This window comes from Leifsonia sp. Soil_N53 (assembly GCF_057655165.1).
Map to the genome: position 1 here is coordinate 55,307 of NZ_JBDGMM010000046.1, position 44,919 is coordinate 100,225.

The window sequence follows — 44,919 nt, forward strand, 5'->3', positions numbered from 1 at the left end:
AGCAGGATGTTCTTCAGCCGCTCGGGGTCGTGCAGCATCAGCGTGAGGCGCTTGTACGTCGGCACGCGCCGGGCGAAGCCGATCGTGAGCACGTTCGGGTCGAGGAGGTCGTTGATCCAGACCGGCGCGATCCCGCCGGGGTTCTGCGACTCCCAGGCTGCGGCGACACGGTGCCTGGCGTCCTTGACGAGCTGCTCGCGCATCCGGGTGCGCACGCTCCAGAGGTCGAGGTCGGTCACGGCACCCGCGTTGGCCCAGTCGGCGTGCGTGGTGTCGTCGGTGCCCAGCCGCTCGACGGCGAGGCTGCGCAGCATCGGATCGGTCCAGGTCTGGGCGTGGACGCCGTTGGTGACCGAGTCGATCGGCACCTCCGCGCTGTCGAACCCGGGGAACAGGCCGCCGAACATCTGCCGGCTGACCTCCCCGTGCAGTCGCGACACGCCGTTGGCGTGCTGACCGAGCCGCAGGCCCATGACCGCCATGTTGTACACGGAGTCGGAGCCGCCCGGGTAGTCCTCGGCGCCGAGCGCGAGCACCTGCTCCGGCTCGACACCGGGCAGCAGCGAGGTGGAGAAGTAGCGCTCGACGAGCGACCGGTCGAAGCGGTCGATCCCGGCCGGCACCGGTGTATGGGTGGTGAACACCGTGCCGGCGCGCACCACCTGGAGCGCCTCGTCGAAGGTGAGGCCCTCGCCGATCAGGTCGGAGATGCGCTCCAGCCCGAGGAAGCCGGCGTGGCCCTCGTTGGTGTGGAACACCTCCGCCTCCGCCGCACCGGTGAGCCCGGCCCACGCCTTCACGGCGCGCACGCCCCCGATGCCGAGCAGCAGCTCCTGGAGCAGGCGATGCTCGCCGCCGCCGCCGTAGAGCCGATCGGTGACCGAGCGCAGGCTCTCGTCGTTCTCGGGGATGTCGGTGTCCAGCAGCAGCAAAGTCACCCGGCCGACGGCCGCCTGCCAGACCCGGGCGCGCAGCTCTCCGGCCGGGAGCGCGAGGGTGATCTGCACGGCGGCGCCGTCGGGATCGCGGAGGACGCTGAGCGGGAGCCCGTCCGGGTCGAGCGCGGGGTAGCTCTCGAGTTGCCAGCCGTCGGGCGTGATCGCCTGCGCGAAGTAGCCGGAGCGGTAGAACAGCCCGACCGCGACCAGCGGCGCGCCGAGGTCGCTGGCGGCCTTGAGGTGATCACCGGCGAGGATGCCGAGACCGCCGGAGTACTGCGGCAGCGAGGACGCGATGCCGAACTCCGGCGAGAAGTAGGCGATGGCCGCCGGGGCCGAGTCGCCGAGCGACTGGTACCAGCGCGGGTCGTGGATGTAGGCGCGCAGCTCGTCGCGGACGTGGTTCGCCCAGTCGACGTAGCCCTGGTCGCCCGCGAGCTCGGCGAGTCTCGCCGGTTCGACCGAGCCGAGGAGCGCGATCGGATCGTGCTCCACCTCCTGCCAGAGCTCCGGCGAGATGCGGGCGAACAGCTCCTTGGTCGGCTCGTGCCACGACCAGCGGAGGTTGCCCGCGATCTCCTCCAATGCGGAGAGGGTGTCGGGGAGGACTGCGCGGACGGTGAATCTACGGATGGCCTTCACTCGCACGAGCATAGACGCGCCGCGTAACGGGAGTGTTAATGAGGCTCATGACGAAAGTACGAATGAGTGTACGGTCGGCATGTGGGAAAGAGCGCAGCGACCAAATCCTCAGCCGCCGCAGCACCGGAGGCGCCGGCTCCCGTCGAGTACGATCCTCTGCTCCCCCGGATCCCGATCCTGGGCCTCTCCCCCCAGGTCGATGAGGGCCACTGGGCCGCGTCGGCGTTCAGCGGGGAGGTCGTGCCGTTCGGGGCCACCGCCTTCCGGGAGGGGCACGACCGGATCGGGGTGGACCTGATCCTGCTCGACCCGTCCGGCGTCCAGACCGAGCACCGGATGCGGCCGCTCGCCCCTGGCACTGACCGCTGGGGCGTCGAGGTCCAGCTCGAGGAGGAGGGCCTGTGGCGCTACCGCGTCCAGGCCTACGCCGACGAATATGCGACCTGGCGGCACAACGCCGAGGTCAAGGTCCCGGCCGGCATCGACGTCGAACTGATGCTGACGATCGGCCGCGAGCTGCTGGAGAAGGCCGCGACCGACAAGCGCCGCAGCACCGCGGAGCGCCGCCACCTCTCCGAGGCCGCGCGCGTCGTCGGCGACGCCGACCGCAGCGTGGACGAGCGCTTCCAGGCGGCGGTGGACGACCGCATCCGGCGCATCCTCGGCGAGCGTCCGGTCGTCGCCCTGCCCTCGCTCTCGGCGACCCGCGCCGTCCTGGTCGAGCGCACGCGCGCCGGGGTCGGCAGCTGGTACGAGTTCTTCCCGCGATCGGAGGGCGCCAAGCGCCGGCCGGACGGCTCCTGGCAGTCCGGCACCTTCCGCACGGCGGCCAAGCGTCTCCCCGAGGTGGCGGCGATGGGCTTCGACGTCGTGTACCTCCCGCCCATCCACCCGATCGGCCGCACCTTCCGCAAGGGCCCGAACAACACGCTGGACGCCGGCCCGGACGATCCCGGCTCGCCGTGGGCGATCGGCGGCCCCGACGGCGGCCACGACGCCATCCACCCCGAGCTCGGCACCGAGAAGGACTTCGTGTTCTTCCTCGGCAAGGCCAAGCAGGCCGGGCTGGAGATCGCCCTGGACCTCGCCCTGCAGGCGTCCCCCGACCATCCCTGGGTCACCACGCATCCCGAGTGGTTCACCACGCTCCCGGACGGGACGATCGCGTACGCCGAGAACCCGCCGAAGAAGTACCAGGACATCTACCCCATCAACTTCGACAACGACTACGACGGCCTGCGCCACGAGGTGCTGCGCATCGTCCGGCACTGGATGTCGCTCGGTGTGCGGATCTTCCGGGTGGACAACCCGCACACCAAGCCGCTGCACTTCTGGGAGTGGCTCATCCACACCGTCAACGCCACCGACCCCGACGTGGTGTTCCTCGCCGAGGCGTTCACCCGTCCAGCGCTGCTGCACACGCTCGCGAAGGCCGGCTTCCAGCAGTCGTACACCTACTTCACCTGGCGCAACACGAAGGAGGAGCTGGAGGAGTTCCTGACCGGGCTCGCGACGGAGACCGCCGACTTCCTCCGCCCGAACCTGTTCGTGAACACTCCGGACATCCTCACCGAGTACCTGCAGTTCGGCGGCCCGGCCGCCTTCAAGATCCGGGCGGCGATCGCGGCCACGGGCGCGCCGACCTGGGGCGTCTACTCCGGCTTCGAGCTGTTCGAGAACGTCGCCCGCCCGGGCGCCGAGGAGTACATCGACAACGAGAAGTACGAGTTCCGGCCGCGCGACTACGCCAGGGCCGCCGCCCTCGGCCGCTCGCTGGCGCCGTACCTGACCATGCTCAACCGCGCGCGCAGCGAGCACCCGGCCCTCCGCCAGCTCCGCAACCTCCACGTGCACCGCAGCGAGGACGACGCGGTCCTGGTCTACTCGAAGTTCCTCGCGGGCGAGTTCACCCGCAGCGGCAAGCCCGACGCGATCCTCGTCGTCGCCAACGTCGACCCGCACTCGGTGCGCGAGACGATGGTCCACCTGGACCTCGCGGCGCTCGGCATCGAGCCCGGCGCGCAGTTCGAGGTGCGCGACCTCGTCACCGGCCAGCGCTGGACCTGGGGGGCGGACGCCTACGTCCGTCTCGACGCGTTCACCGAGCCCGTGCACATCCTGACCGTCAAGCCGTTGGAGGCCGCACGATGACGCCGATCCCCGAGGGCGCTGCCGCCGTCGAACTGCCCACCCTGGACGACGGGCTCCTGCGCGCCGTCGCCGCCGGGAGCCACCACGACCCGCATTCGGTGCTCGGCCAGCACCAGGTCGCCGCGCCGGGGGTCGCGGACCCGATCACGGTCATCCGGGCGCTCCGCCCGCTCGCCGAGGCGGTCTTCGCCATCCTCCCGACCGGTGCGCACATCGAGCTCGCCCACCTCGGCCACGGCATCTGGCAGGGCATCGACATCGTCGGCCCCGGCGCCTACGAACTCGAGGCGCGGTACGCCGGCGGCAGCACCTGGACCACCGACGACCCGTACCGCTTCCTCCCCACGATCGGCGAGCTCGACCTCCACCTGATCCGGGAGGGCAGGCACGAGCAGCTCTGGACGGCGCTCGGCGCGCACGTCCGCGACCTCGGTGGCGTCACCGGGACGGCGTTCGCCGTGTGGGCGCCGCACGCGCAGGCCGTCCGGGTCGTCGGCGACTTCGACGGCTGGGACGGCACCCTGTACGCGATGCGCAACATGGGCGCTTCCGGCGTGTGGGAGCTCTTCGTGCCCGGCCTCGGCGAGGGCGCGATCTACAAGTACGACCTGCTCGGCGCGAACGGCGAATGGGTGCGCAAGATCGACCCGATGGCGCAGGCAGCCGAGACCCCGCCCAACACCGCGTCCGTGATCACGGTCAGCCGGCACAGCTGGGAGGACGGCGAGTGGATGACGCGCCGCGCCGCCAGCGATCCGCACGCCGGCCCGATGAGCGTCTACGAGCTCCACCTCGGCAGCTGGCGGCCGGGGCTCGGCTACCGGGAGGCCGCGGACCAGCTGATCGACTACGTCGGCGCCCTCGGCTACACGCACGTCGAGTTCCTGCCGCTCGCCGAGCACCCGTTCGGCGGCTCGTGGGGCTACCAGGTGACCGGCTACTACGCGCCGACGAGCAGGTTCGGCTCGCCCGACGACCTCAAGTACCTGATCGACCGCCTCCACCAGGCCGGCATCGGCGTCATCCTCGACTGGGTGCCCGGCCACTTCCCCAAGGACGACTGGGCGCTCGCCCGCTTCGACGGCCAGGCGCTCTACGAGCACGCCGACCCGCGCCGCGGCGAGCACAAGGACTGGGGCACCTACATCTTCGACTACGGCAACTCGCAGGTGCGCAACTTTCTGGTCGCGAACGCCCTCTACTGGCTGGAGGAGTTCCACGTCGACGGACTCCGGGTCGACGCGGTGGCCTCCATGCTGTACCTGGACTACTCGCGCGAGCCGGGCGAGTGGGAGCCGAACATCCACGGCGGCCGCGAGAACCTGGAGGCGATCGGCTTCCTCCAAGAGGTCACCGCGACCTCCTACAAGCGCAATCCCGGCACGGTCATGATCGCCGAGGAGTCCACGAGCTACGCCGGCGTCACCGCGCCGACCTCGTCCGGCGGCCTCGGCTTCGGCTTCAAGTGGAACATGGGCTGGATGCACGACGCGCTCCAGTACATCCAGGAGAACCCGATGTGGCGCAGCTACCACCACAGCGAGATCACGTTCTCCCTGGTCTACGCCTGGAGCGAGAACTTCCTGCTGCCGATCAGCCACGACGAGGTCGTGCACGGCAAGGGCTCGCTGATCGGCAAGATGCCGGGCGACCACTGGCAGCAGCTGGCGAACGTGCGCGCGTTCCTCTCGTTCATGTGGGCGCACCCGGGCAAGCAGCTGCTGTTCATGGGTCAGGAGTTCGGGCAGTACTCCGAGTGGAGCGAGGAGCGCGGCCTCGACTGGTGGATGCTCGACCAGCCGAGCCACCGCGGGCTCTGGAACCTCGTCGCACAGCTCAACGCCGTCTACCGCGGGAATCCCGAGCTCTGGGCGCTCGACAACGACCCGGCGGGCTTCGAGTGGCTCGACGGCTCCGACGCCGCCGGCAACGTCCTCGCGTTCCTGCGCAAGGACCGCGACGGCTCACCGATCGCGGTGCTGCTCAACTTCTCGGGCAACCCGCACGGCGACTACCGCGTCGGCCTGCCGTTCGCCGGCGAGTGGGAGGAGCTCCTCAACACCGACGCGGAGGACTTCGGCGGCTCGGGCGTGGGCAACTTCGGCGGTGTCACGGCCTACGACGAGCCGTGGATGGGCCGTCCGGCCTCCGCCGTGCTGACGCTGCCGCCGCTGGGGGCGCTGTACCTTCGACCGCGTCGCTGAGCCAGGCGGCGTAGTCCGGGCCGGCCACGGCGTGCTCGGGCGCGAGGTGACGTCCGGCGCGCCACTCCGAGCCCAGCGGTCCGGCCAGGCGCACCGCCAGGATCGGCCGGCGGGTGCCGGTGGCGTCCTTCCACTTCTGCGCGAGCGCACGCGCGCTCTCGATGCGCGGGCCGCCGATCGTGCGGATGGAGCCGGGCTCGCCCGCGCCCTCCGCGGCGTCGACGACGGCACGCGCGACGTCGGTCACGTCGATCGGCTGGATCCGGGTGCCGGAGGGCGTCGTCACCGTCCCGAAGCGGCGGCCGCGCTCGAAGATCGCGGTGACGAAGTCGTGGAACTGCGTCGCGCGCACGATCCGGACCTCCAGCGGGGAGTCGAGATAGGTGCGCTCCTGCGCGAGCTTCGCCCGGTAGTACGGGTAGCGCGAGCCGTCGATGCCCGCGATGGACAGCAATACCGCCTGGCCGACGCCGTAGCGGGCGGCGGTGTGCAGGAGGTTGCGGGACCCGTGCGCGAAGACGTGCGATGCCGCCCGGCCGGCGGCGTTGCTCGCGTCGATCAGCACGTCGACCCCGTCGACCGCCTCCTCGAGCCCGGCGCCGGTCACGATGTCGGCAGTCACGTACGCGGCGCCGTCGACGTACGCGGGCGCGTCGTCGTCGGGGACGCGCCGGGCGGCGACCACGACCTCGTGGCCGCGCGCGACGGCTTCAGCGGTGATGGCACGACCGGCGAGACCGGTCCCACCGACGACGAGCAGACGGGACATGCGCGAGCCTTCCAGGCGAGGGGATGTCAGCCGCCCTGCGCGGCGATCCCGGAACGAGGGGCGCGCGTCAGTAGAGCAGCGAGGCCAGCCTAGCCCGGGCCTTGGCCACGCGGGGGTCGTCCACGCCGACGATCTCGAAGTACTCGAGGATGCGGCCGCGCACGGCCTCCTTGCCCTCGGCGTCGAGCTTCGGGAACAGGGTGAGCAGCCGGTCGAAGGCGTCGTCGACGTGGCCGCCGGACAGGTCGAGGTCGGCCACGGCGAGCTGCGCCTCGCTGTCGTCGGGGGCGGAGGCCGCGGCGTTCCGGATCTCGTCCAGCGTGCGACCGGCCAGCCGCGCGAGCAGGCTGACCTGGGCGAGACCCGCGATCGCCATGGTGTCGCGGGGATCCTGCGCGATCGCGGTCTTGTAGGCGGTGATCGCCGCGGGGTAGTCGCCGCGGTCGATCGCGTCGTACGCCTCGGCGTGCAGCGGGGGCAGCGGCGGCTCCGGAACCGGCTCGTCGCCCTCACCGGCCGGGGTCTCCCCCGCCTCGGCGTCGACCGCAGCGGTGCCGGTGACCCCGTTCTGCGCGGCCAGCTCGAGGAGCTGCGCGAACACGGCGCGCACCTGGTCCTCCGGCAGCGCTCCGCTGAACAGCTGCACGGGCCGGCCGGAGACGATGCCCGCCACGGCGGGCACGGACTGCGCCTGGAACGCCTGCACCAGCTGCGGGTTCGCGTCGACGTCGACCTGCACGAGCACGACGCGGCCGTCGAGGTCGGTCGTGACGCGGTCGAGGACCGTCGCGAGCGCCCGGTCCGGGTCCGCCCAGGAGGCGGTGAGCGCCACGACGACGGGGATCCGCATGGACAGGTCGAGGAAGTCGTTGAAGTTCGCGTCGGTGCCCTGGAAGAACAGGCTGGGCAGCTCGATCGGCTCGCCCTGCGCCGCGCCGCCCGCGTCGCCCTGGCCGGGCTGGGGCCGGTTGACGAGGCTGCTCAGATCGACGGCGCCGCGGAGATTGGTCGGGTTCGGCGGAAGCTGGCTCATGCGTTCAAGCCTACTGCGCGCTCCCCGAGGGGACGCGGGTCACTGGACCTCGCGCGCGGAGACCAGCCCCTGGGCGAACCCGAGCAGCCGGACCTTCTCGCTGGAGCCCGCCGGCGGCACGTAGAACGCGAGCTGGTACCCGTACACCGACTCGATGCCGGTGTTGGACTGGGCGACGCCGCTGAGCGCCGCGGTCGTCGCACCCGCGATCACCTGGGCGCCGGCCTCGGTCACCTTGTGCAGCTGGACCTCTTCGGGGTTCACCCAGACGATCGCGCCGGAGTCGTTGGTGGCCATCGAGAGGACCGGTCCGGTGCCGACGCGGCTCGAGAAGGTCAGCGAGGAGGTCTGGCCGAACTGCTGAGCCAGCCTGGCCTGCTCCTGCTGTTTCCAGGTGGCGCCGACCTGCGCCACGAGCTTGTCGTCCGCGAGGTCGAAGCTGGAGTACCACTTGCTCTTGTCGCCGTTGAGCAGGATGTCGCCGTAGGCGGCCGCGACCTGGTCGGGCTGCACCTTGAGCAGCTTGGAGTCCGGCGGCACGACGGCGGCGCCGATGCTGGCCGGCGCCAGGTTCGGCACCTTGACGTTGGGCTCGAGCGCGATCGCGTACTCCACCATGTAGTTGTCGCGCGGCGTCTCCTGCACGAGGGCGAGCGCGAGCGGGGCCTGCGGCTTGCCGGTGGCGTCGTTCGGCATCTTCAGCACGGCCGTGACGGTGCGCGGCCAGGTGTCGGTCGCCTGCGGGAGGGAGAGCTCGAGCGGTCCGGCAGGGATGGCCGGGAGCGCCGGCTGGTCCGCCTTCTTGACGCGGATCGCGTAGTTCGCGTCCCGGAGCTGCAGGGCGGGGCCGGTGAAGCGCAGCTTGGCCAGGTCGCCGTCGTTCTTGCCGTCTGCGTTGGCCGCCGCGACCGAGATCCGCTTCACGATGCGCTCGAGCTGCGGCACGGTCACCGCGGGCGGCGGCGTGTTGGCGTTCTTCGGCCCGCCGGTCGAGGTGGGCGTGGGCGTCGGGGTCGACGTGTCGGCGAAGGCCGCGCCGGCGCCGACGCCGGTCAGCGCGAGGACGCCCGCGAGGAGCGCAGGGACCATGACCCGCGTGCGGCGGCTCGATCGCCGGCCGCGAGGGGTCGCCTCGATGGACGCGGTGGGCTTGTACTTGGGGGCTTTGGGGAGCTTGGGCATCTTGGGTCCGCTCGTGCGCCTTGGTCCACGCGACTTGCGGTGGGTGTAGAGCCCCCACAGGTAGAGCGCGATGCCGATCACCAGGAGCACGAGACCGCCGATGATGAGCGGGAAGGCCCACGGCGTGCTGGTGTCGACCGGCCAGGTCAGGAGGATCTTGTTGGGGGCGGGGGTGGTCCCGTCTCCGGCGACGATCACGCTCACGCCGGACGGGATGTTCATGGTGGTGACCTGCGCGTCCTGGCCGTCGTACTCCGCCAGCCAGAGGTCGGAGCCGGCCGGGTTGGGGCCGGGCGCGATCGTGGACGGCGTCGAGGAGCCGGTCGGGGCCGGGGCCGGCGTCGCGGTCGGCGCGGGAGTCGCGGTGACCGCCGCATCCGCTGAGTCGCCGGGCTTCGGAGTCACCGTCTTGACCGTGAGCGCGGTAGCGCCCGGGCGGGCGGAGACCGTCGCGTACTTCTCGCCCTGCAGCCACGCCTTCACGTCGGGCGTGCGGCCGTACGCGACCACCTGCGTCTTGGCGTTCTTCGAGCCGGAGACGGAGAGCGTCTGCTGCCCGGGGTGGGCGTTCAGCACCGCGCTGTCGATCACGATGTAGCGTGTGTCGGCAGGAACGGTCGCCGAGGCGGTCAACTGCGACGGGGGTGCGAAGACCGTGCGCTGGGCGATGCCGGCGACGATCATGACGGCAGCGACCACGAACGCGACGATGGCCAGTACGAAACGCAAACAGACTCCTCATGTGCCGGACGGGGGTGCGGGCACAGTCACACCACCTTAATGGAGCACCCTGAGAGGCATCTAACCGTTGTCTGCATGGTCACGCAGTCCCCCATGCGGGTACAGGCCCTCGAAATGTAAGATCGATGCGGCGCGCGCGCGGCTCGCTCACTCGATCCAAACAGGAGTAACACGGTGGCCACCGACGAATCCAACTTCACCCAGGTCTTTCGCGGCTACGACAAGGACGAAGTCGACCAGGCCATCCAGGACCTCCGCCGCGAGCTGATCAAATCCAACACCCAGTCCGCGGACCAGGCCAAGGAGCTCAAGCGGCTCCAGCTGCGCATCGACGAGCTCAACGCCGAGATCGAAGAGGTCGGCAGCCCCACCTATTCCGGACTCGGCACCAAGCTGGAGAACACCCTCCGGGTCGCCGAGGAGCAGTCCACCCGGCTCATCGCGCAGGCCGACATCGACGCCGAGAAGCTGCGCGCGGGCGTCGCCGGCGACGTCGACAAGATCAAGAAGACGGCCGCGCAGCAGGCGGAGCGCATCCTCGCGGACGCGCAGGCCCGCGCCACGACGGCGCTCGAGGACGCCCAGATCGAGTCGACGGAGCTGCTCGCGCGCACCAGGGCCGACAAGGAGACCCTGCTCAACGACGCCATCCGCGAGGCCGCCGCCATCCGCGGCGCGGTCGCCACCGAGGCGGCCGAGCTGCGCGCGACGAGCAAGCGCGAGGCGTCGGCCGTGCGCGCCGAGGCCGACCGCGAGGCCGCGGAGCTCAAGGCTGTCGCCCTGCGCGAGGCGGAGGCCGCGCGCACCGAGGCGGCGGAGCTGGACCGCACCATCGCCGCGCGCCGCAGCGAGCTGGAGAACGCGCTCGCGGCCGACCGTGCTGCATTCGAGCGCGAGGCGGCACAGACCCGCCTCGAACTCGACAAGCGGGTCGCCGAGACCGCCGACCGCCTCGCCGCCGAGCAGACCGCCGCGCGCGACGCCGTCGCCGCCGAGGTCGCCCAGGCGCGCGCCGAGCTCGCGGACGACGTCGAACAGCAGCGCGCCACCCTCGCCGCCCTGGCCGCGCAGACCCGCGCCGACCTCGACCACGAGGTCAGCACCGCCCGGCAGGCGCTCGCGGCCGATGTCGAGCGGACCACGACCTCCGTCGCGGCAGAGGCCGAGCAGACCAGGAGCGCCCTCGCCGCCGAGGTGGAGCAGACCAAGGCCCGCCTGGCCGACGAGGTCACGACGACGACCTCCCGCCTGGCCGACGAGGTCGCCCGCACCACGACGGAGCTCGCCGACGAGGTCGCGAGGACCAAGGCGGCCCTCGCCGACGAGGTGACCAGCACCAGGGCGGCGCTGGAGACCGAGGTGACCACCACGCGTTCGGCTCTCGAGACCGACGTGACCACCGCCCGTTCCGCGCTCGCGGAGGAGGTCGAGCGGACCACGAAGGAGTTGGCCGACCAGGTCCTCCAGACGCGCAGCACCCTCGAGCGCGAGACCACCGAGACCCGCAGCGCCCTGGAGGCCGACCGCACCTCCACGGCCGCGCAGCTCGCCGCCGACCGCGAGCGCACCGCAGCGGAGCTCGCCGCCGAGGAGGAGACCACGCGCGCCCGCGTGACGGCCCTGCGCGAGCGGACCGCCGCGGAGCTCGCCGCCGAGGTGAAGGACACCCGCGCCGACCTGGCCGCCGAGGTCGAGACGACCCGCGCCGAGCTCGCCACCGAGGTGGACACGGCACGCTCCGCGCTCGCCAAGGACGTCGACACCACGAAGGCGTCGCTCGCCAAGGAGGTCGAGAGCACCCGTTCTGCCCTCGCGAAGGAGGTCGCGAGCACGAAGTCCGCCCTCGCCAAGGAGGTCGAGACCACCCAGGCCGCTCTGGCCAGGGAGGTCGAGACCACCCGAGCCGCGCTGGCCGACGAGGTCGACACCACCAAGTCGGCGCTGGCCAAGGAGGTCGAGACCGCCCGCGCCGAGCTGGCCGACCACGTCGACACGACGAAGGCCGCCCTCGCCGAGGAGGTCGAGACCACGAAGGCCGCCCTCGCCGAGGAGGTCTCGACGACCAAGGCCGCCCTCGCCGACGAGGTCGACAGCACGAAGGCCGCTCTCGCCGACGAGGTCCGGAGCACCCGTGCCGAGCTGGCCGCGGACGCCGAGCGTCAGCGCCGGGAGTTGGAGGCGGAGGCCACTGAGCTCCGCGCCGAGCTGACCGCCGAGGTCGGCGAGGCCCGCACCGCGCTCGCCGAAGAGCTCGCGACCGAGCGGACCACCCTCGCAGCCGAGGTCGCCTCCACCCGCGCCCAGCTCGCCGCCGACGTCGACCAGACCGCCGCCCGGCTGGCCGCGGAGAAGGAGCAGACCATCTCCGCCCTGGAGACGCAGGTCGTCACCACCAAGGCGAAGCTCGCTGCCGAGGTCGAGCAGACGACATCCGCGCTCGCTGCCGAGGTCGAGCAGACCAAGTCCGCGCTGGAGACCGAGGTCACCACCACGAAGTCCGCCCTCGCCGCCGAGGTCGAGCAGACCAAGTCCGCCCTCGCCGCGGAGGCCGAGGAGACCCGGTCCCGCCTCGCCGACGAGACCGAGCAGACCCGCAGCACGCTCGCCGCCGACGTGAAGCGCACCGCCGCGGAGCTCGCCGACCAGCGCGCCCGCACCGCGCAGGAGCTGAAGAACGACCGCGAGCAGCAGCGCCTCAAGCTCGAACGCGAGTCCGAGCAGACCCGGGTGACCCTCGCCGAGGAGACCGAGCGCGCCAGGCTGACGCTCGACGCGGAGACCGCGAAGGCCCGCGCGGAGGTCGCCCGGGAGGCGGCCGAGGCGAGCACCGCGCTCGACGCCGAACTGGCCGAACGGCAGGCCGCGTTCGACCAGGAGGCCGCGACCGCCCGCGCCGACCTCGACGCCGAGCTCAGCGGTCTCCGCACCGCCACCCTCGCCGAGCTCGACAAGCGCACCCGCGAGATCGAGCAGGCGCGGATCGACCTCGATGTCGAACTCCGCGCCCGCCGGGACGAGGCCGAGAAGGAGTACCTGAGCAGGCATCAGGAGGCCGTCGCCCAGACCCAGAAGTACCTGGACGAGGCCAACGTCCAGCTCGCCGACGCGGTCAAGCGCACCGCTCAGGCGCGCACCGAGGCGGAGGCGTTCGACACCGAGGCCCGGGAGACGGTCAAGAAGGCGCGCAAGGACGCCGAGAAGGTCGCCGCCGACATCCTGCGCGAGGCGCAGGAGCGGGCGGACGCCCTGGTCGACGAGGCCGAAGAGCGCACGCAACGCCTGGTCGCCGACGCGGAAGACCGCCTCTCCCAGATTAGGATTGAGCGCGAAGCCGTGGCCGGGTACTTCGAGAACCTCAGGGGTATGCTCCAGCAGGCGGACAGAGTTTCGGCCGACGACTGAGTGCCGCCTCCCGGGCGGACGGCCCGGAGGGGGACTGAGTGAAGATCCAGAACGCGTTCCGAGTCGGCCTGATCGGCACGCTCGGCGTGGGACTGGGCGTGCTGATCCTGACGTCCATCGTGAGCCTGGCCACGATCATCACGTACATCGGCGCCGCACTGTTCCTGGCGCTCGGGATCGAGCCGCTCATCTCCTTCCTGGAACGGCGGAAGTTCCCGCGCTGGCTGGCCCTGGTCGTCACGCTCGTGGTCATCGTCGGCGCGTTCGTCGGGCTCATCTGGGCGATCGTGCCGATCGCGGTCGACCAGGCCTCCCAGCTCGTCCAGAACGCGATCACCTGGGTCAACAACGGCAGCGCCGAGAAGTGGTTCCTCAGCCTCCAGCACCAGTTCCCCACCATCGTCAACCAGCAGAACATCGACGCCGTCACCGAGTGGCTGCAGAAGAACCTGCCGGACATCACCTCGAAGGTGCTCCAGACCGGCATCGGGATCGTGCAGGGCGCATTCGGCGTCATCATCGTCGTGATCCTGACGATCTACTTCACCGCGTCGCTGCCGAGCATCAAGCGTGCGGCCTACCAGCTCGTCCCGGCCTCCCGCCGCTCGCGGTTCGCCGACCTGGGCGACCAGATCACGGACTCGGTCGGCAAGTACGTCGGCGGCCAGGTCTCACTGGCGCTCGTCAACGGCGTGCTCAGCGCGATCTTCCTGACGATCATCGGCGCGAAGTTCCCCATCCTGCTCGCGTCGATAGCGTTCTTCTTCTCCCTGATCCCGCTCGTGGGAACCATCACCGGCTCGGTCATCATCGTCGCGGTCTGCTTCTTCTCCGGGCCGCCCACGGCGATCGCCGCCGCCATCTACTACCTCGCGTACATGCAGGTGGAGGCGTACATCCTGAGCCCGCGCATCATGAACCGCGCGGTGTCGGTGCCCGGCGCCCTGGTCGTGGTCGCGGCGCTCGCCGGCGGCACGCTGCTGGGCATCCTCGGCGCGCTGGTCGCCATCCCGTTCGCCGCCGCGATCCTGCTCATCATCAAGCAGGTCGTCATCCCGCGCCAGAACGAGCTCTAGCGGCCGGACAGGCGCGGCGCCCTGCGCCGGGTCAGGCCGGCGGCCACTGCGTCGGCAGCGGCACGGCGGCGGGGTTCAGCCGCCGCACGATCTCGTCCAGCACCCGGCGGGTCTGGTTCTCCCCCACCCAGAGGTGCTTGCCGCCCTCCACGTCGACCAGCTCGATCTGCGGCAGCGGCCGGAACCGCTCCGCCGCCTCCGCAGGCCGCAGATAGTCGTCGTGCTCGGGGATCAGCGCGACGATCGGACGGTGGTCGCCCGCCCAGGCGGCCAGGTGCTCCGGCTTGGCCCGGTGCAGCGGCGGCGAGAGCAGGATGACGCCGTCGACCGGGAACTCCCTGCCGTACATCAGCGCGAGCTCGGTGCCGAACGACCAGCCCAGCAGCCAGGGGTGCGGGAGGCCCCGCTCGGCGACAAACGCCATCGCCGCCTCCACGTCGTAGCGCTCGTCCACGCCGTGCCCGAACTCGCCCTGGCTGCGGCCGCGCGGCGACGCCGTCCCGCGCGTGTTGAAGCGCAGCACGGCGATGTCGGCCAGCGCCGGGAGCCGTCCCGCCGCCTTGCGCAGGATGTGGGAGTCCATGAAGCCGCCTCCGGTGGGCAGCGGGTGCAGCGTGACGAGCGTCGCGACCGGCTCGCGGTCCAGCGGGGAGGCGAGCTCGCCGACGAGCGTCAGCCCGTCCCTCGTCTGCAGCTCGATGTCCTCGCGCCGGGCGGGCAGCTCGATGCCGCCGCGGACCTCCACGGGCCCCCGAGTCGCTGCACTGTCGGTCACCGGACCGCCTCCTTCACTCATGCGATCCGCCAGCACGACGTGTGCCAGTGCCTGCGGGCGGCCAGGTCGGCCGTGTCGCCCATCACGCCGTCGGCACGCCAGGCGACCAGGTGCGCGACCCCTGGGCCGATCTCACGGCCGCAGCCGGGGCACAGGTAGCTCTTCTGCGCCTGGACGGCGGAAACCGGCTGCACGTTCCATTCCACGCCGCGCCGCACCTCGGTGCGCCGCCACCCGGCAAGGAGGCGGTCGAAGCCGTCCTGCTCCTCTTCGCGCTGCTCGCCGTGACGGCGGCGGGGATGATTGCTGCGGGGCACCGTTCCAGTCTAAGCAGCCGACGGCTGTCCCCCGTCGACCCACGCGCAGTACCATCGGCGGCATGGGCGACGACGCTCGAGAGGGCGAACCACGCAACACGGATGCTCTGACGGCGCAGCTGCTCGCCACAGAGCACTGGAGCCTCCTGGCGTCGCGCAGCACCACCCAGAGCGAGGTGCTGACCCGGATCAGCATGCTGCTGACGCTCATGTCGGCCGCGCTGGTCAGCATCGCGCTTGTGGGACAGGCCACGAAGTTCGCCGGCATCTTCCCCGCCTTCGCCGACGCCCTGCTCGGTCTCGTCGTGGTCGTCGGCGTGCTCACCCAGGTCCGCGTCACGAACGTGTCGATGGAGGACCTCATGTACGTCCTCGCGATGAACCGGCTCAGGGCCGAGTACGTCCGGCTCGCTCCCGAGGTGGCCCGCGCGCTCTCCGCGTCCTGGCACGACGACAGGGCGGGCGTGACGCACACGTACTATTTCCTGGGCCGCCGCGGGCAGAGCCAGGTCGTGGGCAGCAGCATGATGTTCACCTTCGTTGTGAACGGGGCGCTGGTCGGCCTCTTCCTGGGGGTCGTACTCGCCACGAGCGGCGTCGCGATCCCCGTGGCGTGGACGGTCGGTATCGTCTGCGCGCTCACGTACCTGGTGGCGTCGATGTGGCTCGGCGCGCGGATCTACTTCCGGTTCTGGCGCGACTACGAACCGCAGTCCCCCGGTGAGCCGGTGCCGGGCGAGCCGGCGCCCACCCCGCCGGCGCCCAGCGCCGACTAACGGTGCCAGGACCCCGGGGACGAGCTCAGTACCAGCCCTGCGCCTGCGACTGCGCCCAGGCTCCGCACGGGTTGGTGTAGCGGCCGGCGATGTAGCCGAGACCCCAGGAGATCTGCACGGAGGCGTCCGTCTGCCAACCCGGGCCCATCTTGCTGCCGGGCAGGGCCTGCGGGATGCCGTAGGCGCCGCTCGGGTTGGACGCGTTCACGCGCCAGCCGGACTCCTTGTTCCACAGCGACACCAGGCAGCTGTACTGGTCGTCGCCCCAGCCGCGGTCGTGCACCATCTGGTACGCGATCGCCTTGGCGGTGCCGGGATCGGGCACGGGAGCGGACGGGGCGCTCGATCCGCCGCCCGAGGAGGCCTTCTTGGTCGGCGTGGGCGTCGGAGTCGGCTTGGGCTTGAGCTTGACGCCCACGGCGTCGCGCGTGACGGCGGTCTCCGCCGCATTCGGAGCCGTGAGGCTCTGCACGGGAACGGCGCCGAAGCGGGAGTTCTGCTGGATGGTCTGAAGCGAATCCGCGTAGGCGGGCGTGGACGCTGAGCCCGAATACGGGTCGACGACGTTGACCAGCGCGAAGCCGACGGCCGCCGTGAAGGCGAACCCCCAGATGGCGGCGCGCGAGCGGATATGAGGCCGTCGCGAACGACGGAATGCGACTCCGACCGGGTTGGCAGGGGTCAGCGGAACGAGCTCTGCTGCTTCTTGTCTACCCACGATCACAGAACCATAACGAAGATTTCACCGGTTTCCAAGGCGAGACACCCGCTTTCAGAGAACAATCAGTGCGGCCAGGGGTCAGCGGACAGCCAGCATCACGTCCGTGACGCTGTCGAGGAGGAGGTCCACCTGGGCCTCACGGTACCCCCCTCGCTGCTCACGGAAAGTGACCGTGCGGACTTCCTCCACGCTCATCGGGCGGCCGTCCTGGAAGTACTTCACCAGGCGGCCGGCGAAGCGGTCGACGTCCTGCCGGTTGTACCCGAGGGTCAGGAAGCTCACCCGCTGGAAGCGATGGCCGACCGGCCGCTCCAGCCGGTCGAGGATGGCCTGCGCCGATGTGCGGGCCTCCTCGAACCAGGCGGAGTCGTGTCCGCTGCCGCGCGCGGCGTCGCGCTCGCGGGCCGCGAAGGCGTCCTCCAGGCGCTCCAGCGCCGCGTCGACGTGCGAGGTCGAGTAGCCGCCCTTGGCCATGGAGAACGCCGTGTGCCGGATGTCGGCGGCCGACAGCGCGCCGGGGGCCGACGGGTCGGAGTCGTAGGCGCGACGGGCGGCGACGAGGAACTCATCGACCTGGGCGACGTCGTAACCGGGCTTCGATTTGGGGCTCCGGGGGAAGGTGCTCACCTGCCCATTGTGTCAGGAGAAGATGAGGAACAGCACGTAGGTGGCCGCCGCCGACGGCAGGATGGAGTCCAGCCGGTCGAGGAAGCCTCCGTGCCCCGGCAGCCACGAGCTCATGTCCTTGATGCCCAGATCGCGCTTGATGAGCGACTCGGCGAGGTCGCCGACGGTCGCCGTCAGCAGCGTGACGAGGCCGAAGAGGATCCCGAACCACCACGGCTGATGGATCATGAACAGCGAGATCAGGACGCCCGCCACGATCGCGGCGACAGCCGCCCCGGCGAAGCCCTCCCAGGTCTTCTTTGGGCTGATGGTCGGCGCCATCGGGTGCCGTCCCCAGGACAGCCCGGTCGCATACGCCCCGGTGTCCACCGCGACGACCACGATCAGGAACCCGAGCACCCACCACTCGCCTCCGGCCTCCGCGAGCAGCAGGATGGCGAACGAGCCGAGCAGCGTGACGTACATCTGGACCAGGACGCTCCACGCCAGATCGCGGGCGAGCGCCACTCCCCCGGCGCGTTTCGCCGGCAGCACGGCCTCCTCGACCAGCCGCCAGGCGACGACCAGCACGATGCCGGCGGCCAGAGCGACGAGCTGACCGCCCGCGTGGAAGAAGAACGCGGCGGGGACGATCGCCAGCGACGCGATCAGCGTCGGGATGCGCGGGATCCGGCGCCCCGCGCCGCGGAACGCCTGGGTGAGCTCGAATGCCGAGAACCCGATCATCGCCGCGCCGAAGACGAGGAAGAGCTCCTTGATGAAGATCAGGCTCAGGACGAGGAGGGCTCCCCCACCGAGCCCGATCAGGATCGCCAGGATGAGGTTGCGGCCGGTCCGCGCCTCGATGCGCTCGTTGGTCGCATCCAGCTGCGCCTTGCGCGCGAGTACCTGCCGCTCGAAGTCGGCGCGGGTCGCCTGCACCTGCGCGCGGATCTCCGCCCGCGTCGCCGCTTTCCCCCGTCTGCCCGGCCCCGGCGTGCGAGGCGCGCCGGGGCTGCTCCCCTCGCTCATCTAGACCTCGAGGAGCTCGGCTTCCTTGCGCTTGAGGGCCTCGTCGACGGCGTCGACGTTCGTGCGCGTGATCGCCTCGAGCTCCTTCTCGCCACGGGCCACCTCGTCGTCGCCGACCTCACCCTTGAGGGCGTCGAGGTCGTCCTTCGCCTTGCGGCGGATGTTGCGGATGGCGACCTTGGCGTCCTCGCCCTTGCCGCGGACGAGCTTGACGAACTCCTTGCGGCGGTCCTCCGTCAGCTCGGGGAGCGAGACGCGCACGATCTCGCCGTCGTTGCCGACGTTCGCCGACAGGTTCGGCATGTTGACGATCGCCTTCTCGATCTCCTTGAGGGCGGACTTGTCGTAGGGCGTCACGAGCAGGACGCGTGCCTCCGGGTTCTGGAGGCCGGCGAGCTGGGCCAGCGGCGTCGGCGAGCCGTAGTAGTCGACGAGCACCTTCTGGAAGAGGGCGGGGTTCGCGCGTCCCGCGCTCACCGTGCCGAAGTCGTCCCTCGCCGCGTCCACAGTCTTGGCCATCCGCTGGCGGGCGTCGGAAATCACATCGGCGATCACGGTTTCTCCTTCAGATCGGTGAGTCGTTGTCTAGTCTAGGGCCAGGGCGCGCGACCGCCCGTGCACGCCGTGGCCCGCGTGCGCCGGGCGCCGGACGGGTCAGCCGAGCAGGGTGCCGATCTCCGCGCCGAGCAGCGCCGCGGTGACATTCCCCGCCGGCTCGATGCCGAAGATCCGCATCGGCATCCCGTTGTCCATGCAAAGGCTCAGCGCGGTCGAGTCGACGGCCTTGAGGCCCTGGGTCAGCGCGTCCTGGTGGCTGATGTGATCGATCTTGCGGGCGTCCGGGTTGGTGCGCGGGTCGTCGTCGTACATGCCGTCGACGCCGTTCTTGGCGACGAGCACGACATCGGCGCTGATCTCCAGGGCGCGCTGGGCAGCCACGGTGTCGGTCGAGAAGTAGGGCAGGCCGGCGCCGGCGCCGAAGATGACGACGCGGCCCTTCTCGAGGTGGCGCTCGGCACGGCGGGGGATGTAGGGCTCGGCCACCTGGGTCATCGAGATCGCGGACTGCACCCGCGTTTCCGCTCCGGCCTGCTCCAGGAAGTCCTGCAGCGCCAGTGCGTTCATGACGGTGCCGAGCATGCCCATGTAGTCGGCGCGCCCGCGGTCCATGCCGCGCTGCGAGAGCTCGGCGCCGCGGAAGAAGTTGCCTCCACCCACGACGATCGCGATCTCGACGTCCTCCGCGGCCTGGGCGATCTCGCGGGAGATGCTGCTGACGATGTCGGGGTTGACCCCGAGCTGCCCGCCGCCGAACGCCTCGCCGGAGAGCTTCAGAAGGACCCTGCGTCTGTGAGTGGCTGCCGTCATCTGTGTATGAGTCCTTCCGTGACTTTCGTTAACGCTAATGCGTGCCCGCACCGTCTGAACAGGGACGGCGGGCACAGAAAAGGAGCCCGGATCGTGCGCCACGATCCGGACTCCTTCATGCCTGGGTCAGGCGCCGACCTTGAATCGGGCGAAGCCCGAGACGGTCAGACCCGAGTCCTTGAGGACCTGGGCGATGGTCAGCTTGTTGTCGCGGGCGTACTCCTGCTCGAGCAGGGCGACCTGCTTGAAGTAGGCGCCGAGGCGACCCTCGATGATCTTCGGGAGCGCGGCCTCCGGCTTGCCCTCGTTGCGCGAGATCTCCTCGACGATGCGACGCTCGTTCTCGACCTCTTCGGCCGGGACGTCCTCGCGGGTGAGGTAGGTCGGGTTCGCGAACGAGATGTGCTGCGCGATGCTGCGGGCGGTCTCCGCGTCGGCGCCGGCGTAGCCGACGACCACGCCGACCTGCGGGGGCAGGTCCTTGGAGGTCTTGTGCAGGTAGATCGCGAAGTTCTCGCCCGAGACGACGGCGATGCGGCGGAGCTCCACCTTCTCGCCGAGGATCGCGGCCTCGTCACCGATGAGCTCGGCGACGGTCTGCGATCCGGCGGGGGCGGCAAGCGCCTCCTCGACGGTGGTGGCGCCCGCGGCTGAGGCCACGTCGAGCACCTTGTCGGCGAGGGCGATGAACTTCTCGCCCTTCGCGACGAAGTCGGTCTCGCAGGCGAGCTCGATCATCGTCGCGGAGCCGTTGCCGTTCTCCTTCGCGGCCACGAGGCCCTCGGAGGTGGAGCGGTCGGCGCGCTTCGCGTTGCCCTTGGCGCCCTTGAGACGCAGGATCTCGGTCGCCTTCTCGATGTCGCCACCGGCCTCCTCGAGGGCCTTCTTGGTGTCGACCATTCCGGTGCCGAGCTGCTCGCGCAGGGCCTTGATGTCAGCGATGCTGATGTTTGCCATGTTCTGACTGGAACCTTCTGACTCGAAGTTTGGTGAGTGTGGTTACTTGGCCTCGGCGTCGGCTTCGCCCTCGGCGACGACCTCGGCGGAGTCCGCCTTGGCCTCGGCGAGGTCGGCGTCGGCGGCCTTCTCGTTCTCGGCGGAGGACTGGACCTCGTCGGTCGGCTGGGCCAGGAGCTCCTGCTCCCACTCGGCGAGCGGCTCGGCCGGCTCAGCGCCCTCTTCCGGCTTCTGGTGACGCTGGATGAGGCCCTCGGCCGCGGCGTCGGCGACGATGCGGGTGAGGAGCGTGACGGAGCGGATGGCGTCGTCGTTGCCCGGGATCGGGTACTGGACCTCGTCCGGGTCGCAGTTCGTGTCGAGGATGCCGATGACCGGGATGCCCAGCTTCTTCGCCTCGTCGATCGCGAGGTGCTCCTTCTTGGTGTCCACGACCCAGATGGCGCTCGGGGTCTTGGCCAGGTTGCGGATGCCGCCGAGCGACTTGTGGAGCTTGTCCAGCTCGCGCTTCTTGATCAGCAGCTCCTTCTTGGTGAAGCCGCTGGTGGTGCCCTCGAAGTCGAGCTCCTCGAGCTCCTTCATGCGGGCGAGGCGCTTGGACACGGTCTGGAAGTTGGTCAGCAGACCACCCAGCCAGCGCTGGTTGACGTAGGGCTGGCCCACGCGGGTCGCCTGCTCGGCGATCGCCTGCTGCGCCTGCTTCTTGGTGCCGACGAAGAGGATGGTGCCGCCGTGGGCGACGGTCTCGCGCACGAACTCGTAGGTCTTGTCGATGTAGGCGAGCGACTGCTGCAGATCGATGATGTAGCTGCCCGAGCGCTCGGTGAGGATGAAGCGCTTCATCTTCGGGTTCCAGCGGCGGGTCTGGTGTCCGAAGTGGACGCCGCTGTCGAGCAGCTGGCGCATGGTGACGACGGCCATTTGCCGTTCTCCTGTTCTTGCGCGCCCGGCCTCCCGGCGGGGACACGACTCTCGGTTGTCCAGCGGCGGCCGGTCGGCCGCCGCTCCTGGTGCCCCGCGCCTCCCCGCACCCGCGCCTCCGCACGGCGAACCGTGATGGAGGAGCGGGAGACCGGTGGAGAAGCGCACACCCTCGTCGAGGATGTTCCGGACACGCGTAGTCACTCCGACATGCGGAGTGCAGAAGTCATCCTATCAGGACCGGGCCCCGGTCAGGGCCGCGGGACCGTGTCCCCTGACGAGCGCACCTGCGGGCCGCGGCTGCGCCCCGCGTTGGCGAACAGCGTCTCGGCGTGCTCCAGCGCCATCCCGTTCGTCTCCGGCACCTTGAAGAAGACGAAGAAGAACGAGAGGGCTGCGAAGACGGCGTACATCCCGTAGGTGAACGGAAGCGAGAAGTCGGACATCGGCGGGAACGAGACCGTGACGAGGAAGTTCGCGACCCACTGCGCGGAGGCCGCCACCCCGAGCGCCGCGCCGCGGATGCGCGGCGGGAAGATCTCGCCCAGCAGCACCCACACCAGCGGGCCCCAGGAGGCGCCGAAGCAGATCACGAAGACGTTCGCGGCGATCAGGGCGATCGGGCCCCACGGGTTCGGCAGCGACACCTCGCCGTTGACCTTGTCCGCGAAGCTGAACGCGAGCGCCATCACCCCCAGCGACAGCGCCATCCCGACCGACCCGGTGAGCAGGATGGGACGACGTCCCACCCGGTCGACCAGCAGGATCGCCACGATCGTGACGAGCACGTTGGTGATCGAGGTGATCACGGTGATGAGGAGCGAATTGCTCTCGGTGAACCCGACCGCTTTCCAAAGCGTCGTCGAGTAGTAGAAGATCACGTTGATGCCGACGAACTGCTGGAACACGGACAGGATGATGCCGATCCAGACGATCGGTTTGAGGCCGAAGCGGTTGCCGCGGAGCGTGCCCTTCGCCGAATCCTTGTCCGACTCGATGGCCTGCTCGATGTCGCGCACCTGGCGGTCGACGTCGCTCTCCGGCACGAGCGTCGCGAAGATCGCGCGGGCCTCGTCGTGCCGGCCGGTGGCGAGCAGGTAGCGCGGCGACTCCGGCAGCAGGAGGGCGAGGATGCCGTACACGACGGACGGGATCACGCCGACCAGGAACATCCACCGCCAGGCCTCCAACCCGAACCAGAGTTGGTTGGCGGCGGCGCCCGCGGCCCCGGCGAGGAGGGCGTCGGACAGCAGCGCGACGAAGATGCCGATGGTGATGGCGAGTTGCTGCAGCGAGGCCAGGCCGCCGCGGCGCTGCTTGGGCGCGATCTCCGCGATGTACGCCGGCGCGACCACGGAGGCGATGCCGATCCCGAGACCGCCGATGATGCGCCAGAAGCCCAGATCCCAGACGGAGACCGAGAGCCCGGCCCCGATGGAGCTCGCGAGGAAGAGCACGGCGCCGATGAGCATCACCCGGATGCGCCCCCACCGGTCGGCGAGCCGCCCGGCGAAGTAGGCGCCGACCGCGCAGCCGAGCAGGGCGATGGCGACGATGAACCCGGTGACGAACGCGTTGAGCGCGAAGTGGTGCTGGATCGAGTCGACGGCCCCGTTGATGACGGAGGAGTCGAAACCGAACAGGAAGCCGCCGACCGCCGCCGCGGTGGCGAGCCCGACGACTTTCCGCCGCATGGCCGCGGTGGGCTGGGGAACGTTCTCGTCCTCCCGCTCGGATCCGGTGCTGCGCTGGTCGGACATGAGACCCCCTCCTCGATCGGGTCGCCAGCCTCTGTTGGGCTGGCCGGCGAAACGTGCGCTGGTCACGCTACGCCGACTCGTGCGCGCGCAGAAGACTCCCCCACAGCGCGGCGCGGATACGAGTTGTCCACGGATCGCGGTGGACCGGGGGCGGAGGGTGGGATGGGGGCGGAGGGTTGAAGGGTGATGGGGGTGATCGGGATGAGGCACCGGCTGGCGGTTCGGGTGGGTGTTGTGGGGGTCGTGGTGGGGGCTTGTGTGGCGCTGATGGTTGGCGCCGGTGCGGTGGGCGCCAGCGCTGCGCCGCGGTGGTCGTGGCCGGTTGCGCCGGCGCGGACGATCCGCGCGTACGAGGCCCCGCCGTCGCCGTACGCCGCCGGGCATCGCGGGATCGACCTGGCCGCGGCACCGGGAGCGACGGTGACCGCTCCCTCCGATGCGACAGTCCATTTCGTCGGGGTCGTCGTGGACCGGCCGGTGCTCACCCTGGACCACGGTTCGGGCGTGCTCTCGTCGTTCGAGCCGCTCGCGGCTGCCGGGCTCGCGGTGGGCGACCGGATCGCGCGCGGCACCGTGCTGGGCGTCGTCGGGGAGGGCGCGCACTGTTCGGGCGCCTGTCTGCACGTGGGCGTTCGCGTCGATGGCGAGTACGTGTCGCCGCTGCTGTTCTTCGACCGGGTGCCGCGCTCGGTGTTGCTCCCGTTGCACGGCGGCGAGGGCGCCGCCCGGACGTCGCGCCGAATCCGCCTCAGGCGCGCGGATGGGCGATGCGGTAGGTCTCCTTGAGTCGTTCGCTGGAGACGTGGGTGTAGATCTGCGTGGTCCCGAGGCTGGCGTGTCCGAGGATCTCCTGGACCGCGCGGAGGTCCGCACCTCCGTCGAGCAGGTGGGTGGCGGCCGTGTGCCGGAGCGTGTGTGGCCCTGCAGGCCCGCCGCCGGGAAGGTCGGCGAGCAGCGAGGCCACCAGCTCGTAGACCGCGCGCGTACCGAGCCGCCCGCCGCGCGCACCGAGCAGCAACGCCGGCCCGGACCGCTCGGTGGCGAGCGCCGGCCGCGCGACCTGAAGGTAACGGCGCACGGCCCGCAGCGCGGGCACGCCGAACGGCACCACCCGCTCCTTGTTCCCCTTGCCGACCACCCGAAGCGTCAGCCGCTCGACATCCACGTCGTCGACATCGAGCCCGGTCAGCTCGCTCACCCGGATCCCCGCCGCGTAAAGCAGCTCGATGACAACGACATCCCGAACCGAGCCGGGTTCGCCGTCCTCCGCACGAGCAGAGAGCCCTTCGAGCAGGGCGTCGATCTGCGGGCGCGTGATGACGCGCGGAAGGTGCTTGTCGGCCTTCGGCGAGCGCAAACGCGCAGCGGGGTCCGCTCCCACGATGGGGATTGCCGCGACAGCGGGGGCGACCGGAGTGGGCGCGGAAGCCGTGGTGCCCGCGTTCCTGGCGTTCCAGCCGCTGAACCCGCGCGCGCTCGCGGACCGTCGCGCGAGGGTGGCCTTTGCGAGTTCCTGCTGCGCCCCCTCCCACAACCACTCCCGGAACAGATCGAGCGTCAGCTCCTCCGTGCTGGTCACCCCTCGCCCTGCCGCGAACCGCTCGAACTGGGCCAAGTCCGAACGGTACGCCCGGACCGTCTGCCCGGAGTACCCGCGCTCAACCGCCAGGTGGCGCAGATAGCCGTCGACGGCGAGCCGGAGGTTCACTCCCCCAGCATCCGCCATCCGTGCCCCCGCGCGTCCGCGGACGCACCGGCGGCGCCCGATCCTGTTTGGCGCTGTATGCCTCGCCGCACGGGGCGCCATTCGATTCCAGTTGTCGGTGGCGGTTTCCCGCTGGCGCCTCAGGGCGGCGGTACTTCCCCGTCGCCCCTGACATCCCCCACTCCCAGGCGTACGCCCATCGGCTCTGCCAGCTCCGCCATCTCGTCGGCGGTGGTGACGCAGATCGCGCCGTATTCGCGGATGAGACGATGGCAGCCCGCGGAGGCCGGTGAGGTGATCGGGCCGGGGACAGCGCCGAGGGGGCGGCCGAGTTGGGCGGCGTGGCCGGCCGTGTTCAGGGATCCCGACCGGGCGCCTGCCTCCACGACGACCGTCGCGTTGCCGGCGGCGGCGATCAGACGATTGCGCATCAGGAACCGCCAGCGGGTCGGGGTCGAGCCCGGTGGTAGCTCGGCGATCAGCAGGCCCTGGCGGGCGATGCGCTGGAGGAGGTCATCGTTGCCCGCCGGGTAGAGGCGGTCGACGCCGCCGGCGAGGAATGCGACGGTGACCTGACCGCTCGAGAGTGCGGCGCGATGGGCGGCCGCGTCGACGCCGTAGGCGCCGCCCGAGACGATCGCGAAGCCGCGGTCGCCCAGACCGGCCGCGCTCTCCAGGGCGACATGCTCGCCGTAGCCGCTGGCCGCCCGAGCGCCGACCAACGCGATCGAGCGCGAGAGGCAGGCCAGTCGAGCAGGGTCGCCACGCAACCAGAGGGTGACGGGCGCTCCGAGCTCCAGACCGTCCAGCATGCGCGGCCAGTCCGGATGCTCCGGTGTCATCAGCCGGGCGCCGAGGCGGGCGGCGCGTTCCAGCGGGGCGTGCAGGGGCGCCCGTGGGAGGCGTCCGCGCCATCGCGCGAGCGCGTCCCGGAGCCTGTCGATCGGTGGAAGGGTCGCGGCCGCTGCGTCGTGAAGCGCGGCACGGATGGCCTGCGGCGAGGTGTCCCCGATCACGGCGCGAAGCGTCGGCACGGCGCCGATCGAGCCGATCAGGAGCGCAGCGTCGGTGTCGCCCGGTTCGAACGCGGCCGACAGCGCCGCGCGGGCCGCGGCGGCGGTCATCGACGGCTCGTCCGGATACGGGGACCCGACGGAGACGGCGCCCACGAGGGTGGCGATGTCTCGTGGGGTCAAGCCAGGGAAGCCGGTCACGCTCATCGTGTGCTCCCGAGGTCAGTCGAGTCGGAGTTGGAAGCCCCCGTGCGTTGAGGGGCCGGGACATCGGTATTACGAACGTCCCGCTCGGCGCTCGACGCGTCCCGCTGGAGCCGGTGGGCGTCTCGCACCGCTGGTCCGTCCGCCGACATCTCGCCAGGTGCAGCGTCTACCTGCCCGAACCCACCATCCCGCACCACCGCCCCACCCGGCCGCGGAGCCTCCGCCCCCTCGAACGCCAGCCTCCACAGGGCGCAGCCGCCGCACCAGCTGCGCGGTTCGTGGTCCTCTCGTGCCTCTCGGATGAGGTCGCTCCAGGTGCTCATGCGGCGGCGCCCCGTCTCAGGTGCAGCGCCCGGCTCACGTGGTCGGCGTCGGGGCTCGCGGCGCCGTCGAGGTCGGCGAGGGTCCAGGCGAGGCGGAGGGTGCGGTCGTAGCCGCGCATCGTGAGGGCGCCGCGTTCCAGGGCGCGGTCGATCGTGGTGCGGGCGAAGGGGGCGATCTGGCGTTCGGGTGCCCTGAGCCAGGTTCCGGCGGCTTGAGCGTTCGTGGTCCAGCCGGTTCCGCGGAGGCGTTCGCGGGCGGATGCGCGTGCCCACTCGACCTGCTGGCGGAGGTCCTGGCTGCTGCGCGCGGCGGCGGTGCCGTCGGAGGCGGTGCGCAGGGCGCCGAGGCCCAGGCGTCGGATCGTGAGGCGGATGTCCACTCGGTCGAGCAGCGGGCCCGAGAGTCTGGCGAGGTAGCGGCGGCGCGCGAGCGGGGTGCACGAGCACTCCGCGTCGGCCGAGCCGTAGCGGCCGCAGGGGCACGGGTTGGAGGCGAGCACCAGCTGGACGCGGGCGGGGAACGTGGCGCTGCCCACGGCGCGGTCGATGACGATCGAGCCGGATTCCAGCGGCTGGCGGAGGGCGTCGAGGACGTTGGGTGCGAACTCCGCCGCCTCGTCGAGGAACAGCACCCCATTGGACGCCCGCGCCATCGCGCCCGGCACCAGCCGGGCGCTGCCGCCGCCGACCAGGGCGGAGGCCGATGTGGTGTGGTGCGGCGCCTCGAACGGCGGGCGCAGGCTCAGCGCACCGCCCACGCCGCGACCGGCCAGGGAGCGGATGGAGGTCGTCTCCAGCGCCTCCTCCGGGGTGAGGTCGGGCAGCAGCGACGGGAGGCGCCGCGCCAGCATGGTCTTGCCTGCGCCGGGCGGGCCGACCATCGAGACGTTGTGGCCTCCCGCCGCCGCAGCGACGAACGCGTCCACGGCGTCGTCGTTGCCGGCGACGTCGGCCATGTCGGGCTCGGCGGGCAGCGGGCCGGGATCGTCGGCCAGCCCGACCGGGTCCTCGTCCACCGGGTCCAGCTCGGCGCCGTGCGCGATCGCTGCGGCGCGCAGGCCGACGACCGGCACCACGTCGATGCCGTCCACGAGGGACGCCTCCTCGGCGTTCGCCGTCGGCACCAGAACTCTCGCAAAGCCGGCCTCCCGTGCGGCCAGCACCGCGGGCAGGACCCCGGGAACCGGGCGAAGCCGCCCGTCCAGCCCGAGCTCGCCGAGATGGACGGCGCGCGCCGCCGACGCGGCGGGGATCTCCCCCGAGGCGGCCAGGGCGGCCACGGCTATGGCGAGGTCGAAGCCCGAACCCTGCTTGCGCAGCGATGCGGGCGACAGGTTCACGGTGAGCTTGCGCTGCGTGAGGGCGCAACCGGCATTGGCTGCCGCGGCGGACACCCGCTTGCGCGACTCGCCGAGCGCCGCGTCGGGCAACCCGATCAGGACGAACGCGGGCAACCCGGCCGAGATGTCGGCCTCGACCTCCACGATGTCGCCCCGGACTCCGGTCAACGCTACGGCGTACGTGCGCGCCAGTGCCATCACGCCACCGCCGTCAGATGCTCGACCGTCGGCGACGCGCTCCACGCGTCGAGCACGGCGATCGCGTCGATGCGCGTCTCGCCGCGGACGGGCCCGTGCGCACGGCACCACTCCGCCACCAGGCGCCGCAGCCGTGCCGCCTTCTCCGCGGTGATCGCCTCGAACGGATGCCCGAACGCGACCGAGCTGCGGGTCTTGACCTCCACGAACGCCGTCACGGGCCCGCGGCGCGCGATCAGGTCGAGCTCGCCGCTCGCGCCGCGCCAGTTGCGTGCCAGCAGCGCGTACCCGTGCGCTTGCAGCCACTCCGCCGCCACGGCCTCGCCGCGGCGACCCAAACGATCCTTCTCTGCCATGTGTCCTCCTGCGACCAGCCTGGTCGGCGGGAACGCGGCAGAGTCGGACGCCGGGGAATCTGTGGAGAAGTCGCCCGGGTCAGCGAGCTGTGGAGGACGACAGCACAGAACCGCACAATACAGAACCGCACAGCAGAGAACGGCTCACAGAGAACCGCTCACAGGAGACCGCTCACTCATCGAGCGCGAGCTCCTTGGGGAGCTCGAACTCCTTGCTCGACAGCTCCTCGATGTTCACATCCTTGAAGGTCAGCACCCGAACGGACTTCACGAAGCGGTCTGCGCGGTAGACATCCCACACCCAGACGTCGTTCATCGTCAGCTCGAAGTAGAAGTCGTGCTCCGTGTCGCGGCGCACGAACTCCACCTCGTTCGCGAGGTAGAAGCGGCGCTCGGTCTCGATCACGTACTTGAACTGCGAGACGACGTCCCGGTATTCGCGATACAAAGCCAGCTCGACCTCGCGGTCGTAGTCGTCGAACTCGTCCTCATCCATCGTTCGCCAAGTCTAGCCGGGCGCGACTAGGTCGGCATGTCCAGCGTCGCGAGGTCCTTCAGCCAGGTCAGCCGGTGCAGCGCGCTCGGCCCGAGCTCGGCGATCGCGGCGAAGTGCTCCGGGGTGGAGTAGCCCTTGTTGCTCACCCAGCCGTAGCCCGGGTAATCCGCGTCGTGGCCGATCATCAGCCGGTCGCGGTGCACCTTCGCGATGACGGAGGCCGCGGCCACGGAGGCGCAGTCCCGGTCGGCCTTGATCCGGGTCACGACGCGCGCCGGGCGCATCAGTGCAGGGCTCAGGTAGTCGTAGTTGCCGTCCAAGATCATCGTGCTCTCCCGCACCTGGGCGCCCCGGTCCTCCAGCATCGCCAGAGCGCGCGCGCCGGCGAGCCCCAGGCAGCGCATGATCCCGAGCGAGTCGACTTCCTCCGCGGACGCCATGCCCACAGCGTGGAACAGCGACCAGCGCCGGCAGGCGGGCTCCAGGGCCTCGCGGACCGGCTCCGGCAGCAGCTTGGAGTCGCGCAGGCCCGGCGGGATGCGCTTGACCGCGGTGTCGATGACGACCATGCCGACCGCGACCGGACCGGCGAGCGCGCCGCGGCCGACCTCGTCGACCGCCACGATCGAGGTGACGCCGTCGCGGTACAGCGCCTTCTCGAAGCGCAACGTGGGCGACACCGGCGTCATCATCTCTTCTTCTCCTCCACGCCTCTGAAGGCTTCAGGATAGTCGTCCAACCACGTCCATCTGCTGACCGGCCAGCTGATCACGACCGCGCGGCCGACCACGTGGTCGAGCGGCACGAAGCCGTGGCCGGGCAGGGCCTGGTTGCGCGACGAGTCCTGCGAGTCGTAACGGTTGTCCCCCATCACCCAGAGGCGGCCCGGGGGCACTGTCACGTCGAAGGCGAGCGTCGCCGCGTTCGTCTGGCCCGGCGGAAGCTCGATGTAGGGCTCGTGGATCGCCGTGCCGTTCACCGTGATGCGGCCGGCCGCGTCGCAGCACACCACGTGGTCCCCCGGCAGTCCGATGATCCGCTTGACGAGGTGGTCGTCGCTGTCGGAGGCGGACAGCCCGACGAAGGTGAGGGCGGTGTCGGCCGCCTGGGCCAGCGGGTTGCGGGTGGCCGGCGGCGACTTCGGGAGCCAGCCGCCCGGATCCCGGAACACCACGACATCGCCGCGGCTCAGTGGGAACAGCGACGGCTGCAGCTCGTTCACCAGGATCTTGTCGTTGATCTGGAGGGTGTTCTCCATCGAGCCCGACGGGATGTAGAACGAGCGGACCACGAAGGTCTTCACCAGGAAGGCCACCAGCAGCGCGATCACCACGACGATGAGAACGTCCCGCAGGAACAGCAGGCCGCTGCGCCTGCCGCGCTCTCCGCCTGCCACGCGTTCGGGTCGCGTGGGCAGTGTCTCGTCCGTCATCCACCCTGCCTGGCTCGTTAACTGACTGAGCTCCCGGTCCAGTGTAGGACCGGGAGCTCAGGAAGAGTCGCGCGCGAAACGCTCAGTTGTCGCGCTTCTCCTTGATCTTCGCCTTCTTGCCGCGGAGCTCGCGGAGGTAGTACAGCTTGGCGCGACGGACGTCACCGCGGGTGACGACCTCGATGTGGTCGATGACCGGCGAGTGCACCGGGAAGGTGCGCTCGACGCCGACCTGGAAGCTGACCTTGCGGACCGTGAAGGTCTCGCGGACGCCTTCGCCCGAGCGGCCGATCACGACGCCCTGGAAGACCTGGATACGAGCGCGGGTGCCCTCGATGATGTTGACGTGCACCTTGACGGTGTCGCCGGCACGGAACGAGGGGATGTCCGACTTGAGGGACGCGGCGTCCACCTGATCGAGGATGTGCATTGCTGTTCGCTCTCTGTACCCGCCAGCAGGTCGGGGACGGATTCGGGGCCGCCTGCCGATGCGCGTTGTGCGCACACGGCCGGGCGACCGGGATTCGATTGGGTGTGCTCGCTCGAATTGCTGGCTCCCCTGCGGCAGAGCCGGGCGGCGGCACGAAGGTCTATTCTGCCACGCGCGGGGCGCTATTGCCAAAGCGCGGGCCGCGGGGCGGCGGCTCGGAGCGGCGGCGCTCAGTCCTCGCGGCGCTCTTCGATGATGATGACGTCCGCGTCGTCCACGACCGGGTTCTCGGGCGCGGCCTGCTGCGGCTGCGCCACCCGCTGGTAGGCGGCGTAGGTGACGGCGACGCGGTCGCGTGTCTCGGTGACCAGCTCCCACAGCCCGACCCAGAACAGCGCCAGGAAGAACAGCACGCCGAGGACGGCGATCCAGCCGGTGGCGCCGGGCGGGAAGAAGCCGAACGCGATGATGGAGGCGCTCCAGCCGGCGAGGAGGCCGGTGTCGTACCAGGAGACCGCGCGGGCCTCCCTGACGCTCTTGCGAGCCACCAGGATGCCGCCGATCGCGATCAGCGCCACGAACAGGAGCGGGCACAGCACGAGCAGCCCGAGGAAGCTCCAGCCGCTGCCCTGGTTGAACGCGGCCCAGCCGATCAGCAGCCAGACGGGCAGCACCACGGCGGACGGGAAGAGCCACCAGTAGAACGCCTTGCGGATGAACACGCCACCAGCGTAACCGTGCGCGGCTGTGCGGCGGCTGCTGGTTCGCCGTAGGCGGACTCGACAAACACAGTGCCGTAGGCGGACTCGACAGCAGCGCACTGCGGCCGGACCCCCGCCTCCACATGGAAGACTGGACGCAGCCCCCACACAGAAAGAGGACCCCGTGATCGAGCTGAGGACCCCCGCCGAGATCGAGCAGATGCGGCCGGCCGGCCGGTTCGTCGCCGATGTCCTCGCGCAGACCGCCGCAGCGGCCAAGGTGGGCGTCAACCTCCTGGAGCTGGACCGGATCGCGCACGAGCTGATCCGGAAGCGCGGGGCGGAGTCCTGCTACATCGACTACCACCCGTCGTTCGGCGCGAGCCCGTTCGGCAAGGTGATCTGCACCTCCGTCAACGACGCCGTCCTGCACGGCCTCCCGCACGACTACCGGCTGCGCGACGGCGATCTGCTCAGCCTCGACTTCGCCGCGAGCGTCGACGGCTGGGTGGCCGACTCGGCGGTCAGCATCGTCGTCGGGTCGGCGCGCGACGAGGACCTCCGGCTCATCGAGACCACCCGGCGCGCACTGAGCGCGGGGATCGCGGCCGCCCAGCCCGGCGGGAAGGTCGGTGACATCTCGGCGGCGATCGCGGCCGTCGCGCACGCGGAGGGGTACTCCGTGAACACCCAGTTCGGCGGCCACGGCGTCGGGCGCACGATGCACGGCGACCCGCACATCCCGAACGACGGCCGCGCCGGCCGCGGCTTCCCGCTGCGCCCCGGGCTGGTCATCGCGATCGAGCCGTGGTTCCTGGAGTCCACCGACGAGATCTTCACCGACCCGGACGGCTGGACGCTGCGCTCGGCCGACGGCTCCCGAGGAGCGCACTCCGAGCACACCGTCGCGATCACCGAGAACGGCCCCCTCGTCCTCAGCGCCCCCTGACCATCCGTTCCGGAGATGTGCTCGGCTCGCGCCGGCGTGTCGCGTACACAACTCCGGAAGCGACGGTGGGGTTGGCGGGCTACCGGAGGAGGTCGGGGCGGACGCGGGCGGTGCGGGCGACGGACTGCTCGCGGCGCCAGGTGTCGATCGCGCCGTGGTTGCCGGACAGCAGCACCGGCGGGACGTCGTGGCCGCGCCATTCGGCGGGCTTCGTGTACGACGGGTACTCCAGCAGGCCGTCCTCGTGCGACTCCTGCACCAGGCTCTCCGGGTTGCCGACGACGCCGGGGATGAGCCTGCCGATGGCCTCGATCATCGCCATCGTGGCGACCTCCCCGCCGTTGAGCACGTAGTCGCCGATGCTCACCAGGCGCACCCGCGCACGGGAGGCGTACTCGTCGAAGACGCGCTGGTCGATGCCCTCGTAGCGGCCGCAGCCGAACACGAGGTGGGACTCGGCGGCGAGCTCCCGGGCCATCGCCTGCGTGAAGACCTCGCCGGCGGGCGACGGGAAGATGAGCACGGGATCGGCGCCTCCGGTCGAAGCGCCGTCGAGCACGGCATCCAGCGCCTCGCCCCACGGCTCCGGCTTCATCACCATGCCGGCGCCCCCGCCGTACGGCGTGTCGTCGACGGTGCGGTGCCGGTCGTGGGTGTGGTCGCGGAGGTCGTGGACGCCCAGCGTGATGATGCCGGACTGTCGCGCCTTGCCGAGCAGCGAGATGTCGAGCACATCGAAGAAGGTCGGGAAGATCGTGACGATGTCGATGCGCATGCCCTGAAGTCTATTCGGGGACGATTGCGAGCTCCCGGTCGCGCGGCACCAGCGGCGCCGCCACGGCCGGGCAGAGGGCGACGGCGGCGAACGCGAGCGGGAAGCCGACCCAGCCGATGAGCGCGCCGACGGCGGGGCCGACCACCGACGCGGCCAGGAACTGTCCGGTGTTCTGCGCGCCGAGCGCGCGGCCCGACCAGAACGGCCCGGCGATCTCGGCGACCGAGGTGTAGGCGAGGCCGTTGTCGGCGACCGTCACGACGGCGGCGACGATGAGGATGACCGCCGCCACGACCGAGCCGAGCGCGGAGGCCACGCCCATCAGCAGCATGACGGCGACCGCCGCGACCGAGACCCAGCGCAGCGGCACCAGGTGGCTGCCGACGCGATCGCTGAGCACGCCGACGCCGATGCGGCCGAGCGCCCCGGCGAACTGGCTGACCGCGATGACGATCCCGGCGGCGAGCGAGCTGAAGTGCAGCTCCGTGACCAGCCAGACCAGCCCGAACGTGGAGACCGTGAACTGCGGGACCACCAGCAGCATCGACACGATGTGGATGCGCCAGAGCAGCGAGGTCTCCCGGTACGGGCGCCACGCGGCCTGCGGGTGGGCCGCCTCGCCGTCCGCGGCGGCACGGGGTGGACGGGGCGGGTCGACGATCCCGACGGCGCACAGCACCGCGGAGACGCCGCACAGCACCGCGGGCACGGCCAGGGCCGCCGCGATGCCTCCGGAGGCCGCGAGCAGCGGCACGCTGATCGCGGCGATCGCGACGCCGAGCGGCTGGCACATCTGGCGGATGCCCATCGCGAGCCCGCGCCGCTCCTTGGCGAACCAGCCGATGACCACGCGGCCGCTCGCGGCGTTGGGGCTCGCCGCCGCCATCCCGCCGACCAGGAACAGCGCACCGAGCGCGACGTACGACGAGACGAACATGGCGCCGATCGCGGCGGCCGCCGTGAGCGCCAGGCCGGACGCGATGACCCAGCGCTCTCCGATCCGGTCGCTCAGAGCGCCCCAGGCGATCAGCGCGAGCACCAGCCCGAGGGTCGGGGCCGAGGCGAGCAGCCCGGCCTGGGCGAGGCTGAGGCCTCGTTCGGTGTGCAGCAGCGGGATCAGGAAGGCCGGTGTGGAGACGAAGACCGTCGAGCTGGCCTGGCCGACGACGCCGAGGGCGAGCATGAGCCAGGGGCGCGGTGTCCTGGGCGCCGGGGCCGTGGCCGACTGGCCGGTCTCTTCTCGCACGTTTCGGCTCATGCGGTATACCCTAGCGGTATACCGGCGTGGTATACCAACGAAGGAGCCCGATGCCCGAGCAGCCCCACGTGTACGAGCGTCTGCGCTCCGCGATCCTCGATCTCGAGCGGACGCCGGGCTCCCGCATCACCGAGCGCGGGCTCGAAGCCGAGCTCGGGGCGTCGCGCACACCGCTGCGCGCGGCCCTGATGCGATTGGAGGCCGAGGGCCTGGTCCGTCGCGACGGACGCGGGTGGGAGGTCTCCCCCATCGACCTCGGCGAGATCACGCGGCTCAGCGAGCTCCGCGACGCCCTGGAGAGCGCCGCCGTGCGACTGAGCGCTGCTCGCGCGTCGGAGCTCGACGTCCGGGCGCTGCGCGACGATCTCGGCGGCTTCGACCCGGACCGGCGCGACGAGGATGCGGTCGCCGCCGGCGCAGGTTTCCATGTGCGGCTCGCCGCACTCAGCGGCAACCACTTCTTCGCCGACGCGGTGTCCTCGGCGATGACCCGGCTCGCTCGCACGCGCTGGCTGGAGGTCCGCACCGCCGACGCCCGTCGCACGGCGTGGGAGGAGCATCGCACGATCGTCGACCAGCTCGCCGCACGGGACGCGGACGCGGCGGCGGACAGCATCCATCGCCACATCGTCGGCACGCACGAACGGCTGCTGACGGCCCTGGACGCGGACACGCGCCTGCTGCGGGCGCGCGGGCTCGCCATCGTCGGTCCGCGCGCGGACGTCTAGGAGCGGAGGAGGTCCGCTCCGGTGCGCAGCGGAACGTTCGCGCCCGTGTAGGCGTCGGGCACGTCGGTGACGAGCGCGTCGCCGTGCAGGACGGTGAGCGCGACGTACTCGGCGGCGAACGTGTCCGGCGAGCCGAGCTCGGCGGCGAGGCGCCAGGCGGTCTTCCGCAGCACCCGGTCGCCCAGGAGCCGGATCGGGAGGCGGTCGACGGCGGCGATCAGCGTCCGGGCCGCGCGGTCGTCCCGCTCACCCGCGACGACCGACCGGCGCAGCTGCGCGAGCACCTCGGAGCGCAGCAGCGTGGGGGCCAGCAGGGAGTCGCCGGACGCCGGGACGTAACCGGCCTCCGCCAGCTCGATGGCGGCGGAGGCGTCGATCACGTAGTGGGCCACGATCAGTCCCCGGCGTTCTCCGGCTCGGTGTTCTCCGAACCAGGGTGCACCGGCTCGGCGTTCTCCGGCTCGGCGTCGTCGGACTCCGAGGGAGCCTCCGGCGCCTCGGCCTCCGGCACGTCGTCATCCGGCAGCTCCTCGAAGAGCCCCGCCGGCGGCGTGAGCGTGACTGTGCCGGCGGCGATGTCGACCTCCGGCACGATCGCCGCGACGAACGGCACCAGGACCTCGCCGTGAGCCGTGCGCACGACCAGCAGGTCCTGCGCAGGGAAGTGGTCGACGCGCGTCACGGTGCCGACCTCCGCACCGTCACGGAGCGCGCTCAGTCCGACGAGCTGGTGGTCGTACCAGGCGTCCTCCTCCTCGGGGAGCTGCTTGGCGTCCTGACTCACCCAGAGGATGGCCTTGACCAGCGTCTCCGCCTCGGTGCGGTCGTCCACACCGGCGAAGAAGCCGACGGGATGGCCGTTGTACCAGCGCAGCTCGATGAGCTCGATGGTCTTGCCGTGCCACTTGGAGGCCGTGGGCACCTGGAGCGTGAATACGGCGCCCGGCACGAAGCGGCGGTCAGGCTCGTCTGTGAACAGCTCGAGCTTGAGCGCGCCCTTCAGTCCGTGCGCCTTGGTCAGCCGGCCGACGCGCAGCTCGGTCTGACCCGGCCGCGGAGCGACCTCCTTGCGGGGCAGCTTGTGGTCCGCCACCTCAGTCGTCGACGACGTCGACGCGGACGCGGCGGCCGTCGGCCAGCGCTGCCACGATCGTGCGGAGGGCCTTGGCGGTCCGGCCGGAGCGGCCGATGACCCGCCCGAGGTCCTCGGAGTTCACTCGAACTTCGAGGACCTCGCCACGCGGCGAACCCTTGGCCACGACGTGCACGTCGTCCGGGTGGTCGACGATGCCCTTGACCAGGTGCGTGAGAGCGGGAGCGAGCAAGGTGTTACGCCTTCTCGCCGTCGGCCTCGGCCGCCGGCGTCTCTCCATCAAGAACGGCCTCGGCCTCGGCGACGACCTCGGCCTCAGCGGCCTCCTCGGCCTCGACCTCGGCCTCGACGACGGCCTCCGCCTTCTTGACGGTCTCGTCCTTCTTCGGCTTGAGGACCGGCTTCTTCTTCTCGTCGGCGACGAACGACTCCTTGGCCTCGGCCGTCTTCACGGTCGAGACGGCGTCCTTGTCGCCCTTGAACTTGCCCCAGTCGCCCGTGAGCTTGAGCAGCACGAGCACCTGCTCGGACGGCTGAGCGCCGACGCCGAGCCAGTACTGAGCACGCTCCGAGTCGACCTCGATGCGCGAGGGCTCCTCGGTCGGGTGGTACAGACCGATCTCCTCGATGACGCGACCGTCGCGCTTGGTGCGCGAGTCGGCGACGACGATGCGGTAGTACGGAGCGCGGATCTTGCCCAGGCGCTTCAGACGGATTTTGACAGCCACAATTCTCCTGTGTTGACGTCCGGAACCCGCAGGGTTCCGGTGGATTCGTTGTCGAACTGACTGCCGTGGGCGTGGGGGCACACGCGGCAGGAGGTCTATTGTTCGTCCGCCGTGCCGGATAGAGGGTCGGGCACGTCGAACTCAACTAGATATTCTGTCAGAAAAGCGCGCCCAATGAACAATCGGACGGACGGGGTCACAGCGATGCAGATCCAATTCGCAGAGTCGGAGCGCTCCACCGTGGGGATCGAATGGGAGCTGGCGCTGGTCGACGGCGCCACGGGCGACCTGGTCCAGATCGCCGACGAGGTGCTCCGCGAGCTCGGGACACCGGACGGGCGGGAGCACCCGCAGATCACCCATGAGCTGCTCCTGAACACCGTCGAGCTGGTCAGCCGGGTGCACCGGACGGTTCCTGCGGCGATCGCCGACCTCCAGGAGCTCATCGCGCTGACCCGGGAGGTCACCGATCCGCTCGGCGTGGAGCTGATGTGCGCCGGCACGCACCCCTTCGCCCAGTGGTACGACCAGAAGATCACGCCGAACGAGCGCTACGACCGGCTGCTCGACCGCACGCAGTGGTGGGGCAGGCAGATGATGATCTGGGGCATCCACGTGCACGTCGGCATCGACGACCGCGACAAGGCGCTGCCGATCGTCAACGGCCTGCTCACCTACTACCCGCACCTCCAGGCGCTGAGCGCGTCGAGCCCGTTCTGGGCGGGGGCCCGCACGGGCTACGCGTCCAACCGAGCGCTCATGTTCCAGCAGCTGCCGACCGCGGGGCTGCCCTGGCAGTTCGGCAGCTGGGCGAACTACGAGGAGTACGTGCAGGATCTGGTGACCACCGGCGTGGTGGAGGACCACAGCGAGGTCCGCTGGGACATCCGGCCCTCGCCGCGCTGGGGCACGGTCGAGATGCGCGCGTGCGACGGGCTGTCGACGGCGGACGAGGTGGGAGCCGTCGGCGCGCTCATCCACTGCCTGACCGACCGGATGTCCGGCGACCTCGACGACGGTGTCGAGCCCGTCACCCTGCAGCCGTGGTTCGTGCGCGAGAACAAGTGGCGGGCCGCCCGGTACGGGCTGGACGCCGAGATCATCGTCGCGCCCGACGGCACGGAGCGGCTGGTGCGCGAGCAGCTCCTCCAGCTGGTGGACGACCTCGCCGACACGGCGGAGCGGCTGGGCTGCTCCGCCGAGCTCGCCGCCGTCGCCGACGTGCTCGACGCCGGCGCGAGCTACCAGCGCCAGCTCGCCGTCGCGGAGGCCAACGGCGGCAGCCTGCAGGCCGTGGTGAGCTCGCTGACGCACGAGCTGCGCACCGGGCTCGCACACAAAGACCATCCATAGGCTCGTCGCCTAGGCTCGATCGCATGTTCCACCACCGGCCCCTCGCCACCGCCGCTGCAGCGCTCGCCGCGCTGCTGCTCGGGACGGTGGCCCTGAGCGGATGCGCGTCGGTCTCCTCGCAACCGGCCTTCGGCGCCGCCGTCACCGGCGGCGAGCACCCGGTCGTCGCGGTCGTCGGCGACTCGATCGAGTCGGGGCTGGGCCTGGAGCCGTTCGAGTCGTGGCCCGCCCTGGTGGCCGTCGACCGGCGCTGGGGCCTGCAGAACTTCAGCGAGCCGGGCGCCGGCTTTCTCGCCGTCGGCTCGAGCGACTCCGACTTCAGCGCCCAGATCGACCAGGCGATCGCCGCGAAAGCCGATGTCGTGTTCATCGGCGCCTCCGACAACGACCTCGGCCACGACACCGCGACGGTCGGCGCGGCGATGGCGGCCGCGGTCGAGCGGCTGAGCGATTCGCTGCCCAAGGCCCGGCTGGTCGGCTACAACGCGCTCACCGGCGAGGCCAGCGACAGCGACCTCGCTCCGCTGAACGACGCCCTGAAGCGGGCCGTGACGGCGGCGGGCGGCACGTGGATCGACCTCGGCCAGCCCTACCGCGGCCACGTCGGCCTCGTGCAGGACGACGGCGAGCATCCCACGCTCGAAGGGCAGCAGGCGATCGCCACGGTCGTGCTCTCGCGCCTGGACGGGATCGTCTGACCCGGCCGTCCCCGCCGCCGCCATCGCGCTCCTGCTGACCGACCGCTCGGCGCTCTCCACCGCGGCGCGCGACACGCCCGGGCAGGACACACAGGGATCTGTCAGTCTCGGCGGTCTAGCCTCACTGCGTGGCCACCCGTCCCCGGCTGATCGCCATCGCCGCGATCGCCCTCGCCGCCGCCGCGCTCGCGGGCTGCTCCTCCGCGGTCAGCGCGCGCCCGGTCGCCGCGGACGGCACGGCCGTCGCCGCTCCGGCGGAGCGCGCCAAACCGCAGGTCGTCGCGATCGGCGACTCCATCGCGTTCGGCAAGGGCGTCCGTCCCGATCAGGCCTGGCCGGCGCTCGTCGCGGCGCAGCACGGCTGGACGCTGACGGACCTCGCCGTCTCGGGCTCCGGCTTCGTCAAGCCGGGCTGGAACGGGGACACCTACCGCCAGCAGGTCGACACGGCACTCGGCCTGCACCCGGACTACATCCTGATCGCGGCCACCCGCAACGACCGCACGGAGGACCCGGCGCTCGTAGCCTCCTCGGCGGACGAGCTGCTGGGCGAGCTCAGGGACACCTTCCCGCGGGCGCGCATCATCGGCATCACGACCGTGTGGGGCGCGGACGCGCCGCCGCCGACGGTCGCCGCCGTCGACGCGATCGTGGAGAAGGCCGTGACAGGCGTCGACGGGACGTTCCTCGACATCGGCTACCCGCTCGCCGCGCACCCGGAGCTGGTGCAGCCGGACGGCATCCACCCGAATGCGGCGGGCGAGCGCGCCGTCGCGAAAGCGATCGAGGACCGCCTCGCGCCGCTCGGCGTGACCTCCTAGCGGTCGCGGACCGCCAGGGCCTCAGCGCCCCATGAACTTCTGCAGGGCGGCCAGCTCCTCCTCGGTCGGGCCTCCGGCCTTCGCCTTGTTGCCCGAGCCGAGTCCGAAGCCCGTACCCGCAGTCGCGCCCGTCGCCGGCTTGACGCCGGACGCCAGCGCCGCGTTCTCCGCGGCGCGCTTGGCCGGGTTGCCCGAGCGCGAGCCCTTCTTCTTGGGCTGCTGCTTGCCGCGGCCCGCGTAGCCGGCGCCGGGGATCGGGCCCATGCCCGGGACGTTCGGGACGCCGCCCTTGGCGACGGTCTTCATCATCTTGGCGGCCTGCTCGAAGCGGTTGACGAGCTGGTTCACCTCGGTGACCGTCGTGCCGGAGCCCTTGGCGATGCGCAGGCGGCGCGAACCGTTGAGCAGCTTCGGCGTGGTGCGCTCGGCCGTGGTCATCGACTGGATGATGGCCTCGGTGCGCACGATCTCGCGCTCGTCGAAGTTGTCGAGCTGCTGCTTCATCTGGCCGGCGCCCGGGAGCATGCCCATCATCTTCTTGATGGAGCCCATGTTGCGCAGCTGCTGCATCTGCTTGAGGAAGTCGTCGAGCGTGAAGCTGTCGGTCGCGAACTTCTCGGCGACCTTGCGCGCCTCATCCTCGTCGAAGGCCTCCTGGGCCTGCTCGATGAGGGTGAGGATGTCGCCGAGGTCGAGGATGCGCGACGCCATGCGGTCGGGGTGGAACGGCTCGAAGTCGTCCAGGCCCTCGCCGGTGGAGGCGAAGATGATCGGGCGGCCGGTGATGGACGCCACCGAGAGGGCCGCGCCTCCACGAGCGTCGCCGTCGAGCTTGGAGAGCACGACGCCGGTGAAGTCGACGCCGTCCTGGAACGCCTTGGCGGTGGCCACGGCGTCCTGACCGATCATGGCGTCGATCACGAACAGCACTTCGTCCGGCTCGGTGGCCTTGCGGATGTCGGCGGCCTGCTTCATGAGCTCGGCGTCGACGCCGAGGCGGCCGGCGGTGTCGATGACGACGGTGTCGTACTGCTTGGTCTCGGCGAACTTCATGGCGTCCTTGGCCACCTTGACCGGGTTGCCGACGCCGTTGCCGGGCTCCGGTGCGTAGACCGGCACGCCGGCCTGCTCGCCGACGATCTGGAGCTGAGTCACGGCGTTCGGCCGCTGGAGGTCGGCGGCGACGAGGAGCGGCGTGTGGCCGTCCTTGACCAGCCACTTGCCGAGCTTGCCCGCGAGCGTGGTCTTCCCCGCGCCCTGGAGGCCGGCGAGCATGATCACCGTCGGCGGCTTCTTGGCGAACTGGAGGCGGCGCTGCTGACCGCCGAGGATCGCGACGAGCTCCTCGTTGACGATCTGGACGACCTGCTGGGCCGGGTTCAGCGCCTTGTTGACCTCGTCGGAGAGCGCGCGCTCGCGCACCTTGCCGGTGAAGTCCTTGACGACGTCGAGCGCCACGTCGGCGTCGAGCAGCGCGCGGCGGATCTCGCGCACCGTGCCGTCCACGTCGGACGGGGAGAGCTTGCCCTTGGTGCGCAGATTCTTGAAGGTGTCCGTAAGACGGTCGGACAGCGAGCCGAAAGTAGCCATGATCGTGCAAGTCTACCGGGCGAGACTGGCCGCTCGCCGAGGCTCCGCCCTGCGCGTCAGCCCCTTCGGCTCACCCCTGCGTGTCGACCGCGACCACGTCGCCGCGCACGTCGAACGACACCGTCAGGATCGCGTCCGTCTCGTCCGGGCTGATCGAGTAGTCGAAGGTGGCGAAGGCCTCGTCCTCGCCCGCCTGGTCGGCCTGCACCGTGACGGTCAGCAGCTGGAGGGAGCGCAGCACGTCGATCGCGATGTCTCCGGAGTTGTAGACCAGGAGGTCGAGCAGCGACTCCCCCAGCTTGTCCACGTGCTCGTCGATGTAGTTCGTCGTCGCGGACTGCCGCGAGCTCAGCTCGGCGATCAGGGCGTCCCTGGCCCGGGCGTCGAAGCCCTCCAGGGCCTGGATGAGCGCGGCCGCCGAGTCGAGGGCGAACTCCCCCACCGCCTGCTCGTCGTCGGCGCGCAACTCGACCTCGACCGCCTGATCGGCGAGCTCCACCGTGTCGTTCCAGGCGAGGCCGCCCGACGCGGTCTCGTCGATGACGCCGAAGTAGTCGTGCTCGATGGCCATGCCGCCCCCTATCCGACGAGCTGCTGTGCGAAGACGTGCGGGGTGAAACCGGTCAGGTCGTTGATCCCCTCGCCCTGGCCGACGAGTTTGATCGGGAGGCCGGTGCGCTCCTGCACGGCCAGGACGAAGCCGCCCTTGGCCGACCCGTCGAGCTTGGTGAGGACGAGCCCGGTCACGCCGGCGTGCTCGAGGAACGCCTCTGCCTGCGCCAGTCCGTTCTGGCCGGTGGTGGCGTCCAGCACCAGCAGCACCTCCGCGATCGGCGCCTGCTTCTCGACGACGCGCTTGATCTTGGACAGCTCGTCCATCAGGCCGCCCTTGGTCTGCAACCGGCCCGCCGTGTCGATGATGACGATCTCGGTGCCGTCGCGCTTGGCCTTCTCGACCGTCTGGAACGCGACCGACGCCGGGTCCTGGCCCTGCTGCTGCGGGCGGACGATCTCCGCGCCCGCGCGGTCCGCCCAGGTGGCGAGCTGCTCGACCGCGGCCGCGCGGAAGGTGTCGGCTGCGCCCACCACCACCGTGCGGTCGTAGGTGCGCAGGAACTTGGCGAACTTGCCGATCGTCGTGGTCTTGCCGACGCCGTTCACGCCGACGACGAGCACGATCGCCGGCCGCTCGCTGAGCTTCAGCGTGGTGTCGAACTTGGCGAGCCGCTCCTCCATCGTCTCGCGCAGCATGCGCTGGAGATCGGCCGGATCCGTGGTGTGGTAGCGCTCCACCTTGGCGCGCAGGTCGTCGACGACCGCCTCGGTGACATCGGGACCGAAGTCGGCGGTGATGAGCGCCGCCTCCAGATCGTCCCAGGTGGTGTCGTCGATGGTCTTCTTGGCGAACAGCCCGCGCAGGGCGCCCGACAAGGACCAGGAGGTGCGGTCTGCCATGCTCTCAGACTAGTTGCTACGGTGTGGCCATGTTCTCCCTCGTGGCGGTGTCGGCCGAGCTCGCCGAGCAGCTGGTGGCGATCGAGGAGGACGGGGAGGACGCCGTCCACCAGGCGCGCATCCGCGTGCGCCGGCTGCGCAGCATCCTGCGGGTCTACCGGGCGGCGTTCGAGGAGGCTGCGGCCCTCGAACTGCGGCTGCGGCTGACGGAGCTGGGCGACCGGCTGGGCGCCGTGCGCGACCTCGAGGTCAAGGCGGCGACGCTCGACGACCTGCTGGAGGCGGACGACGAGCCGGACGTGGTCGACGCCGTCACGGCGGAGGCCGACGAGACCCGGGCGGCCCACGACCGGGAGATCGGCGCGCTGCTGGAGTATCTGCACGGCGCCGCGCTGCGCGCCCTGCTGGCCGATCTGCAGATGTTCGCCGCGGAGCCGCCGCTCTCGGCGAAGGGCCGCAGGCATCCCGCCCGCGTCACCACCCGCGGCCTGGAGAAGGCGGTGGCGAAGGTGCACCGCCTGAACGGCGACAGCCTCGAGGAGCGCCACGCCACGCGCAAGGCGGCCCGCAAGGTGCGCTACGCGGCCGACGCGGTCGCGGACGACCTCGGCCGGGTCGCGGTCCGGCTCTCCGCCTCCGCCAAGGCCGTGCAGGACGCGCTCGGCGACAACCGCGACGACCTGCTGCTGGCGCACGAGCTGCGCGAGCAGGGGCACATCGGCCTCGCCATGCGCTGCGAGCGGCGCGCCGCCGACGCCCTCGCCGGCATCGACGCCAAGCTCGCGGCGATCGCCTTCGAGGCAGCGGACGCCTAGGCGGAGGCCTGCTCCTGCACGACGCGCTGGCCGACGACTGCGGAGACGCCGTCCTGGCGCATCGAGACGCCGTAGAGGGCGTCGGCGATCTCCATCGTGCGCTTCTGGTGGGTGATCACGATGAGCTGGCTGTTCTCGCGCAGGTCCTCGAAGATCGTCAGCAGCCGGCCGAGGTTGGCGTCGTCGAGCGCGGCCTCCACCTCGTCCATGATGTAGAACGGGCTGGGCCGGGCCTTGAAGATCGCGATCAGCAGCGCGACGGCGGCCAGCGAGCGCTCGCCGCCGGAGAGCAGCGAGAGCCGCTCGATCTTCTTGCCGGCGGGCTTCACCGACACTTCGATGCCCGTGGTGAGGAGGTTGTCCGGGTCGGTCAGCGCGATGTGGCCGGAGCCGCCGGGGAACAGGATCGGGAACACCCGCTCGAACGCCGCCTCGGTGTCCGCGAAGGCCGACTCGAAGATGGTCTGCATCTTCTCGTCGATCTCCTCGATGATCGTCACGAGGTCCTTGCGGGTGTTGGTGAGGTCGGTCAGCTGCTCGGTGAGGAACTTGTGCCGCTGCTCCAGCGCGGCGAACTCCTCCAGCGCGAGCGGATTCACCCTCCCGAGCTGACCGAGCTTGCGCTCGGCGGACGCGAGGCGCTTCTGCTGCTGCTCGCGGACGTAGGGGGCGCCCGGACGCTCCTCGGGCTCGCCGGCGGGATCGTCCTCGCGGCTGTCTTCGTCGCGGGTGTCCGGTGGCACCGGCACGTCGGGTCCGTACTCGGCCACGAGCACGTCCTCCACGAGGCCGAGCTCGCTGCCGGCCCGCTCCAGGAGGCTCGACAAGTGCAGCTTCTTCTCGTAGATCTGCAGCTCCAGGCCGTGCACCGACTCGGTGATCCCGTGCAGACGCTCGCGGAGCGCCGACTCCTCGCGCCGCACCGCGGCGAGCTCCTCGTTCTGGCTCGCGCGCTGCGCCTCCGCGGCCGCGAGCTCCAGCCGCGCGTGCGACACCGAGCGGTCCGCCGAGGCGAGCACGGCGGGGAGGACGTCCACGACGCCCTGGGCGGCCTCCAGCTGCCGGCGCCGGATGACGGCGCGGC

General features: G+C 71.0%; 45 protein-coding genes (1 of these 45 running past the window's edge). 12 read left to right on the forward strand and 33 right to left on the reverse strand.

The annotated features are described in order from the left end of the window. Positions 1–1,580: the 5' portion of an alpha-glucan family phosphorylase gene (glgP, locus tag AC3A3H_RS05960; protein ID WP_487613627.1), read on the reverse strand. The gene continues 988 nt to the left of window position 1, outside the view; the window shows 1,580 of its 2,568 coding nt (coding positions 1–1,580); it begins with the start codon at positions 1,578–1,580; its stop codon lies off the left edge, out of view. Between the two features lie 81 nt (positions 1,581–1,661). On the opposite strand from glgP, the gene AC3A3H_RS05965 reads away from it, so the two are divergent. Continuing rightward, positions 1,662–3,731, forward strand: coding sequence for an alpha-1,4-glucan--maltose-1-phosphate maltosyltransferase (locus AC3A3H_RS05965; RefSeq protein ID WP_487613628.1), 2,070 nt, complete (start codon positions 1,662–1,664; stop codon positions 3,729–3,731). Then, on the forward strand, positions 3,728–5,935 hold the full coding sequence (gene glgB / locus AC3A3H_RS05970) for a 1,4-alpha-glucan branching protein GlgB (protein WP_487613629.1): 2,208 nt from the start codon (positions 3,728–3,730) through the stop codon (positions 5,933–5,935). Before AC3A3H_RS05965 ends, glgB begins: the two co-directional genes overlap by 4 nt. Here glgB and AC3A3H_RS05975 read toward each other — a convergent pair. From AC3A3H_RS05975 to AC3A3H_RS05985, 3 genes are all read right to left on the reverse strand, one after another. Then, entirely contained in the window at positions 5,841–6,704 is an 864-nt protein-coding gene (locus tag AC3A3H_RS05975) for an SDR family oxidoreductase (protein WP_487613630.1), read from the reverse strand. The two genes, glgB and AC3A3H_RS05975, sit on opposite strands and share 95 nt — an antisense overlap. Before the next feature lie 67 nt (positions 6,705–6,771). Further along, entirely contained in the window at positions 6,772–7,737 is a 966-nt protein-coding gene (locus AC3A3H_RS05980) for a tetratricopeptide repeat protein (protein ID WP_487613631.1), read from the reverse strand. Positions 7,738–7,776: 39 nt separating this feature from the next. Then, positions 7,777–9,648: a hypothetical protein gene (locus AC3A3H_RS05985; protein ID WP_487613632.1), complete on the reverse strand. Its 1,872-nt coding sequence runs from the start codon at positions 9,646–9,648 to the stop codon at positions 7,777–7,779. Positions 9,649–9,834: 186 nt separating this feature from the next. Between AC3A3H_RS05985 and AC3A3H_RS05990 the strand changes: the two genes are divergently transcribed. Further along, positions 9,835–13,062, forward strand: coding sequence for an apolipoprotein A-IV repeat region-like domain-containing protein (locus tag AC3A3H_RS05990; RefSeq protein WP_487613633.1), 3,228 nt, complete (start codon positions 9,835–9,837; stop codon positions 13,060–13,062). Between the two features lie 38 nt (positions 13,063–13,100). Further along, on the forward strand, positions 13,101–14,138 hold the full coding sequence (locus AC3A3H_RS05995) for an AI-2E family transporter (RefSeq protein ID WP_487613634.1): 1,038 nt from the start codon (positions 13,101–13,103) through the stop codon (positions 14,136–14,138). A 31-nt stretch (positions 14,139–14,169) separates the two neighbouring features. Here AC3A3H_RS05995 and AC3A3H_RS06000 read toward each other — a convergent pair whose 3' ends face one another. After that, the gene (locus tag AC3A3H_RS06000) at positions 14,170–14,883 is read right to left on the reverse strand and encodes an alpha/beta hydrolase (RefSeq protein ID WP_487613669.1); all 714 of its coding nucleotides are present in this window, start codon (positions 14,881–14,883) and stop codon (positions 14,170–14,172) included. Between the two features lie 47 nt (positions 14,884–14,930). Further along, positions 14,931–15,230: a hypothetical protein gene (locus tag AC3A3H_RS06005; protein WP_487613635.1), complete on the reverse strand. Its 300-nt coding sequence runs from the start codon at positions 15,228–15,230 to the stop codon at positions 14,931–14,933. A 62-nt stretch (positions 15,231–15,292) separates the two neighbouring features. On the opposite strand from AC3A3H_RS06005, the gene AC3A3H_RS06010 reads away from it, so the two are divergent. Beyond that, entirely contained in the window at positions 15,293–16,006 is a 714-nt protein-coding gene (locus AC3A3H_RS06010; protein ID WP_487613636.1) for a hypothetical protein, read from the forward strand. A gap of 25 nt (positions 16,007–16,031) precedes the next feature. Here AC3A3H_RS06010 and AC3A3H_RS06015 read toward each other — a convergent pair whose 3' ends face one another. The 8 genes from AC3A3H_RS06015 to AC3A3H_RS06050 all read right to left on the reverse strand — a co-directional run bounded on the left by AC3A3H_RS06015 (position 16,032) and on the right by AC3A3H_RS06050 (position 23,371). After that, on the reverse strand, positions 16,032–16,724 hold the full coding sequence (locus tag AC3A3H_RS06015; protein ID WP_487613637.1) for an aggregation-promoting factor C-terminal-like domain-containing protein: 693 nt from the start codon (positions 16,722–16,724) through the stop codon (positions 16,032–16,034). 81 nt (positions 16,725–16,805) lie between these two features. Continuing rightward, entirely contained in the window at positions 16,806–17,354 is a 549-nt protein-coding gene (locus AC3A3H_RS06020) for a DivIVA domain-containing protein (RefSeq protein ID WP_487613638.1), read from the reverse strand. A gap of 12 nt (positions 17,355–17,366) precedes the next feature. Beyond that, on the reverse strand, positions 17,367–18,365 hold the full coding sequence (locus tag AC3A3H_RS06025; protein WP_487613639.1) for a phosphatidate cytidylyltransferase: 999 nt from the start codon (positions 18,363–18,365) through the stop codon (positions 17,367–17,369). After that, on the reverse strand, positions 18,366–18,920 hold the full coding sequence (gene frr / locus AC3A3H_RS06030; RefSeq protein ID WP_382463318.1) for a ribosome recycling factor: 555 nt from the start codon (positions 18,918–18,920) through the stop codon (positions 18,366–18,368). A gap of 99 nt (positions 18,921–19,019) precedes the next feature. Then, positions 19,020–19,733, reverse strand: a complete 714-nt coding sequence (pyrH, locus tag AC3A3H_RS06035) for a UMP kinase (protein ID WP_487613640.1) — start codon at positions 19,731–19,733, stop codon at positions 19,020–19,022. 126 nt (positions 19,734–19,859) lie between these two features. Then, entirely contained in the window at positions 19,860–20,690 is an 831-nt protein-coding gene (tsf, locus tag AC3A3H_RS06040; protein WP_487613641.1) for a translation elongation factor Ts, read from the reverse strand. 42 nt (positions 20,691–20,732) lie between these two features. Then, a complete protein-coding gene (rpsB, locus tag AC3A3H_RS06045; protein ID WP_487613642.1) occupies positions 20,733–21,611 on the reverse strand; it encodes a 30S ribosomal protein S2 in 879 nt (292 codons plus the stop codon). 251 nt (positions 21,612–21,862) lie between these two features. Continuing rightward, positions 21,863–23,371: a sugar porter family MFS transporter gene (locus AC3A3H_RS06050; protein WP_487613643.1), complete on the reverse strand. Its 1,509-nt coding sequence runs from the start codon at positions 23,369–23,371 to the stop codon at positions 21,863–21,865. A 186-nt stretch (positions 23,372–23,557) separates the two neighbouring features. Between AC3A3H_RS06050 and AC3A3H_RS06055 the strand changes: the two genes are divergently transcribed. Then, the gene (locus tag AC3A3H_RS06055; protein WP_487613670.1) at positions 23,558–24,157 is read left to right on the forward strand and encodes a murein hydrolase activator EnvC family protein; all 600 of its coding nucleotides are present in this window, start codon (positions 23,558–23,560) and stop codon (positions 24,155–24,157) included. Here AC3A3H_RS06055 and AC3A3H_RS06060 read toward each other — a convergent pair. The 9 genes from AC3A3H_RS06060 to AC3A3H_RS06100 form a co-directional block, all read right to left on the reverse strand. Beyond that, a complete protein-coding gene (locus AC3A3H_RS06060) occupies positions 24,120–25,079 on the reverse strand; it encodes a tyrosine recombinase XerC (protein ID WP_487613644.1) in 960 nt (319 codons plus the stop codon). The two genes, AC3A3H_RS06055 and AC3A3H_RS06060, sit on opposite strands and share 38 nt — an antisense overlap. Positions 25,080–25,216: 137 nt before the next feature. Continuing rightward, positions 25,217–26,272: a DNA-processing protein DprA gene (gene dprA, locus AC3A3H_RS06065; RefSeq protein ID WP_487613645.1), complete on the reverse strand. Its 1,056-nt coding sequence runs from the start codon at positions 26,270–26,272 to the stop codon at positions 25,217–25,219. A 343-nt stretch (positions 26,273–26,615) separates the two neighbouring features. After that, entirely contained in the window at positions 26,616–28,157 is a 1,542-nt protein-coding gene (locus tag AC3A3H_RS06070) for a YifB family Mg chelatase-like AAA ATPase (protein WP_487613671.1), read from the reverse strand. Next, positions 28,157–28,513: a YraN family protein gene (locus AC3A3H_RS06075; RefSeq protein WP_487613646.1), complete on the reverse strand. Its 357-nt coding sequence runs from the start codon at positions 28,511–28,513 to the stop codon at positions 28,157–28,159. The genes AC3A3H_RS06070 and AC3A3H_RS06075 overlap by 1 nt, the downstream gene beginning before the upstream one ends. Before the next feature lie 172 nt (positions 28,514–28,685). After that, a complete protein-coding gene (locus AC3A3H_RS06080) occupies positions 28,686–29,009 on the reverse strand; it encodes a DUF2469 family protein (protein WP_018190696.1) in 324 nt (107 codons plus the stop codon). A gap of 26 nt (positions 29,010–29,035) precedes the next feature. After that, positions 29,036–29,698, reverse strand: a complete 663-nt coding sequence (gene rnhB, locus AC3A3H_RS06085) for a ribonuclease HII (protein ID WP_487613672.1) — start codon at positions 29,696–29,698, stop codon at positions 29,036–29,038. Beyond that, positions 29,698–30,441, reverse strand: a complete 744-nt coding sequence (gene lepB, locus AC3A3H_RS06090) for a signal peptidase I (RefSeq protein ID WP_487613647.1) — start codon at positions 30,439–30,441, stop codon at positions 29,698–29,700. Before lepB ends, rnhB begins: the two co-directional genes overlap by 1 nt. Before the next feature lie 82 nt (positions 30,442–30,523). Next, positions 30,524–30,871, reverse strand: coding sequence for a 50S ribosomal protein L19 (gene rplS, locus AC3A3H_RS06095; RefSeq protein WP_487613648.1), 348 nt, complete (start codon positions 30,869–30,871; stop codon positions 30,524–30,526). Positions 30,872–31,101: 230 nt separating this feature from the next. Further along, the gene (locus AC3A3H_RS06100) at positions 31,102–31,593 is read right to left on the reverse strand and encodes a hypothetical protein (protein WP_487613649.1); all 492 of its coding nucleotides are present in this window, start codon (positions 31,591–31,593) and stop codon (positions 31,102–31,104) included. A 163-nt stretch (positions 31,594–31,756) separates the two neighbouring features. Between AC3A3H_RS06100 and map the strand changes: the two genes are divergently transcribed. Next, the gene (map, locus tag AC3A3H_RS06105; RefSeq protein ID WP_487613650.1) at positions 31,757–32,521 is read left to right on the forward strand and encodes a type I methionyl aminopeptidase; all 765 of its coding nucleotides are present in this window, start codon (positions 31,757–31,759) and stop codon (positions 32,519–32,521) included. 79 nt (positions 32,522–32,600) lie between these two features. Here the strand turns inward: map and trmD are convergent, their stop codons facing one another. Together trmD and AC3A3H_RS06115 are read right to left on the reverse strand one after the other, a co-directional pair. Further along, positions 32,601–33,296 (reverse strand): tRNA (guanosine(37)-N1)-methyltransferase TrmD, encoded by a 696-nt coding sequence (gene trmD, locus AC3A3H_RS06110; protein WP_487613651.1) that lies wholly within the window; start codon positions 33,294–33,296, stop codon positions 32,601–32,603. A 10-nt stretch (positions 33,297–33,306) separates the two neighbouring features. Continuing rightward, the gene (locus tag AC3A3H_RS06115; protein WP_487613652.1) at positions 33,307–34,554 is read right to left on the reverse strand and encodes an MFS transporter; all 1,248 of its coding nucleotides are present in this window, start codon (positions 34,552–34,554) and stop codon (positions 33,307–33,309) included. 50 nt (positions 34,555–34,604) lie between these two features. Here AC3A3H_RS06115 and AC3A3H_RS06120 point away from each other — a divergent pair, with 50 nt between their 5' ends. Then, the gene (locus AC3A3H_RS06120; RefSeq protein WP_487613653.1) at positions 34,605–35,282 is read left to right on the forward strand and encodes a GntR family transcriptional regulator; all 678 of its coding nucleotides are present in this window, start codon (positions 34,605–34,607) and stop codon (positions 35,280–35,282) included. Here AC3A3H_RS06120 and AC3A3H_RS06125 read toward each other — a convergent pair. Genes AC3A3H_RS06125 through rpsP form a run of 4 tightly spaced genes read right to left on the reverse strand, consistent with a single transcriptional unit; the run spans position 35,279 to position 37,103 of the window. After that, complete coding sequence (locus tag AC3A3H_RS06125; RefSeq protein WP_487613654.1) at positions 35,279–35,674, reverse strand: type II toxin-antitoxin system VapC family toxin; 396 nt, start codon at positions 35,672–35,674, stop codon at positions 35,279–35,281. The genes AC3A3H_RS06120 and AC3A3H_RS06125 overlap by 4 nt on opposite strands. 2 nt (positions 35,675–35,676) lie before the next feature. Next, a complete protein-coding gene (gene rimM / locus AC3A3H_RS06130) occupies positions 35,677–36,375 on the reverse strand; it encodes a ribosome maturation factor RimM (RefSeq protein ID WP_487613655.1) in 699 nt (232 codons plus the stop codon). Position 36,376: 1 nt separating this feature from the next. Then, the gene (locus AC3A3H_RS06135; protein ID WP_487613656.1) at positions 36,377–36,607 is read right to left on the reverse strand and encodes an RNA-binding protein; all 231 of its coding nucleotides are present in this window, start codon (positions 36,605–36,607) and stop codon (positions 36,377–36,379) included. A gap of 4 nt (positions 36,608–36,611) precedes the next feature. After that, positions 36,612–37,103, reverse strand: a complete 492-nt coding sequence (gene rpsP, locus AC3A3H_RS06140; protein WP_487613657.1) for a 30S ribosomal protein S16 — start codon at positions 37,101–37,103, stop codon at positions 36,612–36,614. Between the two features lie 204 nt (positions 37,104–37,307). Here rpsP and AC3A3H_RS06145 point away from each other — a divergent pair, with 204 nt between their 5' ends. The 3 genes from AC3A3H_RS06145 (at position 37,308) to AC3A3H_RS06155 (ending at position 39,975) form a co-directional block, all read left to right on the forward strand. After that, positions 37,308–38,456 (forward strand): glutamate--cysteine ligase, encoded by a 1,149-nt coding sequence (locus tag AC3A3H_RS06145; protein WP_487613658.1) that lies wholly within the window; start codon positions 37,308–37,310, stop codon positions 38,454–38,456. A 23-nt stretch (positions 38,457–38,479) separates the two neighbouring features. Next, positions 38,480–39,154, forward strand: a complete 675-nt coding sequence (locus AC3A3H_RS06150; RefSeq protein ID WP_487613659.1) for an SGNH/GDSL hydrolase family protein — start codon at positions 38,480–38,482, stop codon at positions 39,152–39,154. 128 nt (positions 39,155–39,282) lie between these two features. Then, the gene (locus AC3A3H_RS06155; RefSeq protein WP_487613660.1) at positions 39,283–39,975 is read left to right on the forward strand and encodes an SGNH/GDSL hydrolase family protein; all 693 of its coding nucleotides are present in this window, start codon (positions 39,283–39,285) and stop codon (positions 39,973–39,975) included. Positions 39,976–39,996: 21 nt separating this feature from the next. Here the strand turns inward: AC3A3H_RS06155 and ffh are convergent, their stop codons facing one another. The 3 genes from ffh to ftsY all read right to left on the reverse strand — a co-directional run bounded on the left by ffh (position 39,997) and on the right by ftsY (position 43,020). Beyond that, positions 39,997–41,565 (reverse strand): signal recognition particle protein, encoded by a 1,569-nt coding sequence (gene ffh / locus AC3A3H_RS06160; RefSeq protein WP_487613661.1) that lies wholly within the window; start codon positions 41,563–41,565, stop codon positions 39,997–39,999. Positions 41,566–41,635: 70 nt separating this feature from the next. Next, on the reverse strand, positions 41,636–42,136 hold the full coding sequence (locus tag AC3A3H_RS06165) for a DUF2004 domain-containing protein (RefSeq protein WP_487613662.1): 501 nt from the start codon (positions 42,134–42,136) through the stop codon (positions 41,636–41,638). A gap of 8 nt (positions 42,137–42,144) precedes the next feature. Then, on the reverse strand, positions 42,145–43,020 hold the full coding sequence (gene ftsY, locus AC3A3H_RS06170) for a signal recognition particle-docking protein FtsY (RefSeq protein WP_487613663.1): 876 nt from the start codon (positions 43,018–43,020) through the stop codon (positions 42,145–42,147). A 29-nt stretch (positions 43,021–43,049) separates the two neighbouring features. Between ftsY and AC3A3H_RS06175 the strand changes: the two genes are divergently transcribed. Further along, positions 43,050–43,835, forward strand: coding sequence for a CHAD domain-containing protein (locus AC3A3H_RS06175; RefSeq protein WP_487613664.1), 786 nt, complete (start codon positions 43,050–43,052; stop codon positions 43,833–43,835). Here AC3A3H_RS06175 and AC3A3H_RS06180 read toward each other — a convergent pair. Then, positions 43,832–44,919, reverse strand: a 1,088-nt coding sequence (locus tag AC3A3H_RS06180; RefSeq protein ID WP_487613665.1) for an AAA family ATPase, incomplete at its 5' end; no start/stop codon positions are given. The two genes, AC3A3H_RS06175 and AC3A3H_RS06180, sit on opposite strands and share 4 nt — an antisense overlap.

What these genes read in the sequence shown, in the direction of transcription:
- AC3A3H_RS06080 (WP_018190696.1), bottom strand. Translation starts at nt 29,009, where the DNA reads ATGGATGAGGACGAGTTCGACGACTACGACCGCGAGGTCGAGCTGGCT.
- lepB (WP_487613647.1), bottom strand. Translation starts at nt 30,441, where the DNA reads ATGACGGACGAGACACTGCCCACGCGACCCGAACGCGTGGCAGGCGGA.
- AC3A3H_RS05975 (WP_487613630.1), bottom strand. Translation starts at nt 6,704, where the DNA reads ATGTCCCGTCTGCTCGTCGTCGGTGGGACCGGTCTCGCCGGTCGTGCC.
- AC3A3H_RS06055 (WP_487613670.1), top strand. Translation starts at nt 23,558, where the DNA reads ATGGGGGTGATCGGGATGAGGCACCGGCTGGCGGTTCGGGTGGGTGTT.
- AC3A3H_RS05980 (WP_487613631.1), bottom strand. Translation starts at nt 7,737, where the DNA reads ATGAGCCAGCTTCCGCCGAACCCGACCAATCTCCGCGGCGCCGTCGAT.
- rplS (WP_487613648.1), bottom strand. Translation starts at nt 30,871, where the DNA reads ATGCACATCCTCGATCAGGTGGACGCCGCGTCCCTCAAGTCGGACATC.
- glgB (WP_487613629.1), top strand. Translation starts at nt 3,728, where the DNA reads ATGACGCCGATCCCCGAGGGCGCTGCCGCCGTCGAACTGCCCACCCTG.
- trmD (WP_487613651.1), bottom strand. Translation starts at nt 33,296, where the DNA reads ATGCGCATCGACATCGTCACGATCTTCCCGACCTTCTTCGATGTGCTC.
- tsf (WP_487613641.1), bottom strand. Translation starts at nt 20,690, where the DNA reads ATGGCAAACATCAGCATCGCTGACATCAAGGCCCTGCGCGAGCAGCTC.
- AC3A3H_RS06075 (WP_487613646.1), bottom strand. Translation starts at nt 28,513, where the DNA reads ATGGCAGAGAAGGATCGTTTGGGTCGCCGCGGCGAGGCCGTGGCGGCG.
- AC3A3H_RS06050 (WP_487613643.1), bottom strand. Translation starts at nt 23,371, where the DNA reads ATGTCCGACCAGCGCAGCACCGGATCCGAGCGGGAGGACGAGAACGTT.
- AC3A3H_RS06115 (WP_487613652.1), bottom strand. Translation starts at nt 34,554, where the DNA reads ATGAGCCGAAACGTGCGAGAAGAGACCGGCCAGTCGGCCACGGCCCCG.
- AC3A3H_RS06175 (WP_487613664.1), top strand. Translation starts at nt 43,050, where the DNA reads ATGTTCTCCCTCGTGGCGGTGTCGGCCGAGCTCGCCGAGCAGCTGGTG.
- AC3A3H_RS06150 (WP_487613659.1), top strand. Translation starts at nt 38,480, where the DNA reads ATGTTCCACCACCGGCCCCTCGCCACCGCCGCTGCAGCGCTCGCCGCG.
- AC3A3H_RS06145 (WP_487613658.1), top strand. Translation starts at nt 37,308, where the DNA reads ATGCAGATCCAATTCGCAGAGTCGGAGCGCTCCACCGTGGGGATCGAA.
- pyrH (WP_487613640.1), bottom strand. Translation starts at nt 19,733, where the DNA reads ATGACGGCAGCCACTCACAGACGCAGGGTCCTTCTGAAGCTCTCCGGC.
- ffh (WP_487613661.1), bottom strand. Translation starts at nt 41,565, where the DNA reads ATGGCTACTTTCGGCTCGCTGTCCGACCGTCTTACGGACACCTTCAAG.
- rnhB (WP_487613672.1), bottom strand. Translation starts at nt 29,698, where the DNA reads ATGACGCCGGTGTCGCCCACGTTGCGCTTCGAGAAGGCGCTGTACCGC.
- AC3A3H_RS06120 (WP_487613653.1), top strand. Translation starts at nt 34,605, where the DNA reads ATGCCCGAGCAGCCCCACGTGTACGAGCGTCTGCGCTCCGCGATCCTC.
- AC3A3H_RS06025 (WP_487613639.1), bottom strand. Translation starts at nt 18,365, where the DNA reads ATGAGCGAGGGGAGCAGCCCCGGCGCGCCTCGCACGCCGGGGCCGGGC.
- rpsB (WP_487613642.1), bottom strand. Translation starts at nt 21,611, where the DNA reads ATGGCCGTCGTCACCATGCGCCAGCTGCTCGACAGCGGCGTCCACTTC.
- AC3A3H_RS06010 (WP_487613636.1), top strand. Translation starts at nt 15,293, where the DNA reads ATGGGCGACGACGCTCGAGAGGGCGAACCACGCAACACGGATGCTCTG.
- AC3A3H_RS06070 (WP_487613671.1), bottom strand. Translation starts at nt 28,157, where the DNA reads ATGGCACTGGCGCGCACGTACGCCGTAGCGTTGACCGGAGTCCGGGGC.
- ftsY (WP_487613663.1), bottom strand. Translation starts at nt 43,020, where the DNA reads ATGGCAGACCGCACCTCCTGGTCCTTGTCGGGCGCCCTGCGCGGGCTG.
- AC3A3H_RS06165 (WP_487613662.1), bottom strand. Translation starts at nt 42,136, where the DNA reads ATGGCCATCGAGCACGACTACTTCGGCGTCATCGACGAGACCGCGTCG.